Below are 57671 nucleotides of genomic sequence, written 5' to 3' on the forward strand. Positions count from 1 at the left end.
TTTACCCCACTTTTATATTTATGCAGCTTGTGCTTTAAATCTTGTTAGATAATTCGGAACAATTAGATCGATATTTGTAGGATTAATTTTTAAATCTTTAAATGTTAGAACATTTCGATTTTCTTGAATGCAATCAAATTTTAATGATTCAAGTTGATCTAATGTAAGAAGTGGTTTTGGAAATAGTTGCGCAAAAAAAGCTATAAAGCTTGCAACTGGAAATGGTAAATTGATAATTTTAGTAGAATTACCAGTAAGATTAATTATATATTCTAAAATTTCTTTAAATGTCATTTTTTCAGGACCTGCAAGCTCATAAATTCCAGGTTTAGCATCAAGATTATCAATAATATTTGCCACTGCAAGAGCTAAATCTCCTACATAAACCGGTTGAAATTTATTCTTCCCACCACCAATAGCTGGTAAAAAAGGCATGTAACGCGACATGTCGCCAAATTGATTAAAGAAATTGTCTTCTTCACCAAAAATAACGTTTGGTCTAATTATAAAATAATTATCTATTATTGTTCTTATTTTTCTTTCACCTTCGAGTTTTGTAATAGCATATTTACTTTTGCATTTATCAATTCCCATAGCTGAAAAATAAATGAATTTTTTTACACCAAAATCACTACAAATTTTTGCTAAATTTTCTGGAAAGTTTTTATGAATTTTTTCAAAAGTATTTTTACCTTTTTCATAAAGTATTCCAATTAAATCTATTACATATGTTGAGCCATTCACAACTTTTCTTAGTTGAGTTAAGTCATTTATATTACAATAAGTTGTAACTATTTGGCCCACATGACCTGCGGTTTTAAGGAAAGTTGCTTGGCTTGGATGTCGACAAATTATATTAATTCTGTACCCACGCTTTGCAAGTTCTTTAACTATATATCTACCAACAAAACCTGAGCCACCGAATATTGTAATCACTTGCTCTCTCATCTTTTCCTCCCTTTTCATATCTATTCTTAATTATATAGGGGTAAATTTTAAAATTGAAAGTTTTTATTTACATATATTTGTTGCAAATTGTTTCGAAAATCAGATGGTTAAAAATTTAATACAATTGAAATTTTAATTATATGTAAAATTTATTAACAAAATATTAAAATAATTCTTGAAATTTTACTAAATTAATTATATTGTTATGTGGTATTTAAAACCATAAACTATAGGAATTATTGATGTCTAAAGATAATTTATCAATTAAAAATCAAAAAATAAGTAATTGGCAGAAAGAGTTACTCAATCTTGTCAATACTCAAAAATATAAGGAAGCTTTAGATTATTGTCAAAATGCTAAAGAAGATTATAGCAAAGATTCAGTAACGCTAACCATTAAAGGTTTTGCGCATTCTAACCTAAAAGAATATACTGAAGCGTTAAAGTGCTATAGTGAGGCTTTATCGATTGATATAAGTAATAGTAGCGCTTGGTATAATTTAGGTGTTACTTATACTCAAATGCCAGGAGAAAATGAAGAAAAAGCTCTACATTGTTATGATAAAGTATTAGAAATTAGTCCAAATCGCTTAGATGCTTTATATAATAAAAGTATTATTCTTTTATATTCGACAAATACAAAGAAAGGTAATTTTAAATATAATGAAGCTATTCATAGCTTTAATTTGATTTTAAAAGCTCTTCCTCACCCTGAATATTCTTATATTAAAGAAGAAGATATTTGGTTCTATAAAGGAAATTGTTATAAAAAATTAGAGGAATATTCTAAAGCTATTGAGTGTTATAATATAGCGCTTAAAATTAATCCAAATTTTTTAGGAGCGCGTGCAAAAAAATTAAATGTTTTATATACTATGGAGCTTACTGAAGTTTTTAAAATGAATGAAAAAAGCGAAAGAGGCCTTGAGAGTAATTCTAATTTTAGAGAATTAGCAGAAAATAACGTTGATGAAGAAAAAACTTTTACTATAGAGCATTTAAAAATACTAAATAGTTTATCAACAGAAAATAAAGAAGCTGTTATGGAAATAATAAAAAAAGCTAAAGAAAAAGAAAATGTGCTGAATGCATAATCTTACGCTTACCCAGCGTTTTTAATTGCATTTATTTAATAGTTTTGATACAAAAAAATTAAATAATTTGCCCGGATGGCGGAATTGGTAGACGCGCTAGTTTCAGGTACTAGTGGCTGAAAAGCCTTGGAAGTTCAAATCTTCTTTCGGGCACCAATAAAATTATTCAGAAATGTACAAGGTAAATTATACTTAAATTTAAAATAAAATTATTAAATAAAGAGGGTGGCTTTGAGTATTTTTCTTCATAAAAATGATCTTCCAAATGACTTTAAAATAAATGGTGATATTGCAATTGATACTGAAGCGATGGGGTTAAATAATCATCGAGATAGATTGTGTTTACTTCAATTTTCAAATGGTAATGGCGAAGTTCATTTAGTTCAATTTGTAGATAAAAAATTCGATTGCCCAAATCTCAAAAAATTACTTAGTGATCCGAAGCGTACTAAAATTTTGCATTATGCAAGATTTGATGTCGCTATTATTAAAAAATATTTAGATGTACTTTTAGAACCAATTTATTGCACTAAAATTGCTTCTAAACTTATTAGAACTTATACTGACCAACATAGCCTTAAAGAATTGTGTAAAGATCTTGTAGGGGTAACTTTATCAAAAGCGCAAAGGTCAAGTGATTGGGGAGCAGATGAATTGAGTGAAGAGCAGCTTCAATATGCTGCTTCTGATGTTCTATATTTACATCAAATTAAAGAAAAACTTGATGTAGTTTTAAAAAGAGAAAATAGAGATAAATTAGCCCAAAAATGCTTTGAGTTTTTACCAACACAGGCTGAACTTGACCTTTTAGGTTTTGGAGAAGATATTTTCATGCATTAGTTTTTCCGGTTTTCAACTTTAAGTTATTGAAAATTGATTAAAACTATAATAATTTCAATGGAAATTATGTATTATAAGTTCTTAACTAAAATATATTAATTGTTGCAAAAATATAAAAAAAGTTTAATATAAGTGTAAATAATATGCCCCATGTTAATACAATGAATTTAAAAGAAATTTTAATGAGCGAGTTTGAACAAGAACCGCAAATTGTTGAAACTAAAGAAAATTATAAAAATAGAATTTTGGGAATAACCGGCTGTTTTAAAAAAGGAATTAATGATTTAGAAGACTTAATAGATGAGTCGTATACGCAAGCTATTGAATTAATTAAGAAAAAACGTGGGCGTATTTTAACGTGCGGAATAGGTAAAAGTGGTTTTATAGCTAAAAAAGCGGCAGCAAGCCTTGCATCTACCGGAACACCTGCATATTTTGTGCATCCTTCAGAAGCGGCTCATGGTGATTTAGGGATGATTACTAAAGACGATGCGTTGTTTTTAGTATCATATTCTGGGAAAAGTGCAGAATTATTACCTGTTATGTATTATGCTAAAAATATAGGTTGTCCTATTATTGCAATAGTTTCTAATACGACTTCAGTATTAGCAAAGAACTCTAATGTAGTTTTAAAATTACCTGTAGTTAAAGAACCAACAGATTTACCAGCGCCTTTTATTTCAACTGCTTTAAGCTTAGTAGTATTTGATATCATTAGCGTGCTTATGATGGAAGAAATTGAATTCAATAAGGATGATTATGCAAAATTGCATCCTGGTGGTAAAATAGGAAGTGTTTTAAAACTTGTTGGCGAAGTTATGCATAAGGGAGATGAATTGCCTTTAGTATATGAAAACCAAAAAATGTCAGAAGTGATAATTGAAATTTCAAATAAAAAACTTGGTTGTGCTTGCGTGGTTGATAGTAATAGACATTTAGTAGGGGTTATTACTGACGGAGATTTAAGTCGTCATATGCATGAAAACTTATTGTCAGAATTTGCTCATAATATAATGACAAAAAATCCTAGGAGTTTAACTCCTAACATGCTTATTAGTGAAGCTTTTGAAATTATTAAAGATAAAAAAATTACAAATTTTCCTGTAGTGGATGAAGATAAGAACATAGTCGGAATGTTACATATACATGATATTATAAAATTGGTAGGTGATGAATAAAGCGTTATTAATAAATAAAATATCTTCTAAAAGTAAAGCTTTCGTTTTTAAAGTTCTTTGCTTATCAATTTTTATTTCAATAATTGTAAGCCTTGGTTTATTCATGACGTTTAATTCTAATACTAACAAAATTGTTTTTAAATCTGTTGTTAATAACCAAATTAAAAAATTAGATAAAATAATCAGGAACCCAGTACTTTACGGATATGATGATAAAGAACAACCTTATAATGTAATGGCAAAAGAAGCTTTTGAAGTTAATAAAGATGAAGTGAAGTTAGTCGATTTAACTGCTGAAGCTTTTTCAAATTCTGGAAAATGGGTAGCAGCCTTAGCAGAGCAGGGGATATTAGGTAATAATAATTCAACACTTGATTTAGTAGGCGCTGTACAAATTTTTACTAATAATGCTGAAGAATTTAAAACTGATAAAGTAAGGCTTTACTTAAAAGAAGGTGTTGCTGAAAGCACTGCCCCTGTAGAATTATTTAGCGAAAAAGTTACACTTAATGCAACAGGAATAAAAATTACTAAGCATGGTAAAAATATTCAGTTTACAGGACCGGTAAAAATGGTAATCTATCAATAAATTATCAATTTTTACTTATTTCTGAGAGAGTTATGAGATTATTATTTACATTTTTCCTTTCCACCATTGTTTCCTTTAGTTATGCAGATGATAAAATTGTTAAACCTAAAAGCAATTCACCTGTAAGCATTCAGTCTGATTCATTGGAATTTGATCAAGAGAAAAATCAGGCGACATTTTCAGGAAATGTTATAGTTAATCAAGACGATACAGAAATAAAATCTAATAAAATTATTGTCCACTATTTTAAAGCAGAAAAGGATGATAAAAAGCCGGCAGAAGAAGCTAAAGCTGAACTTTCAAATCAAGGTTTTGGGAATCGTAAAATTGTAAAAATCGATGCTGTAGGAAATGTTATTTTAACTTCACCTGATAAAAAAGCTTTTGCTGATAAAGCCATTTATAATTTAGAGCGTAAACAACTTGAAATGTTTGGCAATGTAAAACTCGTTCAAGATAAATCCGAACTTTATGGAAATAGGCTTATGTACGATTTAGCATCAAATAAAGCAAGTATTTTTGGTGAAGAAAAGCATCTTGTTAATCATGAGCAAAAGAAAAGAGTTAAAGCAGTTATAATGCCTAAAGAATAGTTTTTATTAAACGCTATAAAGAAAAAAGGAGCTATTTAGCTCCTTTTTTTATGGATGCAATTAAAAATCAAGATAAATTGAACTTGCGCAAGCTCTTTCAGCATAATTTCTAAAGCTTTCAAGTTTACGTTCTTGTGGCTCACCTTTTGTTTCTGCAATTTCTTTTAAATTTTTTTCAGAATTAGTTTCTTCAGCTTTTAATTCAACTATTTGTGAATTTCTTTCACCAATTCTTTTAAAATGACCGCTTAATACATTAAAGAATCTATTACCCCAATTATTATACATTTCTTCATCGCATACATAAATATTTTGAAGTGTAAAATTACTTTCATTACAAACTTTAAGTAATTGATGATATGGTGCTTCAATGATTTTAATATTATCTTGGAAGTTTTCTGTTGGAGTTTCAGCTTTATAATTGAAATATAAAGTTCTAATGGTTTCATTACCCTCAAGAATTTTAATTAAGCCATATAATTCTTCACGCTTCAAAAAGTTATCCATCATTAAAGAATTTATGTGAGAACTATTAATAGCTGAAACTATTTTGTAATTATTTTCTTCACCAAAACTTGTTTGAAATAAACGAAGTTTTTTTAAGTTAGAAGTTTTAATAAAGTGTGCTATTATTTCTGCAATTGAGCTATTTTGCTTTTCATCACTAAATTCAAACCCATTAATGGTTAAGCCCTTACAAGTTTTAATACCTTTAAGAAATTTTTCAATATTTGCAGCTAATTGTTCATTATTTTCAAAAGTTATAATAATGCCTTCTTTAACAAACTGAGAAACTACTTTTAAGTTTTCTTCACTAAAAAGTTCAGTAGAGAAATTATGTGAAGAAAGATTTGAATTATTTTTTTTCATTTCTTCCATAATTGTTTCTTTAGTAATAAAAAATTTATAGCTCTCAAAAAAATCTGAGGTTTTTGGTGGTGCTATAAATAAAGCTAATTCAGTGCGTTCAGATTTATTTACATGCTCAATCGCTGCATTTACTGTATTTTCGTCTTTTATAATCATCTTTATTACCTTTAATATATTTTATATAATTATATAAAAGACATGCTAATCCAAAATTATCAATTAATCAAATATTAAGAATTTCTATTTTTCAAACATTTATCCTTGATTAAACGCATATAAAAAAATATATTTTAATGTCTAATTAAAATATTGGTAAGAAAATGACGGTTTTACACGCAGAAGGTTTAGCAAAATTCTATGGTGATAGAATGGTTGTAAGGGATGTTTCTCTAGAACTTAAAAGAGGCGAAATAGTAGGGCTTTTAGGACCAAATGGCGCTGGTAAAACAACATGTTTTTATATGATAGCAGGGTTAATTGCCCCAGATGATGGTAAAATTTATTTGGGTGATTATGAAATTACTACTATGGCAATGTATAGAAGAGCTCGCTTAGGCTTAGGTTATTTACCTCAGGAAGCTTCAATTTTTCGTGGTCTTACCGTTGAAGAAAATTTAATGGCAGTTCTTGAAGTTGTCGAGCCTTCAACTACTCAAAGAGCAATATCGCTAGAAGAAATTTTAGAAGCGTTTTCATTAAGACATTTAAGAAAAATTCTTTCAACCACTCTTTCAGGTGGAGAAAGAAGAAGGCTTGAAATTGCTCGTGCCATTGCAGCCAAACCCCATTTTCTTTTACTAGATGAACCATTTGCAGGGGTTGACCCAGTTGCAGTAAACGAAATTAAAAACCTAATTGATTACTTAGCGGATATTGATATTGGAATTTTAATTACAGATCACAATGTGCGTGAGACACTTGGAATAGTGAACCGTGCATATATAGTTCACGATGGAAGTATTTTAATGCACGGCACACCTAACGAAGTTATCCAAAACGAAGACGTTAGAAGAGTATATTTAGGCGAAAAGTTTTAAAACTTATTTAGCTGGTGAATTTTTATCGCCTTTGTTTTCTACTTTTATTATAGCGCTTAAATACATTCTCTTAGAATATTCAATTAATTTAGCTTTTACATCTTCTAGAGATGCACTATTAGGTTGATTTTGATCTCTAAAATTATGGTTATTATTGTTTTCCTGACCATTTCTAAAGTTATCTGTTTGAACATGTTCCAACTTTAATTTGTTTGAGGACTTATATTTGAATTTTTCATTATTTTCTTTGAATAAGGTTTTAACTTTATCTTTAGAGTTAAAACTAACTTCATTAAGTGGTTTGTATTGTTCATATCTATTTTTAAGATCTTTATCTTTTCCAATTACTTTTTTCTTTAAGTAACCAGCTAATCCTTTTAATTCTTTATATTTAGTTTCCATAAATTGTTGTGACTTAGCACTTGCATCATCAATATTATGAATTTTAAATTTTTCTGCATTTAAAGATTGTTCATCATAGGCTACTTCAACTTCTTTTAACCTATCAATGGTATCGTTAAATCTTTCTTGATAAACAGCTTTGAATTCTTCTAAATGTTTTTCAATTTTATATACAAAATTGAATAAAGCTTGTTCTACAGCCTCACTTGGAAGAGAAGCAAAATATTTCATAAGGTTTACTTCTTCTTTTCCTAAAGTAGCTATAAACTGATGATTAGAATTAAAACTAATTTTATCTTTTTTACGTATAAATAATTTTTTTAACTGTTCGAGGTTTATTCCTTCGTAAAAATAAATTCGTTTTGCAGCTTTTGATTTGGCTGTGCCGTTTCCTTCCTTATTTTTAATAAATCCAAATTGATTTAATTCATTTCCTCCACCTAAGAAATTTTTGGTTATGCCTAAGAAAGATGAAATAACAACTGACTCAGCGAGTGCATAAGGACATATTTTATGTTCTTTATTATTAAATAATTGATCAAGACTTGCATAGGCAAATTTATTATTAGGATTTAATCCTAATTCTCTTATTACTCTTAAACTATTTTTTTTCGATATCCCTTCATTTTTCCTTTGATGTCTTTCAACTTTAGCTTTTGCTCCTGTGTTATCATCTACAATTTGTAAAGGAAGAGTTGGATGGTTATATTGAGACTGCTCTTTCTCAAGCTTTTCTTCATCAGTTAAATACCAATGTATTCCATGATATTCTATTTTATTAGTAAACCATCTACTTAAAATACCTAATCTATTTTTATAACCATCCATTGGTTGTAACGCTCTTCCAATATAAAAATAGTTATTAAAAAAGTAAGATCTATCCTGTAATAAATCATGAGCTAAATGAGATAAGAAAACATTATTTATTAACTTATCTTGCATAATTAAAGAAGATAAGAATAAAGATTTTGATAATAAGTCTTTTCTAAGCTCATTACCTGCAAAATTCCATATTACCTCACTTGCTGGTAATTTTTCTTTAAAAAGTTTATCTAAATCTTTAGATAATTCTGCGCTATCAATATTAGGGTCATCGAATAAATGTTGAGCAAATAAATAGACATCTGAATCCTTTAAAGTTTGTTGTCCAATATAGCTAGATTGTTTTCTATGATGAGTTGCTTTAGCCATGCCATTTCTAACTTGGCGTAGAGCGTTTGGTTTAGGTTTATTTTTAACTGTGCTATTTTCTTCCTTAATATCTTTGATGCTATGATCTTTAGAAGTTATAACGATTTTAGTAGTATCGGTTGAGTTTTCATCATCGTATTTAACGCTTTTATTGCTGTTTATTACAACAGTACCGGTATCGCTTTCATAGCCTTCTTCTTCAGATGAAGAATCTTTAATTACCATTGTAGCGTTAAAAGTATCATCATCTACATTATTTATAACTAATGTAGGGTTTTCATTATCACTTCCTTCGTCAGTTACAAAAAGCTTACCATCTTTCCTAATTTCTATTTCATTATCAATATCACTATCATAATTAATGTCATTATCAGAATAATTTGGAGTGTTTTTAATTGAAAAATCTCCTAAACCTTTAAGAATTTCTTTTGCTGTATTAATTCCAAAATTTGGTCCTAATGAGTGGATATCTTCTTCATTGGTATCAGAAAATTCTGTATTTGTATCATTATTTGTATCACTAGGTTTCTTTTTTGCATATCTTTTCCTACGTTCTTTAACGGATTTAGAGGTGCCAGTAGATTGAGTTACACTTGGAGCTTTATCTTTTGCTCCATCAATTAAATTGTTATCAGCCAAATTTGAATTTTCTGGCTCATTTGTATGAATAGTAGGAGGTGTTTTTGAAATTATTTTATAAACAAAATATCCTATAATACTACTACTAGTGAATAGTCCAGCAAATATAAAACCACGTGTTCTCGTTGATAAGGATAAGAATGCTTTAACTAGTCTTTGAAACATAAAATATACCGTAAAATGTGAATAAATATTTATTTTAAAATTTAGTTAATTATATATTAATAGCGTTAATCTGTCAACGGAACTTTAAGATGGGGTTTAAAAATTAATTAAATAAAAATACTTAAATATATCAATAGCTTGTAAAAGTTATTTAAAGTATTACATTAAGTTATTGTAAAAAATCTATGAGTTAATTATAGTTAACGTTTAAGCGTTTTCTAATTTGAGGATAGCTTCTTTTATAGGTTTAAAAGATTTACGATGGTGAATAGTTATTCCATATTTTTCAATGGCTTCAATTTGAGCTTTAGTTCCATAGCCTTTATTACTTGCCCAGTTATATTCTGGAAAGTCATTATGAAGTTTATACATAAGCCTATCTCTATAAACTTTAGCAATTATGGAAGCCGCGGCTATTGCTTTGACTTTACTATCACCTTGAATAACAAATTCTGACAACGCGTTATTAGGGAATTTAGGAACCATATTACCATCAACAAGTATGATGTTTGCGGTTTTTCCTAAATTTTCGTAAGCCCTCACCATGGCAAGTTTAGTGGCATTTAAAATATTTAATTCGTCAATTTCATCCACGCTTGCTTCACCAATTCCGTAAGCGCAGTTTTGAAGAAGAAGAGGGTAGAGTTTTTCTCTAGCTACTTCTGACAATTGTTTTGAATCGTTAACATTTTCAGGAATCTTATCAGAATATAGGAGAGCGCATGCAACCACCGGGCCTGCCCATGGTCCACGGCCTGCTTCATCAATTCCAATAACAGAATAATTATATTTTTCTTCTAAAACACTAAACATATCAGTTATTTAAGGGGAATTTATAAAATTCGCAAGAAAATATTTTAAACTTACTTGAAGTTAAATTAATATCATTGTAACATCAATTAACTAACTAAATTTAAATATTGTTTTTACGAATTTTGTTAACGCACACAAAGTATTGCTTCTTTTAAAAGCTAAAAATTATTAAAAAGTGTGAGGCTTACGCTTAATTTAGTTTATTGAAATTTGATAAGTGTTATTTATAAATTATATGAGTTTTGTATGCGTTTAGATTATCTTCCATATTTAATAGGGTGCTTAGTTGCCCTAGCTGATTCTGCATCTGATATTTATGCACCGAGTCTACCTGCTATAAGTGAATATTTTCATACTACTGAAAAGGTTACTGCTCTAACTATGAGTATTAACTTAATTGGTATAGCTTTTTCTGGCCTTATTTACGGTCCTTTATCCGACTATTATGGTAGACGACCAATTCTATTAATAAGCTGGAGCGGATTTGTTTTTGGTAGCATTTTAAGTCTTTTTGCTCACTCGATTGAATATTTAATTATTTTCCGCTTTATTCAAGGACTAGGGGGTGGCGCAGCATTTGTTATTGGAATTTCAACCTTACGAGATGTTTTTGATAGTGAAAAATATAGTAAAATCCTTTCAAAAATAGGAATGATTGTAGCCTTATCACCTGGTATTGGTCCAATCGTTGGAAGTATTATTGCAGATAAATATGATTGGAAAGCGGTTTTTTTACTTGTAACTATAAGTGGTATTATAGGATTAATAGCTTTATTTTTCCTACTTCCTGAAACTAATAAAAAGAATGTAATTGAAAGAGTATTTGTAAAAAATATTATCAAAACTTATTTAAAATTAGTTATTAATCCATATTATTTTGGTTTCATATTTTTAAAAATTGCTACTCTTTTTTGGCTCTGGGGTGAACTTGGTAATTTGCCATTTATATTTATAAATGGTATGGGGCTTGATGTGGGTTACTATGGTTATTTCTTTGCCTTTGGAGTAGTTATCTATACATTAGGTACTATTTTTAACCAAAGATTTGTAAGCTACTTAGGTATAACCCGTATGTTAAACCTAGGAGTTGCACTTACAATAATAAGCAGTGTTATCTTAATTATAGGAAACATTTTAGCAAACATGAACCCTTGGGCTTTTCAAATTTGTAAAATTCCTGCAGCTTTTGGAATTGCTTTAATATTTGGAAATGCTACTACTAAAGCTCTAAGTACTGTTGGAAAAGATACAGGGGCTGCAGCTGCATTAATGGCGGCGTTTGAAATGATTGTAGGTAGTATTGGAATTATGGTAGTAAGTAAATTCTATGATGGTACAACTTTGCCGCTTGCAATAGTAATGCTACTTTCTTCAATTAGCGCTGCCATTGTTTTATACTTTTTACAAAAATTTCCAAAAGATGAATCTAATGAGCCTAAGCCAGTACTTACTAATTAAAGAAAATGAATAAAAAACTCATTCCAATACTTATAGGTTTTATTATCGCAGTTTCGGAAGCTGCAACCGATGTATATGCTCCAAACTTACCTGTAATAAGCGAATTTTTTAAAGTTAATGAGGAGCTAACCACGTTAACCATGAGTTTGTATTTAATAGGTATAGCTTTGTCAGCCCTTATTTATGGGCCTTTATCAGATTATTACGGAAGAAAACCTATTCTTACTATAAGTTTATATATTTTTACATTTGGAAATTTTTTAGGCTTATTTGCAAATTCTATAGGCTTATTAATCTTTATAAGGTTTATTCAAGGCATCGGGGCAGGTTCAGCTCTTATTCTAGGAATGAGTATTATAAATGATTTATATGATACTAAAAAAAGTTCAAAAGTATGGTCAAAAGTTAGCTTAGTAATGGGATTATCTTCTGCTGTTACGCCAATCATAGGTAGTTTTATTGCAAAAAGTTCTGATTGGAAATTAGTGTTTAACCTGCTTGCCTTTATTTCTTTCTTAATACTTTTATTTACCTATAAATATCTACCTGAAACAAATAGAAACCTTTCTAAGCAATTCTCATTAAAAAACATAATAATTAAATATCGTATTGCGCTTAATAACAGGCACTTTTTAATTTTCGCTTTTATAAAAGTTATAACAATATTTTGGTTCTTAGGTGAAATAAGTAACCTTCCATTTATATATCTTGAGGGAATGAATTTACCTGTAGAACAATATGGATATTTTTATGCATTTGGCGTTGGAATGTATATTTTAGGAAATATTTTTAATAAAAAATATGTTACCTATTATGGTGTAAATAAAATGCTTCAGATAGGGATTTATTTAACGTTAACTACAGGTGTTTCTTTAATTGTAAGTAGTTACTTTTTTACACTCACTCCTATTGTTGCCCAAGTTTTAAAAATTCCTGCAGGAATTGGTTTAGCTTTAATTTTAGATAATGCAACTGTAAAAGCGCTTGAATATACAAATAGAAATACCGGAGCTCACGCTGCATTAATGGGTGCGTCCGAAATGTTATTTGGGAGCTTAGGTGTAATTATAATTAGTCAATTTTATAATGGTACAATGTTACCAATTGGCATTATGATTACTACAGCAAGTTTAATTGCATTTATCTTAAACCATTATAAAAGAAATTTTATATAATAGTTTTATCTACCTATTATTTTAGATATATTTGATTTTATAGTTTCACGATTAAAGTAACTTACAACTCTATTACTTAAATCAGTTATCACTTTTCTAGTTTCAGGGTTGTTACTGAGCCATTTATTTGTTATATTTACCCCCATATAAGCACAAAGTGCAAAGCATGCGATTGTAAGAACATCTCTAATGTAACTTGGCTTCTTCCATAGTTTGTATTTGTCATTAAAACAATTAATATTAATTGTTAACTCTTTTGAGTTTTTCAAAGTTTCAATAACCCTTTTTTTCTCTTTTGTATTTAATGAATCTAATAAAGATTTTGTAATTTCAAAACAATCATCCCTCTCTAAATCTAATAAATAGGTAAATACATTTGAGTAAATTTTTTGATTAAAGCTAGTTTCATTAAATTTTTCTAGTAAATTTAGATTAAACCCTAACTTTTGAAAAGCTTGAAATAGGTTCTTATCAATTTTATTTTTCTCTGATTTATTGATTTTATGATGTAAATTTATAAAGTAATTATGTAAATTTTTATCGAAATCATTTTTATCATCATCATTTATTGGCTGTTTAGTTAAAGCTTTTATTAAATAAGCATCCCAATTAGTTTTACCAATTGTAATTTCATTCTTGGTTTCAACTTGGCCTTTAGCAAATTCATAAATTGCTTTTAATTCATCATTACTTAATTCAATAAGTTCCGGATAAATATTTGGAAATTCTTTATTTTTCTTATAAACAGCTTGATAAAATTCAATAAATTCTTGAACGTGATTGCCTTTAAAATAAATATCAAATACAGAAAACTCTTCAACTGTCTTTCCTACCAAATCCTTAGTATAAACATTATATGTTAGTTTAAAAGGTTTTGTATTATTAGAAGTAATAATATCAAATAAATCACCGATTGGAAGATTTTGATTTTTCGCAGTTTGATTACTATAGTGAAATAAAGGATGCTCTCGGTTATTTTTAATATATTCATCTAAATTAAAATCTTCTATTCTACAATGATAAGTTTTGACATTCCCATTTCTTATAATATCAAATTTAACTGTCTTAATAACAGGTTTAAAGAGTTTATATAAAAACTCTTTAAACCTGTTATTAAGTATTACTTCAGGATTTTGATTATTATGATTTGTAAGAATTAATCTAAAATCTCTATAAAAATTATCATCAACTACATTTTGAAAATTACCTTGCGGGTCAAAAATTGGTTTAATTTCATTTTGATTTGAATGCTGTTGTTGCATTATAATACCATAAATATTTATTAATTTTAAGGTATTATAACTTAAATAATCAGTTAAGTAAAGATAATATATTAACTATAATTTAACATATTGTTACGTCTCTTTTAAGATATTGAAAATATTAGCTTTAAAATTTCCTAAAGAAAACCCCTTAGCTTTTATTTCGTATATTTGGCATTTTTTGCTTCAAATTAAACCTATTAAAGCTATTAGCAAGTTTATTTGTTATATTATTTAACAAAGATGCTTCTTCATTCTTAGAAGTAAATGATTTTACAGCAAATTTAATGCCAATTGCACAAAGAATAGAAAAAGTTCCAATTATTAAAATTCTTTTAATATAACTTGTGTAATGAATTTTATTATTAGAATTTGAGTTGCGAGGGGAATTTAAATTTGTAGGGTTTTCTAGAAATGTAAAATCACCGCTTTTCTGTATTCGAGTAATATCAAAAGAAGTTTCTTTTCTTTTAAGGTGCGCTGGTAATGTAGTTTTAAAAGGAGAGGGAGCGTCGATTTCAGCAAATGGATTACTTTGAATTGGTGCAGGACTAGATATTATCTTCCATAATTTATGCTTGTTATTAAACTCATTAATAATTTCTACGTATTCCATATTTGTTTTCAATTCTTCAATTATTAATTTTTGCTTCGATTTAAGTAAAGAATCAAAAAGGTTTTTTGCTAATTGAAATTTATCAGCTCTTTCTAATGCTAATAAAAATATTATTGCGTTAGGATATTCCTGTTTTGTAATTTCGTCAGTAAATTTTGAAGTAAAATCAAATGAGGTTTTTAATTTAATAAATGAGCTTATTAAATGAGGATTTAAGATTTCTGTATTATTAAACCTAGGATGAAAGTTTATAATATAGTTATAAACAATTTTTTTAAATTCAATTTTATCTTTTTCATTAAGGTCTTCGTGTGTTAATGCTTTTACTAAACATTTAGGCCACTTATTTTTTAAATGGACAAAATTAATTAAAGCATCAGCTTGTGATGGAGTCAATTCTCTAAAATTAGGGTATGTAAAGGGATTTTCCTGTGCTTTAATATAAATATGTTCATAGAAAAGGCAAAATGCATAAGGTTTTTTTATATAAAAATCTAAAATGCTTTTTTCTCTTTTCTTTTTTTTTGGATCTAAATATGAAAGATGTAAAACCTCCTGCTCATAACTTGTAATAATCGAAATTAATAAGCTAACTTGAAAATGTCTATTATTATGACATTCAAGTGGATGTACTTTATTTATTTTAATGAATTCTTCTATTTCAAATAAACTTGCATGAAAATTAAATACAACTATTTCATTAACACCATCACAAGTTATATTTTCAAATTCAAAATGTATTAAATCATTTTCTTGGTTTTGAGAAGGTATTATAATTCTAATATTATGACTAATTACTTCTTTAAAGGCTTTATAAAAAGTGTCATTTATTTTGTCGAAAATTACTATAGTTTTTTTTGGGGAAAAGTTACCTTGAAGCATAATTAACCATAAATTGAGTTTATTGGATAATTATAAATTATTAATTATGTAAGTAAATATTTGAAAAGTTTTTAAATTAAAATATTAGTAAAATTTTTGAACAATGAAAATTATTTATAAATCATAAAGCTAAAATTTTAGCTTTATGATTTATAAGAAAGATTTTATTTTTTACCTAAAGAATTTCCAGAATTTTGTTTTTCAGAAGATTTAACTTCTTTTTGCTCTACTTCTGTACGTTTAGATAAAGGGCTAATTTTAAAAGGACTAATACTTCTTGTTGAGCGATTACTTGAAGGTTCTGCAGGCGAAATATCACTAACGACAGTTAAAGGATTAAAACTTGATACCCAAGATTTAACTTTAGAGTAATAAGTATTTCTAGAATTTGATTGCGGTAAAGGAGTATTATTTGTTGATAACTCTTGATTATTACCTTGAGGAGATGACTGTTTAGAATTTTTACTCTGTAAATTTGCATTAGGTTTAAAAATTGATTTTACAATTTCAATGTCAATTTTCTCTTTTTTATTAATTGAAACAGATTCATTATTAACTTCTGATTTTTTCGGTTCTAAGTTTAAACCTATAAATTCTAAAGCTGTTGCTTTAGCTTTAATTGCGCATTCTTCACCGCCATGTCCATCGAATATACCGAATAAAACTGGTTTTTGAGCCTGATTAATGTTAAATACATTTACAGTAATATTATCATCTGAGCTTCCTATAGCTGCTCTTAATAAAAGATCTGATAATGAATATTCATTATTTTTATTATTAGTATAATAATCATAAATAATATTTTTAATTTTTCTTTCATTAATACAATCTTTCTCATATAACCCGTCGCAGCCTGTAATAATTATAATTTTTTTTCCTTCTGCAAGTAATTGAGTGTAATTTTTTTGGCCAAAATCAGGCTCATACGGTACTTTACCTTCAAGTGTTGCATTACCGAATGCACCGCCTGTAGCAAGAGCACCATTTATTCTGCCCATGCATACGACACCACGTTTTGATCTAATTTTTTTATAAATTACAGGTTCAGAAGGTGCTTGATCAAAAGTTAACCTACGGCTATTTTCTTCATCAATTGTACCGTCTTTATTTAAAACCACTTGAGTAATCCTTGGATCACCTAAATTACTATAAGAAAAAGTTTGAGTAGATGGGTTGTAATACCCTATTACGCTTGTTGTTCCTGAAGCTTCAGATTTTGTTTTTTCGTAAATAGTTTTATTAAGTTGAGCTAAATATTCTAATGATTGTAATGAATTTAATTGAATGTTTTCTTTTTCTTCTGCAAAAAACTGGTCTTCTTGGTTACGTCTTTGCCCTTGTGCTTCTGAAATTAGGAAAGGACCTTTTGCCAAATCTATATATGTATTTTCGCCTTTATTACGTTCAGTAATAGCACTTGCTATTGTTTTTTTAAACGCTTCAGGATCAATTCTATGTTTATTTTTTTCTTCAAACTCTTGCTCTCTTTTTTCTTCTAATTTATCAAGTTCTCTATTTTGCTCGTATTGGTCTTTAGCTTTTGTATCAAGTAAATTTACTGCTACTAAAGTTAAAAAGTTTTTTGAATTTAATAATTTTGGATCTAATGTAGAAGTCACTTTACCAATAGCTTCTTTTAAAGATTCTACATCCATAGTTTTAATTCTATCTGGTGTATACTCATCAAATTGTAGGGCTTCTAATTCTATGAGTTTATTAAATAAGCCATTTAAATTATGTTCACCATGTAATGTAAACTCATTTAATTCATTTGATTTAAGAATTTCTTCTAAATTAGGTGTTTCTAAAGCTAAATTTATTGCTTGAGTAATATTTAAAAATTCCTTACCTAAAAAAGATGCAAATGGAGATTGTGATTTAGCCATAAATAATTCCTAATTTTAAATGATATATAAAATGTTAGTTTAAACATTGTTAAATTTTAATGTTGTTTTAATAAAGGGTCAATGAATTACTTTAAAACTACACGATTGTGTTATTTTTAAAAGCTTTCTTATAATTTACGATTAAAGTAATCCAAAAAATATTTTAGCATTTTCAATTACGTTTTGAAATTCATTAAAGTTAGGAGTAGTTGAATCAGCATTTTCAATAAAGGTTCCGCCTAAAACGCCGATATCCTCTTTTTTTGCATTTAAATGCGATTTAGGAAAAATATAAAAATAATGAGCATATTTATTTCCATTGGAATCTACTTTTTCATCAATATCGACAAAAATTGTATAATTTAAATTTTCTGGGTTTTGGTTTTTTAGCATAACTAAATGCCCTTGGACGGGTAACATCTTTTTGTCATCTAAAAGTTCTTTAGCGCCAATACCAGCGGCATTTACAATTATTTTTTCTTTTACTTTATTAAAGCTATTAATTTTAATTCGATTAAAAATTATTTCTTTCTTTTTTAAAAAACTATTTAGTTGATCCATAATTTGAGCAGTTTCAATAAATATACAATCATCATACGCGAACATCTTATAAGTTTTGCCATTTTTAAAATCTAATATAACTTCTTTAGCAGGGCTTATTATTCCTTCACGAACATATCTTTCTAATGGTGATTGTCTTTTATTTAAATAATAGGCTGGAATTATACGAGCACCACTTTTTAAAAATGTATGTTTTTTTTCAACAATTGATTTATAAAAATTATATGAATATATACTAATACCAGCGATTTTATCCTTTAAAGTCGGGTAGCTGCGAGAAGAGGGAGGAGCAAAGGATGCACCAGCATTGTGGGAGGCAAGGTTATCAAATTCTTCTGCGTAAATAATAATGTTTTTAAAACCGTTTTCTAATAATTCTATTGTAGTAAATAATCCCTTCACTCCTGCGCCAATTACTGCAATAGGTTCATTTTTTTTAACATTAGGATATTTATCAATAAATGAATTTACTAAATAATTTGCAGCACCTGGTGCAATTGTCCAGCCAGCACCACCCTGGCCATAATTATTAAGAATAATTTTATTATCCAGCTCTATAATGTTTATACGAGGTTCACCGCGACGTTTAGGGCGATAACAAAGAATGTTATCTCCTATATTTTCTACTTCTAAACGAGGAGGGTTTATGTAACGAATTTCCATTTTATTTGAATAGATCAAAGAATTTATCAAGAAAAATATAGAAGTGAATATAGTAGGTTTTAGAAAATTAGTAAATTTTATAAATCTTTTTTGCGTATATAAATTATAACAAGTGAGATATAAAATATCTCACTTGTTATAATTAACTTATCTTACACCGTAAAATTCTCTAGCAGTTTCAATAATTCTATTAAATTCTTCCGGATTAGATTGTTCGGTATAAGTTCCAACTGATATACTTCCACCGATTACGCCAACGCTTCCTGCATTCGCGGCATCAATAGAACGTTTTGGATGGATATAAAATGCTCTGTTAACTGTTTGACCAAATGAATCAACAGTGTTTCCAAAGTTAATATAAGCTACGTAATTTAAATCTTCAGCATATTCATTTTTTAATACCATTGTATATTGCTGAGCATAAATATTACGGCTATTTACTAAATCGTCTGGTGAGACACCACTTGTATCAACAATTACTTTGTGACGTAAAGCTGATACATCATTAATTTTAAGCTCTTTAAATACGACGCCCTTATCCTTTAAAAGTTCATAGAGCTTTTGTGTAAGTAAAGGAGCATCGATAAAGATTGTATCTTCATACATAACAGCAGGGCGTGTAGTACCGTTGCCAAAATCTAATTCAACATTTTTAGCCGGACGCATTAAACCTGCTTTAACAAAATTAGCAAAATCTGCATCTTCACGAGATTGGAAATATCCAGGAATAATTTTCGCTCCCACCCAAAAATATTTATGCTTTCCTTGTGCTATTTCCTTATAATATTTATAAGAGTATAAACCAAGTTCTTTAAATAAATGTTTTGATTTCTCATTAAAGGTAGAAGTTGTAGTGAAAATTCCTGAATCAGAGGTATTTAATAAATCGTTTAAGCTTTCAATATAAACTGAAATATTGTTATAACCCCTTTCTTTTAATTCAAGAGCAGTAAATAAGCTTTGAGCATTTCTTCCTATAACTGCAATTGGCTCATTCTTTGATACAGTAGTGCCAAATTTGTGAATAAATAAATCAGTAACATATTTAGCGCTAGCTGGACCTAAAGTCCATCCACCATCATTAAATCCGTAATTACTTATGAAATATTTACCACGTTTGAATTCTACTTCAAGAACAGGATTTTCTGCTCTTAATTGTACTTTTTTTGTGACTTTTAAAGCGATATTTTCTTTCTCAAATTTAGGCGGAACAATTCTACGTACTTCGGGTTCACTACTTTCAATTTGGAGGAAAGTTGACGCATGAGATAAGGTAGTTGATAAAACTAAAGCTGAAATGAAAAATATATTTTTTAAGGTTTTGTTAGCTTTGGTTTTAAGAATAAAATTATTTTCTAACATTGTAACTCCTATCTTAGGATTAAACAAAAAATCAGAAGGTTGCCCTTCTGATTTTTAATGATAAGTTAAAAATAAATTTTATTCTAGAGAAAAGTTTAACTTTTTGTTTACGCTAGTGCAACTTTCCTTCTATCTTCTAAATAATAGATTGAAATAAGTGAAATTAATGCAAAGAACATTATATAAAATGCTAGAGCTTCTTTAATTCCGGTATATTCAATTAAGAATGTTGCAACCATAGGAACTGTTCCACCAAAAATAGCTGCGGAAATATTATAGGAAAGTGCAACACCTGTATATCTTACGCTTGTAGGGAATAATTCAACTAAAATTGTTGGAATTGGTGCCATATATAATGATACTAACATACCAAAAATAAGTTGTCCTAGGAACGCAGAGAAAAAGTCATGACTCTTAAGTAATATAAAACATGGGTAAGCAAGTAGTAAGAATCCTAAAGCCGCAGCTCTAATTACAACTTTTCTACCAATCACATCTGACATATATCCTACTATTGGAATAAAGGCAGTTGCAATTAACATTGTAATTGAATTTATTATTGAAGCTTCATCAACTGAGCGACCTACAAATGTTGTCATAAAACTTTTCATAAAACTTACGAAAGTATAGAAAGGTACAGTTACGGTTAAATATAGGCAAATTGCAGTAATCAATTGAACTGGGAAATCTGTAAGAACTTTTCTTGTTGGTGCTTTTGCAATTAAACCTTTTGCTTTAGCTTCTTCATATTTTGGGCTTTCGTGAAGATTTGAACGAATATAAAGACCTACTAAGCCAATTACGAGTCCAATACCAAATGGTACTCTCCATCCCCATGCATTAAAACTTTCTGGGGACATGAAATTTGCGCATATCGCTGCGACCGCAGAGCCTGCTAAAATACCTAAATTCATACTAAACATAGCAGAACTACCTGCAAGACCACGTTTATTATCTGGAGCATGTTCTACCACAAAAGCGATTGATCCGCTAAACTCGCCACCAAGCGATAAACCTTGCAATAATCTAATAATTACTAAGCAAATAGGAGCTATCATTCCCACTTCTTGGTAACTTGGTAAAATAGCAATGAATGATGTTGGAATTGCCATAGTTAATATAGAGGCAGATAATGCTTGTCTTCTACCGAATTTATCACCTATATAACCAAAGAGTATAGCGCCTAGTGGACGCATAAAGAAGCCAGCTGCGAAAGCGGCGTATGTTGCCATTCGTGAAAGGAATATATCGTCGGAAGGAAAATAAAGTCTGCTTATTATTTCAACAAAATGTACGTATAAAGCGAAATCATACCATTCAAGTGCGTTGCCAATTATTCCGGCAGTAACAACCTTTCTCATGCAGTCCTCTTAAGTTGAGTTAGACATAATTTATAAAAATAAACTTCGAGGAAATACATCTTAATGTCAAGCGATAATTTCTATCATAAATTGAAAGTAAACTGCTGATTTTCAAGCAAATATTAAGGCAGGAAATTTTAGTTAATTATATTTAAATAATTTTGTTGTGAAGTGCGAAAGGTATTTAATGTTAATATTTTAATTTATATTGTTTATTAAAATATATTTTGATTAAAGAGGCTAAAATAGTAATTTTAAATTATATTTAAATAATAACTTAAAGTAACACATTAAGTTTATCGTATTTACATAATATTGCTTTATACAAAATGTATTTTCACATTATTAATTTTTTATTTTTAAATCTATTTTAATTGGTTAATTTATTAAAATATTTTGACTGATAATAATTTTTAAAATTAACAATGGATTTACTAAAAAGAACTGAAATATTAATAAACTTAATTGAAAATATTATTATAAAAAAAAGCCTAAAGAAATGCTCTTTAGGCTTTTTAAAATTTGGAAGATAGTTAGGACTAGAAATCCATACCGCCCATACCGCCCATGCCACCAGCCATTGGGTTTGCTGTAGGTTTATCATCTGCTTTTTCAACAATCGAAGCTTCAGTAGTAATGAAGAGACCTGCAACTGAAGCTGCATCTTCTAAAGCTGTTCTTACTACTTTAGTAGGATCAATAATACCAGCTTTAATCATATCTACATATTCAAGCTTCTGAGCATCGAATCCAAAGTTTGTATCATTGCTGTCAGTAAGTTTAGCAACAACTACAGCGCCATCAATACCAGCGTTTTCCGCAATTTGACGTAATGGAGCTTGAAGTGATCTTCTTACAATATTAATACCAGCTTTTTGGTCGTCATTAATAGCAGTTAAGCTATCAAGAGATCTTGAAGCATAGAAAAGTGCAATACCACCACCAGGAACAATTCCTTCAGCTACAGCTGCGCGAGTTGCATTTAATGCATCTTCTACGCGGTCTTTACGTTCTTTAACTTCAACTTCTGTAGCACCACCAACTTTAAGTACTGCAACACCACCTGAAAGTTTAGCTAATCTTTCTTGTAATTTTTCACGATCATAATCTGAAGTTGTTTCAGCAATTTGACCTTTAATTTGTTGGCAACGTTCATCAATTGCTTGTTTCTCACCACCACCATCAACGATTGTAGTATTATCCTTTGTAATACTTACTTTCTTAGCTGTTCCAAGCATATTTAAAGTTACATTTTCTAACTTCATACCTAAATCTTCACTGATAACTTCACCACCAGTAAGGATAGCAATATCTTCAAGCATTGATTTTCTTCTGTCACCAAATCCTGGTGCTTTAACAGCAGCAACTTTTAAGCCACCACGAAGTTTATTTACAACGAGAGTTGCTAAAGCTTCACCTTCAACATCTTCTGCAATAATTAATAAAGGTCTGCCTGATTGTACAACAGCTTCAAGTAATGGGAGCATTTGTTGTAAGTTTGAAAGTTTCTTTTCGTATAATAAAATGAAGGGTCTGTCTAATTCAACAGTCATTTTTTCTGAATTAGTTACGAAATAAGGTGAAAGGTAACCACGATCAAACATCATACCTTCAACTACTTCAAGTTCAAATTCTAGACCTTTAGCTTCTTCAACTGTAATTACACCTTCTTTACCAACTTTTTCCATAGCTTCAGCAAGTTTTTTACCGATAGTCTCATCACCATTAGCTGAAATGGTTCCCACTTGAGCAATTTCTTCAGAAGAGCTTGTATTTTTACTTTTCTTTTTAAGTTCTTCGATAACTGTTGTTACAGCTAAATCAATACCACGTTTAACATCCATTGGGTTAAGACCTGCAGTTACAACTTTATTACCTTCATTAATAATAGATTGAGCAAGTACAGTTGAGGTTGTTGTGCCATCACCAGCTTTATCGTTTGTTTTACTTGGAACTTCACGAACAAGTTGTGCTCCTAAGTTTTCCATTTTATCTGCTAAGGTAATTTCTTTAGCAACGGTCACGCCATCTTTTGTAATTCTTGGGGCGCCAAATGATTTTTCAATTACTACGTTACGTCCTCTAGGTCCAAGGGTAACTTTCACTGCATTAGCTAATATGTTTGCACCTTTAACCATTTTTTCACGTGCATCACTGCTATGAGTAACGATTTTTGAACACATTATTATATCTCCTTTAAAATTTTACTATTGTAATACACCAATAACATCAGCTTCTTTTAGGATAACTAATTCTTCGCCATCCACTTTAACTTCAGTACCTGCCCATTTAGCAAAAAGTACTTTATCACCAACTTTAAGCTCCATAGGAATTTGATTTCCTTTTTCGTCTCTTGCGCCATTACCTGTTGCAACAACAGTTCCTTCCATTGGCTTTTCTTTAGCTGTGTCAGGAATAATAATGCCACCAGAGGTTTTTTCTTCGCCCTGATTACGTTTAACCGCTACGCGATCTTTTAACGGAACAAATTTAGTCATAAACCATTCTCCTTAAAATATAGTAAATTAATACCTAAAGTTTAAATTTATAGGCTGTACTCAGATATATAGGTGTTCCTAGATACTATTCAAGGGGTATTTTAATTTTTTTTTATAAATCTATGAAATTAAAGGGTAAAATTATATTAAGTTACTGTAAATCTTTACTTTTTAATTTTATTCAATTGCCAAGAGAATATTAATTAATTAAATTGACGGTATAATGTTAATATGTTAAACAACGCTCTAATTAACTAATTTTTAATTATTATTACACGGTGAGGGTGAATATGTCGCTAGGTAGACCGACTAAAAAACCAAAAACTTATAAAACTCAGTCAAATTATAAAGTAACCATTTACCCTGCAGATAAACAGTCAGAGAATTTATTAGACAATCAACCTACTATATTTCAGCCTTTAAATAATAAAGAAAATGAAGAAGGGTATAGTTTTATAACTCCTTCTAACTTTAGATTAGATCCGAATAATTTAAGATTTGATCCTAATGCTTCTTTAGCCACTCAAAATGTAATAATTGGAAAAGATTTTATAGAAAGTTTTAATAAATATACGGAGCAAAGCGCTGAATCAATTGAAGTATTGAAAGAATTAGATGGGGCAATAAAGAAATTAAAAGAAGATAATAATACTCTTAAAGCAGAAAGAGCTAACTTAAGAGTACAGATAGCAGATTTAATGGAAAAAAATGAAAAACTTACCGATGATTTAAGAGAAGCAGATTTAAAAACTATACAGCTCAAAGCAAAAGATGAAACAATCGAAAATTTATATAAAGAAATTAAAGGTAAAGACAAGACAATTGAGAGTGTAAATAAACAAATACATGCTCTTTTACTTGCAAGTAAAAAAGACGAAACTCAACATAAAAATGATATTAAGGTTTTAAATGATAACTTAGAAAAGCTTCGTAAGGAATTACAAAGTGTTAAAAGTGAAAAGAATAATCTTAACAATCAAAATTCTAAACAAGCGCAACAATTAGAGACATTAAAAGCAGAGCTTGAAAAAGAGAAGCAAGAAAAATCTGCAATTCAATCTAAGAAGGCTTCAGAAGTTGATACATATAAAGGTAAATTAGAAGCTATTAAGAAAACTCAAACCACCTTACAAAGGAAAAATAGTGATTTGCAAGCTAGAATTAAATCATCAGAAAAGAAGAGTGATCAATCATTAGATGAACAGCTGTCAAGCTTACAACAGGAAAATAGTGAGCTTCAAGAAAAAGTAAAATCGCAAAATAGTATAATTGAAGAAAAAGATAAGGTGAATTCTCAATTGTCCCTGCAAATAGAAGAATTAAAAAATCAAATTACCACAATAAATAGACAAAAAGAATTTACAGATGGGGTAAATATCTATCGTGGGCATAAAATTGAAGAATTAACAGAAGAAAATAGTAATTTAAATAATAAATTGGAAGTTTTGCAAAATGAAATAGAAGAGCTCCAAATTGTTACTCAGGAATCTGAAAAAGAATCTCAAGATTTAAAAAGTAAACTTGGAAAAGTAATAGAATTACTTAAATCCTCTCGTGAAGAGAACGCTACATTAACTAAACAGATTGAAAATTTGTTACTTACTCAAGATATGTTTGTTTGGGATAAAGAAAGGTTAAGCGCGGTATACGAAGAAGAAATTAAATTATTAAAAGAACAAAGAGAAGTATTAGCTACAGAATTAAAAAAATATAAGGAACAAAAGTTAGCAAATAATATTAGTTTAGGTGTTATTGGAAGTGGAAATGACTCTGAGCAATATAGTAAAATTACCAACCAATTTGCTTTAAAAAATCCTTTTGATACTTGGAGAGATATTTTCACTGAAAAAAATGAAGAAATCGCTTCTAAAAAAGATTTCAATCAAAGTATGACTCAAGTTTAATAAAAAATATTGCTTAATTGACCTCTAATACATATTCTAATTATTTAATTTTGTATTAAAGAGGTAGATTATGCGAAATATTTTATTAAGCTTAGTTTCAGTATTGATTGTAAGTAATTGTGCAACTAATACCAACTTTGAAAAAATAAGTTTTAAGGATATTAACGATACAAAAGAAATATCTCAAAATCCTAATGATATAATTAAAGATGATTTAGGGTCATTAAAATTTAATACTTCATTATTTTTTAGCCCTTGGGAAATTGATAACCCACATTCGTGGGATAATAGGAATAATGAGGAACTTAGAAAAGAGATAATCGAAGCTTCTTTAAAAATAAAAGAATCTTACAATGAAGCGTTAGTTAAAAAACCTTTAGGTGAGTTTGAAGCGGATCTAGAAAACGCAAATTATGATAAATTATTTACTTACAAAAAGCCTGCTTTAATTTCAAAAAATACAAATCTAAGGAGACTTCCAACTCTACGTCATTATTTTGATGATCCAACTACAGCAGGTGAAGGATATCCATTTGATTATGGTCAAGAAAGTTCTCTTTATTTAGGTACACCAGTTAGAATTAGCCATTACTCTAAAGATAAAGCATGGGTTTTTATATTTTCAAATGATAAAGCTTCAGGTTTTGTAAAAGTAAGTGATTTAGTTGAACTTACAGTAAAACAAGCTGAAGAATATAAAGAGCATAAATTAGCAGTAGTTATAAAAGAGAATTCTCCAATATATAATAATAAAGGAGAATTTATTGAATACTTAAAAATAGGTTCGTATTTACCTGTTAAATTTGATTTAAGTACACATTCAAATAAAGTTTTAATTCCTTCAAATGGGAAATTAGAATGGGTCAATGTTCAAAATAATTATATAAATTCAGGCTTTCTAGAATTTAATAAAGAAAATTTGAGTAAAATTATAAGTGAATTAATTAATACTCCTTATGGTTGGGGTGGTTATTTAGGTAATCGCGATTGCTCTCAATTCATAAAAGATATATATGCATCTTTCGGTGTATATTTGCCAAGGAATTCACGTGATCAAGCGGAGTTTTTTGAAAGTGTGGATATTTTTAATTTATCAAAAGATGAAAAAATAAATTTCCTAAAAAATAATGGAAAAGCTTTTACTACACTTATTTTCAAAAGAGGACATATAGGCATTTACGCAGGTGAATATAATGGTAAGCCTATAATGCTTCATGATGTATGGGGCGTAGTCTTAGCTAAGAATAAAGAAAAGGGTAGAAATATTATTGGTAGAAGTTTATTTTCATATTTAGATTTTGGTAAAGAACTAGAAAATTACAGTAACGAAGATGCTTTTATAAATAAAATTTCAAAAATAATTTTTTTAAGTGAGAAGTAAGTAAAAAAAAAGCGCGCAGTTAATTGGAATTAAAACTGCGCTCTTTAATTAAATTTTTGGCATGCAAAATGATCTCGAAGTTTCTTCTTTTAGGAAAGTAACTAAATGTTGAACACCTTCAAATGAATTGAATTCTTGTTTAATTTCATCGACTCTTTCTTCAAAGCTTTTTGCGGCTTTTTTATTTTCAAAGAGTTTTTCATAAGCTTCTCTTAAAGCATTAATTTCATCACGATTAAAATTGCGTCTTTTAAGTCCAACGATATTAAGCCCTGCAAGGCTTGCGCGTTCACCCATAATTAAACCATAAGGAATAACATCTTTTTCTACCGCGCTCATTCCGCCAATCATTGCATGAGCGCCAATTCTTACCCATTGATGAACTGCTGCAAGACCACCAATAATAGCAAATTCTTCAATTGTCACGTGTCCTGCAAGTGTTGCGTTATTTGCCATAATCACATTATTTCCAATTGTGCAATCATGTGCAACGTGGCAACTCATCATAAATAAGCAATTATCACCAATTTTTGTAATTAACCCACCACCTTCAGTGCCTGGGTTCATAGTAGTATATTCGCGTATTGAATTATTATTACCAATAATTAGTTTTGATTCTTCACCTTTATATTTTAAATCTTGAGGTATTGAACCTAAAGAAACAAATGGAAAAATTTTATTATCATTACCAATAGTTGTATGACCGTCAACGACAACATGAGAATGAAGTTTAGTTCCTTTTCCAATTTTCACGTTATCATATACTATACAAAATGGCCCAATTTCTACATCAACGTCAATTTGAGCTTTAGGGCTAATAACAGCGCTAGGATGAATTTTTGTTGTCATTTAATTCTCCACAATCATGGCAGTAAAAATAGCTTCGGCAACTTTAACATCATCAACGTATGATTCGCCTCTAAATTTCCATACATTACTTTTTTGCTTTTCTTTATAAACATGCATTTTTAATGTATCTCCAGGTATAACTGGTTTTCTAAATTTTGCTTCTTCAATTGACATAAAATATACCAATTTTCCTTTAGCGCTTTCACCAAGAGTTTGGACAACAACAGCAGCAGAAGTTTGTGCCATTGCTTCAATTATAAGTACACCTGGCATAATAGGTTTACCTGGAAAATGACCCATGAAATGCGGTTCATTAAAAGTTACATTTTTAATACCAATAGCAGATACATCAGATTTAATATCAATTATTCTATCAACAAGTAAAATTGGATAGCGATGTGGGATCATGCCCATTATTTCTTCTATTTCAATTCTTTCGAGATTTTTAGTCATTTTGACCAGCCTTTTTAATTAATTTACTTACAGCAAGAGTTTGACGATGCCAATCTTTAACCGGCACAGCAGGGCTTCCACCAACTGTCATTCCATCTGGTATGTCTTTCATTACACCAGATTGTGCAGCTACCTGAACACGATTTCCAATTTTTAAGTGACCTGCGAATCCTGATTGGCCGCCTGTTATAACATAATCACCAAGAATTGTACTGCCTGCAATACCGGTCATAGAGACGATAATACAGTGTTTGCCGGTTATTACATTATGAGCAATTTGAACAAGGTTATCAATTTTTGTACCTTCACCAATTATTGTGTCATTTGCCGAACCACGATCAATAGTAGTATTTGCTCCAATCTCAACATCGTTATTAATAATAACACGTCCTACTTGTGGAACTTTATAGTGGCTACCTAAATGAAAAGAATAGCCAAAGCCATCTTGTCCTATTGATACATTAGGATGTATGCTACATCTATCACCGATAATGGAATATTGAATACATGTACCACTATAAATTCTGGTGCTATTTCCAATTTTACAGTTATTTTTTATAACAACATTAGAATCTATAAAACAATTTTCACCTATTTCTACTTCTTCCTCTATAACGGCATTATGACCAATATATGTTCCCCTTCCGATTATTGCAGATTTTGCTACAAAAGCTGTAGGTTCAATTTTTGCACTTGGTACATGTTTAGCTTGATAAAAATATTCTAATAATTTTGCATAGTGAAAATATGGATTAGGTGTAATAAATAAAATACATTTTTTTGGTGCATAGCTTATATAATCTTTACTAATAAGGATGGCACCAGCTTGAGTGTTGGAAAGCTCATTAACATATTTTTTATTAATAAAAAAGCTTACTTTATTTGAGTCAGCATTTTTTAATGAAGCAGTGTTATCGAAAATATGATTTTCATTTCCGCCGTTGTAATCAACTTCTATTTGTAGTAATTCTGCAATTTTTGAAGCTGGAATATGTAAATTAATATTAAAAAAATCAGAATTCATTGAAATTCCCTTATGCTTATATTTAGCTAATATTACTAAAGTATTAGCGCCAAAAGCTCAAGATATTAAAAGGTTACAATATGTTACAAAGATATAACACAAAACGTAGTAATGCTAAGCCTATAATCTACAAAATTTAAGTTAATATTGTAAGTTAAGTAATAAAAGAATTAGTAATAAATTATAATGATTTTTAATAATTAAAAGTTTACATTTTAACGTAATTACCTTTATTTTCAAATCAAAAAATTTAAAGTAAACAAATATCTATAATAAATTAATTTAAGAGTTTAATAGAAAAAATCAAAATCTTTCCAAAGGAGAGGAGGAAAGGATTTTTTCATTTTCAAAAGATGAGCTATATTCTCTATCAGAGTTTGAGCTATTTGAATCTCTAAAACATTTTTCGCTTGTTTTATAATCCACATATTTACTGAATCTATTCCATTCTTCAGGGTTATTTGCGCCTTGCATAAGTTTAGAATTTTTTGCAATGTACTCCATCAGTTTTTTTTCATTACAAAAATTTAAAATGTGTTTAATTTTTTCTTTTATGTAATTAAAATCTTCAGTGATTGTAGTGATTTCTTCATATTCATATTTACTCTCATCAATCACATAAGTTTTGAAGGGAATTTTATTTTTTTCAAGTATTGCAGCAATTAACGGTTGCATATTAAATTCCCAATTTAATGCAATAGGAACACTAGTGTCTTTCTCTTTTACTTTGGTAAGTTTTTTAAGCAACTCTTCTATACCAATTTCTTTAAGAATTTTAATTTTTTCATCAAAAGTTTTACTAATATCAAATAATTTTGCAATCATGCTATAACCGATTTATGTTTTATATATAGATTTTAAAATAAGAGAAAATTTTATTAAGTCAAAGTAAAATTAGTATTTTAAAATTAAATCAAAAGTTGAAGCTTATTAATTTGGGAAATTATGTAAAGCTTTTTCCACATGAAATATTAAATATTTTTATCATAAAGTTTATAAATAAGATTTAATTTCGTAACAAATTTAGCATTGTTAATTTATAATATATGTGTTACTTATTAACTAAATATTAAAATTTATGAGATAAATTATGAAAAGAAGAGGTGGTAGCTTAAAAGGTAGAACTACCAAAAGATCAAATACAAATAATGAATCTGAAAATAAGATTTTATCTTTTAACACTCCACTAAATAAATTAAATGTTGCCTTACGTAATTCCCAACCTGAATTAGTTGATGATTTATTAAGGGAATTATCTAATTCTCCAAGTGAATTAAATAGAAGTGATCAAATTGGATTTACACCAATTCATTATGCAATTCAACATGATTTAAACGGATCTAATGAAAAAGTAATTAAACAATTAATTGAAATTTATAAAGTTGATATAAATCTTCAGACCATTGATGGGGAAACACCATTACAAATTGCAATACGTAATGGTAATTTTAACATAATAATTTCTCTAATTAATAATGGCGCTAAAATTATAAATGAACATATTTACTCTGCTATTGAATATGAAAGTAATTCAAGTTTGGAAATATTAAAGCTTTTACTTAAACATCATTCAATTGACCTTAATAATCCTAATTATAATAGGGAAACGCCGTTACATATAGCCATACGTACGGGTAATATTAAAGTTATAAATTACTTATTAGATGAAAATATCAAAATTAATATTTCATGTAAGAATAGAACAGAATTACAAGCTATAATTGCTCATTGTTCACCAAAACTACCTAATGAAGAAAAATTTAAATTAATTAAGCGTCTAATTTATAAAAAAGCTGATGTAAATGCAAAAGATCCTGAAGGTAATACAGTATTACATATTCTAGCTATAAGTGGAGATTATAGTTTTCTTAATTTATTACTTTTAAACATGCCAGATATTGAAATTAGAAATAATAAAAATGAAACAGTAATTGATATTATATTAAAGCAAATTGATACAATTATTGTTAATTATCGTTATAGTGACGAATTCTCTCATCAAATATATGTTGATAAAATTAATTTAAAACTTAATTCATTAAAATCCATTCTAGGAACAATTAAAGATTATAATAAATTAGAAAAAGTAATTAGTGATATAAAAGAATGTAAGTTTTCAAAGCATCTTCCTGAATATTTTAGTACGCTCACAGTAGAAGAAATAATTAAAGATATAAACCAACCAAAATATAGAACTCCTATTGTAAGTTTACTCTTTAATACAATTGATGGTTTAAGTGTAAATTTAAAACGTCTTGCTGCAAGAGCTATGAGTGATTTAATTATAGAAAACTTATATAAAATAACTTATTTTACTAAGCCTAATGAAAGCTTTAAAGAGCAAGATATTGTAGACGTTATAGTAAAAAATTATACTCAAATATTTGATATAGAATATGTAGAAGATAGTAGAGATAATTTAGAGGAAAATAATATTAATATAAATATTGAAAACTTATCTAAATGAACTTTATTTTTCTAATTGCTGGAAAGCAGAATGTTCGTTTATATATTCTAAATTTTCTTCTTCTATAGTTTTTCTTAAATCACGCATTACATCTTGATAATAATGTAAATTGTGCCAGGTCATTAACATTGCGCCTATAATTTCACCGCTTCTTACAACATGGTGTAAATATGCCCTTGAATATGTTTTACATGTATAACATTCGCATTTTTCATCAAGCGGATTTAAGTCTTCCGCATATTTTGCATTACGGATATTTACCGTTCCATTTCTTACAAATGCTTGACCATTTCTTCCTGAGCGAGTTGGAATTACACAATCAAACATATCAACGCCGCGCATAACTGAACCAATTATGTCGTAAGGCTTACCAACGCCCATTAGATAACGTGGTTTTTCTTTAGGTAAAAGTGAATTTATGAATAAAAGAGTTTGATACATCGTACGGTCATTATCATTACCAACGTCTAGCTCTCCACCAATAGCATAGCCGTCAAAACCTATATTCATTAACCCTTTAATAGAGGTTTCTCTTAATTCTGGGTAAACTGATCCTTGTACTATCCCAAATAATCCATAGCCATCTCTTTCAACAAAAGCCTCTTTTGAGCGTTTTGCCCAGCGAAGAGAAAGTTCCATAGATTTTTTAGCTTTATCAAATGTAATAGGGAAAGAGGTACATTCATCAAAAATCATTGTAATGGTACTTCCCAAATGGTATTGAATTTCCATAGATCTTTCAGGGCTTAACATATATTTTGAGCCATCGATATGCGATTTAAAGGCTACACCTTCCTCAGTAATTTTACGAATACCTGCAAGCGACATAACTTGAAATCCACCTGAATCGGTAAGGATGGGACCATCCCAATTCATGAAGCTATGTAAACCACCCAAGCGATGAATCTTCTCAGCAGTACCTTTTAGCATTAAGTGATAGGTATTTCCTAAGATAATCTGAGCGCCTGTAGCTTTGACAGATTCCGGAAGCATAGCTTTTACGCTTGCACAAGTACCAACTGGCATGAAACAAGGGGTCTCTATTATCCCATGTTTTGTATGAAGTCTACCGCGTCTTAATGTAAAGTTATTGAATTTAAATTCTTTTAGTAATTCGTATCTGAAGCTATTCATAATTCTACTTAATTTGTTTGGCTGGAATATAACAAAAAATACGAAAAAGTATATAGTTTTCTTAAAATAAAAAGAAAATTTTAAGTAAATTATTAATTTTTCCTTTACATACGATGTTATTACATTATCTTTAAATATCTCTTAATCTCAATCGCCGAGGTAATATAATGTTTAAATTGGTGGTACTTATGGTTACATTAATGTGTTATCAAGAAGCTCATTCATTAGAATTAGATAAAGTCCTTAACGAAATTGCTGCATTAGAAAATTACTATCCAAATAAACCAGTGCGTTTAGGTATTAGCGCTAATTATATTGAAAAAGGTACTAGCTTTCATTATAGAGGAAATGAAAAATTTTTAATGGCAAGTACTGTAAAAGTTCCAATTGCTATATATACTTTAAAACAAATTGAAGAAAATAACCTAAGTTTAGATGAATCTTTGAAAGTTGCCCCTGAAGATTTGGTTCCATGGAGTAAACTTGGATATTTTACTACCCATAATCCTGTTCACGTATCTATTGCTGATTTAATTGAAAGTATGATAGCAGTTAGTGATAACACAGCAACTGATATTATATTAAAAAGAATAGGGGGGATAAAAACTGTTAAAAATTATTTCTCAAACTATGAAGGAATTAGCATTGATAGAAGTATTTTAGAAATATTTCAAACTTATTATGGGGCTTCAAGTAATCTAACTGGTATGGAATCAAGAAAAGCATATTTAATTAAATCTGACATAGAAAAAGATAGGTTAGCTAAAAAATTCTATAATGATATGCGTGATCATGTAACCCCTGTTACTATGACAAATATTTTAAGTGATTTAGTTAATGGTAAATTTTTATCGCCTGATCAAACTAACTTTCTTCTCACCGTGATGGAGCATACTATTAACCACGACAGATTACTTAGAACTTTTGGAGCAGGGAATGTTAAGCTTTCTCATAAAACAGGAACCTTTGATCATGAAAGTAAAAATTATCCTATAATGAAATTATCTGATATAGGTATATTTACCCTTCCAAATAATGAGCATTTAGTTATGAGTATTTATGCGGAATCAACAAGTGATTTGAAGGAAAGTGAAGTAAGTTTGTTAGTAGGATTTGCTGCTAGAGTTATTTATGACAATTTATATTTAAATACTAAATAAAAATAATTTACTAATAAATAGTTAATAATGATATTCAATTTAGTTTCTTTGAAATGTTTTATCAATATCTTGACAAATAGGTTAAAATATAATATCATTTATGATGAGTAGGGCGCCTGGATTTCCGCGCACCCCTACTTATCTACTTCTTTTTGCATCTTAAGTGGAAACACGCTAAAATAAATACTATCTTTTTTAATATTTCGTGTAATAGCTTTTCCTGATAATCTAAAGTCAAAATCACCAAATAGCTTTTCTTCAATATATTTACTTAATTCAAATTTTGCTTGAAAGTTTTTTGAAGATGTATCAAGAACGTCAGCTTTAATTTTATGCTGCAAGGCTACGGCGCCAAGTAATATATCACACGCTTGTAAAAGAGGTGTGCCAAGTGACTGACTACGTAAAACGTTATTTATATTAGTTAATGAAAGTAATTCGGTTTCAAGAAGTTTCATAGAAGACTTTGGTTTATTCATATAATCTGCAATAACAGTTGCTCTTTCATTCTTGGCAATATTACATTTACATACTGTCTTACAGTAACCTAAATAAGCTTCCCAATAATTATCATGAATTTTTTGATCGTAATTTATATCTCTTCTGTTAACAACAAAAGCACAAAAATGAAACTTATTTTTAAATAAAATATTGATAAAGGATTTATATAAATCAAGGTTATCTTGTCGTACAGCAGAAAACTTGTATTCATAGTGAGTTGTTGAAGCAAGTAACGAATTTAATTCTTTATCAGTTAAAATTCTTGGTTCTTTCTGTAAATCGGTAATTAACTTTTTTCTATTAGATCTTAAAACAGAAAATGATTTATTATAAGCTTGTAAAATTTGCCATGTAATTTTTGCGCTATCATATACTTTTAATAAACCAATTGAATAATAAGGCTGAGGTCTATTAGGGTCATCAGTTACACCACTTTCATCGATAAAAATAAAAGGATACTTCATAAGTTTATTCAATATAAATATATATAGCTTTTATAAACTTAAAATTAATTATATAAAAGAGTTTTGTAAATTAAAAACTAAATTTGTTTATAATAAGATATTATTTAAACTGCTCATTAAGTATACGTTCTTCAAGAGAATGTTCAGGATCGAATAGTAATTTAATGTCTTTTGTACGATCTAAATAAATTTTAGCGTTTAAAACATCTCTATATTCTATAAAGTCAGCACTTATCCCAACTGGCCTTTTTTCATGGTTTAGAATCTCTACTTCCACTTCGGAAGTATCAGGAATTAGGGCGCAACTCCATCGTTTTGGTCTATAAGGATTAAGGGCAGTTAAAGCAAGAATATTTGCTTCTAATGGTATAATAGGTCCGCCAGCTGAAAAGTTATAAGCACTGCTTCCGGCTGGAGTTGAAATTAATATTCCATCACCTACCATTTGCTCTAATTTAACCTTATTGTTAATTGAAATTTTTAGATGTGCTGATTGATTTGTTTGGCGGAAAAGTGCTACTTCATTTATGGCTAAAGCATCATTTTTGTTATTATTTATATCAACAATTTCCATTTTTAATGGATGTAAAGCAGTTAATTCAGCTTCTTCTATACGCTTAATTAAATTATCAGGTGAAAACTGATTCATTAAAAATCCTACGGTGCCTGCATTTAAGCCAAAAAACCGATGCGGTAACTTTATATATTTGTGTAATATGTGAAGCATAAAACCATCACCGCCAATTACTACTATAATGACTTCTTCTTTTGTAATTCCAGGTTCTTCAAATATTAAAGATGGGTTATGCTGTTTTATTAGATTTAGAGCTTCTTGTGCAGTAGGGGAAGTATCAGCGATACAATGTATTTTCATAATAAATTTATTTAATAATGTACTAGGTAATTATAATCGCTTTATTTTTTTATGCAATGAATGTTAACAATAAAATCCTTTGCGACTAAATCAGGACGCATGTTATTATAAGTACTTAAATTTTGAGCAGGAGTATAGGGTATTTTTAAAACTTTTAATAATGCTTCCAGTACTTCGCTTCTAATAGCTAAACCTTGTTTATCAACTACTTTGTCATTCAAATATCTTGTAATTTTTCCTTGAACAATTCCTATAATGTTACCATTTCCGTCAAGTAATGGCCCACCAGAATTTCCATGATTTATAGTTTCAACAGTAAATTCAATTAATTTGGTTGCATCTTGATAGTCATAGCTTGTAATAAATACATTTATTAAATTATATAAGCCTGTTTCACCTCTTTCTAGTGGATAGCCCATTACATACACCATATCACCTTTTTGTATCGAAGAAGTATTTTGCCTTATAGTTGCAATTTTTTTGGGGGAAGCAGAAGCACGTAAAATAGCCAGATCAAGGTTTTTATCAAATGCAACTAATTCCAAGGGTGAAGGTTCTATAGCGCCACGAGCGCTATAATTAACGCAGTTTTCAATTACGTGATAATTTGTAACAACATGAACATTATTAACAAAAAAGCCTGTTCCACTTGAAACATTATAAGTACCTTGAGATAAATTGCGGAATCTTACTCTATCCCATTCAGTAGTAACTTTAGTTTCGGAATAAGCATTTACCGAGTTAAAAATAATAAATAATATAATAAATAACTGTTTTTTATGCATAAAATTAATAAAAATTACGAAAAAGTAAATTTATTAATTAATTATACAATAGTTTAATTTATTATACAATTCTAAGGAGTAGCTTTTTTAATGAGCGCCACTTAATGCCTTGTTTTTTATAGATTTATTATTATCTGTTACTAATCCACGAAATGTAATATAATTTTGTGGCATTTGATTAACTTTTTGTTTTTTCATAAATTTAAGTTGATACCTATTTTCTTCTTCTATTAAATTTTTAATAGACAATTTAGAAATTTCATCTAAATCACTTTTAAAATGTTCAAGAAATTTCTCTAATAAATGTCTATTTTGAAGTGAAAAATATATATAGTTAGTCTTATTATCTGACAGTGTTCTTTTCGAATCTCCAGCAATAGCAATTATTCCTTTAAAAATATCAGGATATGTGAACCCATAATTTTTACTAAAATTATCTATCATAAAGTTTAGGTAATAATAATACGTACAATATCTTTCATAAAAATTTTCAGACTTGTTAGTAGTAAAACTAGCAATAATAATTTTTGAAAAGCAAGTTCTATACCATTCGATTTTTAAAAGGTTCTTCAATATATTTGAATAATTTTCATTTGCATGAAAAACTGTTTTAAGAATTACGCTTGCAAACTTTTTATTTTTTTTAGTTTCTTCATTAAAAAAATGATTTTCAAAAGATCTTTTATAATATTTTAAAGCTTCTTTTAAATTACCAGATTGTTCAAAGCTGGTGCCTATAAAATATAAACAATTTTCATAAGTATATTCAGGAAGGTCTTCTTCTAAATATTCATCTATTAGTTTAAGCGTATTTTTTATGTAATAAATAGCTTTGTCCCACTTTTTTTCTTTCATCAACGTTATACCCTCATCAATTCTTTCGAGTATTACAGCTTGCAATGGAAGAGGGCGATTCAAACCACCTTTTACATCTGAATTTATCTTTGGATTTGATGAACAAAGAGTTTTGCTAGTTTGAGCTAACATGGACTTACCTATTAACAGTATAACAATTAAATTATTAAATTAGAAATTTTGCAAAAAATAAAGCTTTTTTTGTTAATATTTTTAATAAATGTTATATTTTAATAAAAAACTATAAATAAAAATGAAAAATAAAGAGAATTTTAACCTAAATTTCAAATATATATTTCCTAATTAAGTTGTTTATCTTGGCATTTGTTTAAGTTTTATGTAAAATAAATTATTATAAATTAAGTGTTTAAAAAGGAAAGAGATCTTGAGTCTTGAAATGCAATTTGAAAATACTACTCACGATATCAAAATTACTGCTGTTGCTATTTATGAATCAGATGTTTCAAAGCCAGAAAAAATGGAATATATTTGGTCGTATACAATTAAAATAGAAAATTTATCATCAAATATATATCAATTAGTTTCTAGATATTGGAATATAATTGATAGCAATGGCTGTATAAAAGAAGTGTATGGAGCAGGGGTAGTTGGCCAACAGCCAATTTTAGAGCCTAATGATAGCTTCGAATATACAAGTCAGGCAGTAATTCATACTTCATCTGGAATGATGGTAGGCAACTACGAGATGCTTAACTGTGATACAGGGGAAAGCGTAGTTGCCATTATTCCATCCTTTGCGCTTGAGTCTTCTGATAGGACTACATGGTTAAATTAATTATAAGCCTCTAAATGTATCGTTTCTAACAGTATTTCCATAATTAAAGAATATGTCACTTAGTTTACCTAAAGGCCAGCCAATAGCATCCTTAGTTTTTCTTGGAATAGCTTTTACAAATCTTTTAGTATTATCTGGCAAATCACGCGCTGTATAATAAGTGTTACTCGCTATGTTATTTACTGTTTTATTTACAGTTTCCGCTTTTTTCTCATTATCTAGTAATAATGAAGCTACCATCCCTAATACAGCAAGCATTGTTGAAGTTAAAGGGCGGAATCTTGGTAAAATAATCGCGCCAACAAAACCACTTACTAAAGTTAATGTTTCTAAGGTTTGTGTCCAAGAACTAATGGATCTTTTAAGAGTCGAACCTATACCTTTAAAACTAAAAGACTTTATATCGGTATAAATTTCACTTAGCTTTGAAGGTTGAGTTTCCTTACCATCTTTATCTTTTGCTTTTGTTAATTCATTGTAATATTTAAAAGCGTAACCAAAACCAACTGCCCAAAGGCCTGCGATAGGTATAATTGTACCATAGCCTGGGTTTAAAAGTGAATATGCAATTCCACCAATCGGGCTCGCTGTGAAAATGCACATTGTAACAAAAAGCGAATTGCTTAAAAAATTTCCTATAACAGAAAAATAATTTTCTTTTCTTAAACCTTGTGAGATTCGAGCAAGTTCATCTTCAATATTTTGCAATGCGTTTGCATCGGGATCAATACCATTCTTTCTACGAAATAAGTTTATTCTCGCTTCGCGCAATTTATTTATTTCTTCATTGTTTTTCACCTCTTTTTCACGGTTCATTCTTTGTTTATTTAACAAAGTTAAAACCAATGAAACACCGTAAATTCCTGATGTTAAAGCATAAAATGGCAAAGTTATCATTATAGATACCTTAATAAGTATTAATTAATTAACTATATGTTAACTAATTTTGTTTAAATTGTCAAGGTTTAAGGGGAGCGTACAATCTAACATATTGATTTTTAAAGATTATAAAATTTAATAAGTAAAAGCGACAAATAGGAGCAAAGAAATAAATAAAATCTTAGTCTTTTTTATTATTTTTTTTATTTCTCATAAAGCTTTTTAAATCAATAACATTTGCTTTAGCTTCAATGTTTTCATCATCTAATAAAGTGATGTTTTCATTTTCACGTACAGGAGGAGCGCTAGTCTGTTTACTTTCAGAAAAATTTTCATCAGCTTGTCTAAATTGAAGTCCAAATTTTGCGCTAGGGTCAGCAAAAGCTGTTAAAGCTGCAAAAGGGATTACAACTTTTTCTTTAACATTGTTAAAGCTTAAAGTTACACTGAACTGATGATCTTCAACTTTAAGATCTTCAAATTGATGTTGCAATACAATAGTTATTTCATCAGGGTATTTACTACGAATTCTCTCAGAAAGATTAACTCCGGGATATGTAGTAACAAAAGAAATGAAGAAATGGTGATTACCAATTAATCCTTGCCTTTGTGTTAATTCTAATACCTTTTTTACTGCATAATGCAATGCGTCATCAATAATAAGGCTATAATTTATCTCATCAAACATAATATAATTACTACTGTCTTAGTGTCTTATAATATATATATTAAACGTTTTATAGCGAAAGACAATAGTTTTCGCTAATGTATTAAAAAATTAACTAGTTTAAAGACTAAAAAGTCTTATATATCAATATTAACTACTTTTAAAGCGTTTTCTTGTATAAATTCTCTTCTAGGTTCAACTACACTACCCATTAAAGTCGAAAAAATTTCTTCAGCATTATCATTGCCGTGAACCTTAACTTGTAAAAGGGTTCTCGTTTCAGGATTTAGTGTAGTATCCCATAATTGCTCAGCATTCATTTCACCAAGCCCTTTAAACCTTTGAATTGTAAACGATTTTCTACCAATTTCAAGTAAATAATTCATAAAAGAGATAGGAGAGGTTAATTTATGCTCATCATTTTTTCTATAGAATGTTGCACTACCATCAAAAAATTCATTAAGTGTTTCAAGAATTGTAACTATTTCGTTAACTTCTGGTAATTTCATGAAATGTTCATCAAATTTATAAACGTGATCTAATCCTCTTATAGTTTTTAAAACTGTATAAGTATTATCATCAACTTTAACATTCCATTTTTCATCTTCGGAATTTAAATTATAAACAGAAATCAATTGGTTAGCTTTTTCAGTTAATTCCAACATTAATTTAGTATTAGCTGTACCATTTTCATATAAAGCTATATCAGTTGAACCTTGCTTAAAAATTCCAGCAAATGCACAGGCTTGAATTATACTAGACGAGGTTTTACGCCCTAATATGCCGCATAACATATTAAAACGCATCATTTTCCTTATAATTAATAACAAAGCGTTATCTCGATATTCATTCTTTGAAGTTTTAATGCTGGCATTTTCTAAAGCAGAATTAAGTAAATAATCTTCAAGCGCTTGTTCATTTTTAAGATATTGTTCATTACTTCCCCTCTTTACCTTATATAAAGGTGGTTGAGCAATGTAAATATATCCTCTATCAATTAAATCTCTCATATGACGATAAAAGAATGTTAAAAGTAAAGTTCTAATGTGAGCACCGTCTACGTCAGCATCTGTCATAATAATGATTTTATGATAACGAAGTTTATCAATATTAAATTCTTCTTTACCAATACCTGTTCCAAGAGCAGTAATAAGTGTTCCAATTTCACTTGAGCTAAGCATTTTATCAAATCTTGCTCTTTCAACGTTTAAAATTTTACCGCGTAATGGTAAAATAGCTTGGAATACACGACTTCTACCTTGTTTTGCTGAACCACCCGCAGAATCACCTTCTACAATAAATAATTCAGATAATCCTGGGTCTTTTTCTTGGCAATCAGCTAACTTGCCAGGTAAGTTGTTTATGTCTAATGCACCCTTGCGACGAGCAAGTTCACGTGCTCTTCTAGCAGCTTCACGTGCTGAAAAGGCTTCAACGATTTTACTTACAATAAGCTTTGCTTCTGTTGGGTGTTCTTCAAGCCATTTTTCTAATCTTTCAGCGACTGCGTATTCTACAACTGGCCTTACTTCAGAGCTAACAAGTTTATCTTTGGTTTGTGATGAAAATTTTGGATCTGGAACTTTTACGGAAATTACAGCTGTTAATCCTTCGCGAGCATCATCACCTGTAAAGTTTATTTTTTCTTTTTTAAATATATTATTATTTTGTGCATAATTATTTAAGACCCTGGTTAAAGCAGCTTTAAAACCAATAAGGTGAGTACCACCGTCATTTTGTCTAATGTTATTAGTAAAACATAATAGATTTTCATGATAACTATCATTCCACTGCATCGCTATTTCTACAGAAATTCCTTCTTGCTCACCGCTAATAGCAATTGTTTGATGAACTGGTGTTTTTGCGCGATCTAAGTAAGCAGTAAATGCAGAAATTCCACCTTCATAATAAAATTCTTGCTCGTAAGCTTCTTCTGAGCGTTTATCATAAAGAACTATTCTTACACCTGAATTTAAGAATGCTAATTCTCTAAATCTATGTTCTAAAGTTCCTCTATCAAATTCTATATTTGTAAAAATCTCTGTCGAAGGTAAAAAAGTAATGGCAGTACCTGTTTTATCTGAAGGACATGGTTGTACTACTTTAAGAGGTGCTTCTGCTACACCGTCTCTAAAGCGCATAAAATGTTCTTTACCATCGCGCCATACAGTAAGTTCAAGCCAGGTTGATAAAGCGTTCACTACGGATACACCAACACCATGAAGACCGCCTGAAACTTTATATGAATTATGGTCGAATTTACCACCAGCATGCAATTGAGTCATGATTACTTCTGCTGCTGAAACTCCTTCGCCAGTGTGGATATCAACCGGAATACCTCTACCATTATCTGTAACAGTTACAGATCCATTTTCATTGATAATTACTTCAACACGATCACAGTGACCTGCAAGGGATTCGTCAATAGAGTTGTCGGTAACTTCATATACCATATGATGAAGACCGGAACCATCATCTGTATCACCAATATACATTCCAGGTCTTTTTCTAACCGCTTCAAGACCTTTTAAAACTGTAATGGATTCTGCTGTATAAGATTTATTAACGTTTTCCGCTGTGTTGGTTTGATTCATGTTGTCAGACTTTGTCATTGTTGTTAATATTTTTTTTAATCGTTAAATATTATACACTATTTACATTATATACGCTAGTACTTTCTACAATAAAAAATAGTTTGTAAATATATGTTTTTTAATGAATTTAGAATATAAAAAACTTTTATTTATTTAAACAGTTATTTTTCTAAAAACGATAAAAATTTATTTATTATTATTTCACGTTGGGCTGCAGTATAAGGCTCTTTTTCTCTACCGAAAACTGGGTTCGGCCAAGCTGAATCGTTTGTATATCTAGCTATTACATGAATGTGTAATTGAGAAACGATATTTCCTAAAGCTGCTACATTTAATTTATCTGGTGCGAAAATTTCTTTCATTACATTTGAAATAAAACTAATTTCCTCCATTAATGTAATTCGATCTTGTTCACTTAAATCAATTATTTCTTTTAAATCATTTTTTTTAGGGACTAATACAATCCATGGAAATAAGGAATTATCAACCAATATTACTTGGCTCAACTTTAGGTCTGTGAGCTTAACTCCATCATTTTTAAGACGCTCATCTAGTATAAATGTATCGTTACTCATAAATTCCTCATAAATAAAATTCTACACTTCTTTAATAATGTTTGAATTTTCTATAACTAAAAATTTAGAAGGAAAATCAATTTCATTCCAAAAGTCAATATCTGTACTTGTTACCCAAGCTTGCATTTTTAAATTGCCAATAACTTTAAGTAATTCGTGGCTTCTTTCCTTATCAAGATGAGTTAGAATTTCATCAAGAAGCAAGATTGGAGAAGGGTGGTTAAGACTTTTTTTAGCTAAAGCCTGATAAATTGTTAAAGAAACTAACATAGCTTTTTGTTCGCCTGTTGAACAATTACTTAAAGGTAAATCAGTTTCAAAATGCCTTATTTCTAAGTCAGATTTGTGAACACCATATTTTGTTCTTCCAGATAAAAAATCTATTTTACGATTGTTAAATAAATATTTTGTAATGTTTTCAACAGCGTGTTCACGATCGCGTAGAATTTCTGCAGTTACTTCACATTTAATTTCTATTTTTAAACGTGGAAAATTACTGTTAAAATTGCTAATTTCTTGTTTAATAATTTCAATAGTTTTAAAACGAGCTATTGCAATCTCAATATTAAGTTTTACTAATTCTTGTTCAATAACTTTAACCCATTCATTATCGTAATTTTGACTTTTTAAAAGGATTTGTCTTTCTTTAAGTTTTTTTTCATATTTAGTAATTTTTCTTGCATGGTCAGAATCAAAATTATATACCATTCTATCTAAATATTTTCTTCTGTTTTGTACGCCAGAAATAAATATTGGTTCCATTTGTGGGGTTAACCAAAGCAGGCTAATGTGTTTAGTTAATTCGTTTGCTGATTTAACAAGTTCACTGTTAATTTTTATTATTCTTTTATGTGTTTTATTATTTTGGTTTGTTAATGCTGTTCCAATTGTATATTCTTCATCATTTACTTTAATTTTGCTATAAACAGACCAGAGATCTTTTTGATTATGCATTATCTCTTCACCTGACGCGCCTCGCATACCTTTGCCAGGATAGAGAAGAGAAATTGCTTCTAAAATACTTGTTTTTCCAGCGCCATTATGGCCTGCAATAAATACTGATTTATTGTCAGTTTGGACTAATAAATTTTTATAATTTCTAAAATTTTCTAAAAGGATAGAAGTAATGGAATAAAATTTATTATTTTCCATAAATGAATAGAGTGCTAAAATTTAATAATTCTAGCACTCTATTCAAAAAACTATATGGAAGCAATAAGCAAATTAAATTGTCGTAATTTTATTATCTTTTTCTAATGGATTAGGTCCGTATTTGTTAGAACCGCTAGTTCCCTTAAAGCACATCATTATAATAAAAATCACTAAATAAATTAGGATAAGTAAAATTCCTACTAAAGTAAAAATTTCAACTGCTATATCAAAATAATTTTCAAGAGAATTTGAATCATTTAAAGAAGTTAAGTAGTTATAAAAATCTGCCGAATTAATTTTATCACTATAAATGAAAGCTAATATACCTAATGCAATTGGTGTGACATATTTTATTAAAAAATCAAAGATAAAAGCAGGTATTAACCATTTTGCGTTTAAATTTAAATCATTGAAACGTCTTGATACAAGCGCGTATTTGGGAGCTACAGTAATAAAGCTTGGAAGGCATTTCACTAATAGTGCAAAAAATGCTATGTAATCTACGGTTAATGCAGTGTTATGCGGATATTTATGTTTGAAAAATACTAATATTAAACTAGTTAAAGAAGTGAATAAGGGCATAAGTAACATAGTTAATATGATATCAAATAAGAAAAAATACCAATATTCTGATCTTGACGATCTAGTTTTATAATCAAACGATCTTACAAAAGCTGATTTTATTGCTTGAAAAAAATTCATGATTATGCCTCTATTTTTTGAAAAGTTTTATCTAATGGATTAGGACCGTACTTATTTGAGCTTTTGGTACCTGGTTGCGCCATTAAAATCATATAAAATAATTGCGCAATGCAAATTACAATTACTACCATTATAATCGTCGGATTAGCCGAATGTGAAAGGAGAAAAGTTGAGAGCGTTTTCTGAATAATATCAAAAATAATTAGTGGTATAATCCAATTTCCACTAAAATTTATATCATGAAGGCGTCTCACTGATACCGTATAGTACGGAACGGACATAATTATAAAGCTAATTACTGAAATTATATAAGATTTAAGTAATATCTGGAGTGTATTATTAAATACTCCTATCATTCCATATAAAAAGCCTAATATAAAAGTAAATAAAACAAAATACCAATATTCTGATCTTGAGGCTCTTCCTGAAAAATCGAACACTTTTAAGTATGCTGACTGAATTGCTTGAATAAAACCCATAATTAATAGCCTTATATAAAGTTTAAATATTAACTATTATATAAAAATTAATAAATTGTCAATAGTCATTAATAATTAATTAACTATATTTTTAGACTTAGGATTTTATAATTCAAATTCAGCAGTAATTGGTACGTGGTCAGAAGGGGTTTGTTTATCTCTTTCTTCCTTATGAATAATAAAATTACTGTAATTATCCGCAATCTCAGGTGAAATAAGTATATGATCGATTCTCATACCTTCATTTCGTTTCCAGGCTCCAGCTCGATAATCCCACCATGTGAAACCTTTTTCATTTGGGTAAAGCAAGCGATAGCTATCAAGTAAACCCATATTAGTAATTTTATGTAGGGCTTTTCTTTCTGGTAATGAGAAGCAAACTGAATCACAAAATTGTTTTGGGTCATAAACATCTATCGAATCAGGTGCAACGTTAAAATCTCCACCAATTATAAATTTCTCGTTCCATGAATATATTTGCTGTAAATGAAGAAGTAATGATTCATAAAATTGAAGTTTATAGGTATATTTTTGACTAGTTAAACTTTCTCCATTTGGGACATAAACAGAAGCGACTCTTATTACATTACCATTAACATTAATTACAGCTTCAATATAACGTGATTGCTCTGGGTTAGGATCTTCTTTAAAAGTTATAGAATGTTCTTCAATTCTAAATTTTGAAAGTATTGCCACGCCATTAAAACTTTTCTGCCCATGAATAATTACTTCATAACCTAAATCTTCAATTATAGATTTAGGAAATTGTGCTTCTTCACATTTAAGTTCTTGGAGTAACACTATATCAGGCGATACTCTTTGCAAAAAATCTTGTAAATGAGTTATTCGCGCTCTAACAGAATTTACGTTCCATGAAGTAACTTTTAAACGCATAAATCTAGCCATAATTTGAATGAGAATAAGGAAATATATTATATAGTATATATATTGCAAATATATATTTTGAAAAAAAATTATAAGCCTTGCTTTTTAGCAATTTTGTATTTAATTTAAATCACAAAAATTAGGAGAGTTTATGAGTGACGCTTATATGGTTTCTGCGGACTTATTAAAACAATATGTCGCAAGAATTGAAAGAATGGAAGAAGAAAAAGCTAATGTATTAAATGACATTAAAGAAATTTACGCAGAAGCAAAATCAAATGGCTTTGACACAAAAGCTTTAAAAACAATTATAAAAATTCGTAAAAAAGATCAAGGTGAACTTGAAGAGGCCCAAATGGTTTTAGAGACTTATATGGATGCGCTCGGAATGGGTCAAAAAGTTCTTGCTGAATAAATAATAATTAAATTTATATAAATTAGGCTATTCGATTATTTAAGTAATTAAAAAAAATATATTCATACCAATATGTTATCGCTTAGAATTTTATAATTTGCTTGCTAAAATGAATAATATTTTTATAATAGCCTGACAAAGTTAACTGGGATTGCCCCAAAAAATAAAACTACATTAAGGATAAAAGTAAATATGGCTCTTACTAATTCTATTAAGCCCGTCGTTATATCAGGTAAAGAAGTTCTACCAATAATTGAAGGTGGTAAGGGTATTGGTGTAAGCAACGGTTTAACTTCGGGTGCCTTTGCTGCTGCTGGTGCTGTCGGTACATTTTCAGGTGTTAATCCTGACACTTATGATGAAAATGGAAATATTATTCCTGTGGTTTATAAAGGTAGGACTCGTAAAGAAAGACACGAAGAATTAGTACAAATGGGTATTGAAGGTGGAATTACCCAAGCTAAAATTGCTCATGAAATGTCAAATGGACAAGGAAGAGTTCATATGAATGTTTTATGGGAAATGGGTGGCGCTGAGCGTATTTTACAGGGTGTACTTGAAAATACAAAAGGTTTGGTTCATGGAATAACTTGTGGTGCAGGAATGCCATACAAACTTGCTGAAATTGCAGAAACTTATAATGTTTATTATTATCCAATTGTTTCTTCAATGCGTGCTTTTAGAGCGCTTTGGAAACGTTCTTATCACAAAGCTCCACACTTAATTGGTGGTGTTGTATATGAAGATCCATGGCTTGCAGGCGGTCATAATGGATTATCAAATTCAGAAGATCCTGAAGTGCCAGAAAACCCATATCCAAGGGTTGCTGAAATTAGAAAATTCATGAATGAAGTTGGCCTTCAAGAAGTGCCAATTATAATGGCTGGTGGCGTTTGGTTTTTAAGAGATTGGAACGATTGGTTAGATAATCCTGAAATAGGAAAAGTTGCTTTCCAATATGGTACAAGACCTCTTTTAACTACTGAAAGCCCAGTATCTCTTGCTTGGAAAAGAAAGTTAGTTACTCTTAAAAAAGGCGATGTTTTCTTAAATAGATTTAGCCCTACAGGTTTTTATTCATCTGCAGTGAGAAATCAATTTATTGATGAACTAGATGCTAGAAATAAAAGACAAATAGAATATAGAACAAAACCTGAAGGTGAATTTACTGCTGTATTAAATATTGGTGCTCGTGGCAGAGCGGTTTATCTTAAAGAAAATGATTTAGAAAAAGCTAAAGGTTGGATTAATCAAGGCTTCGCTGAAGCAATGAGAACACCGGATGAAACTTTAATTTTTGTAACTTACGAAAAAGAACAAGAAATTGTGAAAGATCAAATAGATTGTATGGGCTGTTTAAGTGCATGCAAATTTAGTAACTGGCTTGATCATGATGAATATAATACGGGTAAAAAAGCTGATCCAAGAAGTTTTTGTATTCAAAAAACATTACAAACTATTATTCATGGTGATGACATAGATAATCAACTTATGTTCTCAGGGCATAATGCTTATAAATTTGGTCAAGATCCATTTTATGCAAATGGTTTTATTCCTACAGTGAAACAATTAGTGGAAAGAATAATGTTAGGTGATTAATTTATTACTTATTTAAATTAATCTTTCTATCAAATTTTAAGATGATAAATGTTGTTAAAGCTGAAACTATTGATGCTAAAATAACGCCTAATTTCATTTGATTGATTAAGGGTTCCGAGCTAAAAGCTTGTAATCCTATGAATAAACTTAACGTAAAACCCATGCCTCCTGCGACTGATAAGGCAAAATACTGTAAATAATTTGTATCATCTGGTAAATTGCATATTTTCATTTTTATAAGGGCATAAGATGATAAGTAAATTCCTAATGATTTACCTATAATTAATCCTACAAATATTCCTAAAGTAATTGTTGAAAAGAAATCATTTAATGAAAGTTCTTTTAAAGGTAATTCGGAATTTACAAACGCAAATAAAGGTAAAACAAAATAAGCTACAAATTTATGAAACGACATTTCCATTTCTTTAACCAAATATACTTTAGATTCGCCTTTTTCTTTTATTACTGTAGGAATTAAAAGAGCTGTAACAATTCCGGCGATGGTTCCATGCACTCCTGCTTTAATAGTTAGAAACCATAAAATAATACCTGAAATATAATATAAAGATTTCTCTGTAACTTTAAAGTAAGCTAATAATAATATGAATGAGATTGGAAAAATTGTATAAATAAGCGGTAAGAAGTTTAGATTAGGTGTAAAAAATAAAGCTAAAGTTATAACAGCTAATACATCATCAATTATTGATAATCCGATTATAAATACTTTAGCGCTATTAGAAATTCTATCTTTAAAAAGTGTTAGAATTGCAAGTACAAAAGCTGTGTCTGTAGCAATTGGAACTGCCCACCCTTTAATAGTTTCTTGATCTTTATAATTAAAAAGTAAATACAAACCTACAGGGAAAATAAATCCGCTAATAGCAGCAATAAATGGTAGAAGAAGAGTTTTTTTATCTTTAAACTCACCATCTGTTAGGTGATATTTCATTTCTAAACCTAAAAGGAAGAAAAATATGGCCATTAAACCATCATTAACCCATTTTAATAACGATTTACTTAAATTAAGTTCACCAACTTCTATAGAAATTTTTAAATCAATAAGTTCCTGATACAAAGGATATAGAGATGAGTTGCTAATTAAAAATGCACTAAGTAAGCTTATAAATAATAGTAAAGCTGAAAATGAATCGGCATTAATTTGTGCTTTAGTGAGTAATTTCATAAGTTACTTAATATAATTGAATTTTATTTAATTATAAAATTATATAAGATAAAAGTAAATAAATTAATAAACGGAACCTTAATTTTATAAGTTACTAAATGTTTGACAATGTATATGCTGGTTAATACTATATTAACTATTCCTTTTGTTAATGCATTTACACAGGAGAGAGTTATGTTAGTTAAATCTGAAATACTTATTGATAGAGCAATTGAACAAACTTTAATTGCTCCTAAAAAAGATGCTTTAGAATTTGTTAAAGGTTTGACTGGTAAAAATTATGAGAATTTGAAATCTCCAATGCATCAATTATTCTTAGCAATTTTAAAGGATGATATTGATAAAATTAAAGAACTTATTGAGGCAGATGCTAAATTAATTACAGAATACACTTTTTATCCAAGCGATATTCATCCTCTTCATATTGCCGCGGCTTGGGGAAGTTTAAAAGCTATTCAAGTTATTGTTGAAAAAGTACCTAATACATTAGGAAAAGTTGATAAAGAAAATAATTCATTAGTAAATTGGGCTATAACTTCAAATGATGAAAATATTGCTGTGTATTCAGTTATGTATCCGGAAGAATTTATTAACGGTCTTTTAGAAGAAACGAAAAACTTATTTTCCCAAAGAAAATTAGAAAAAATACAATATTTTATTGCCTCTGGTTTAAGAGTTCATTATCCCAATAAATCAAATGTTCATGGTATCCACCTAGCCATTTCTCAAAGCAATTTAGACGTATTAAAATATATGTTGGCAACTGAGGTTGTTATAACGAGCGCTCTATGCCAAAAAGCCTTTGAGCAAAAAGATATAAATGTTATTAAGTTGCTAGCAGCACATTTTTTCATGAAGCAAGTTAGTGCTTTACCTACTAAAGAGCATGAAAATAAATTTAATAAGCTAATATCAGATGATGTTACTTTTAATTCAATAATTAGATATATTTTTAAGGTAGAAGGATATCTTACTACTGACAATATTGGGAAACATATAAAAGAATTAAAAGAGATATATAATAGTTTTCTTGAAGAAACTAAGCAATTTAAAAAATTGGATACAGAAATGAAATATCTACCATTTATTCAAAGAATAAAATTCCTTAATAACTTTCCTAATATAGAAAATTTACCTGAAACCCTTCTTGAAAAATCTTCTGATATTGCTAATAAAGTAGAAAACTTAACGAGTGAATTTTCTGAATTGCAAAGTGGTTTTCGTTTAATGCTTGGAGAATCAGTGGTTAGAAAAAGAAGTTCAGTAGAAGTACCGTCTGCTAAAAAATAAAACGGATGGAAAGCTTACAAAATTAAGTGCTGATTTTGTATGATATTGACAATTACTAACGAATTAACTTATCTTTATTAGTTTAAGTGCTAGAAATTAATAATTTAATTTTTAGTGCTACTTTTTGGAGAGATTAATGTTGCAGCATCTAATAGATTCCCCTGAATTATTCAAACAAGGTATATTGTATTTAAATCAAGAAAATATAGAAAATGCATTAGATTGTTTTGAAAGTTTACTTAAGAAAAATCCTTTTGATGTAAAAGTTTTAGTTAGTAAAGGAATGGCTTTATATAAAAAAAATAATCCTAAGTTAAATGAAGAAATTCTAGAATGTTATAATCAAGCCTTAAAGCAAAATCCCTTTCATGTTAAAGGCCTTTATAATAAGGGAGTATTTTTGCTATTTGAATTAAATAAGAATGAAGAAGCGCAAGAATGTTTTGAAAAATTATTAAAACTTGAGAGTAAATATAAAGATATAACTACTTTATATCTTACAGAATCCTTATTTAAACAAGGGAAATACTACGCTGCACTTCAAACTATTGATGAATTAATCAAAACAATGCCTTTTGAGCCTTATGCTTGGCTATGTAAAGGAAGAATACATATAGGATTAAATGAATTTGATAAAGCTATTGAGAGTTTTAAAAAGGTAATAAAAATAGATTTTAGCAATATTAATTCCTGCTATGATAAGAAAAATATAATAGTAGATTTAAAAAAAGAGCAATCAATTAATTCAAAATCGTATTCTTTAATTAAAAATGCACGCTTAGTTGCATATACCGAGTTAAAAAATATTTATTTAAAATTAAATAACTTTCATAAAGTAGAAAATTATGAGGAGAAAATAAGAAATATTGATTTGGAAATAAGTGATTTGTTAAAAAAATTTAATTTAAAACAAACTAATTTATCAGAGCTTGAGCCTAAAGTTATACCAAAGGGAACTTGGCGAGTAATTACTGAAGAAAGGAAACATAGTAAAGCGCTAGAATTTGATGAACAAGTTAGAAAAACAATATAATATATTACTAAATTTAATTGAGGGTTCTCATGGAAAAGCGCGGTACAATATTACCATATAAAAATTTATTTCCAAAAATTGATACAAGTAGTTTTATAGCACCAGGCGCTTATATAATTGGTGATGTTACTATTGGTAAACAATGTGGTATTTGGTTTAATTCGGTTATTCGTGGGGATGTTAACCCTGTTACAATTGGTGATTTCACCAACATTCAAGATGGAACTGTAATTCATGTTACTAGAAAAACTGCTCCAACTCATATAGGTTCTTACGTCACAATTGGGCATAAAGCTTTACTACATGGTTGCACAGTTCAAGATTATGCTTTTATTGGTATGGGTTCAATAATTCTTGATAAAGCAATTATTGAATCATATGGAATGGTTGCAGCAGGTGCGGTTATCACTCCTGGAAAAGTAGTTAAGAAAGGAGAATTATGGGCTGGTAATCCAGGGAAGCTACTCCGTAACTTAACTGACGATGAAATGAAATTTTTTGAAACCTCAGCTGAAAATTACCGCCTTCATGTTGAAGAATATCTAGAAATATTAAATAACTTGTCTTAAAGCTTTCTAGTAGTTTGAATATCATTTATTCTACTATCATGAATAGTTCTTAAATCAAGTGAGGTTAAATTTAATGCTTGAGGTCGCACTGTAACTCGATACTCAGGCTCATAAATATTGCTTGAAATTAACGCTGCGAGATCAAAAATTATAGTGTCGGTTTTGTATGTTTTAAAATCTTCCAAGTAATTTTTACAAACTGATCTAGAATACTCGCTCAGCTTGTTTAGATCGCATATTACTCTTTCTAGATTTTCAATTAGAATTTTGGTGTTTACAGCAAAGTTATTCCATAACAAACTATATCCTTCAACTTTGAAAAAAGGGATTATTTGCAACTTCTTTTCATCTAAAGGAATGTTGATTAATAACTGAGAAACTTTTTCTTTTGTTCTAATACTTAAAAAACAACTCTTACTCATTTTATAAATTTTACCTTACTAAATTACTAATTTAATAATATTACGAGTATATTAAAAAATATGCAAAGGTAAAACAGCTTAAATTTCAATTTGTCCTGTAAATACAAATCCCGCATTGCCTATCATTTCGATTTCATTATTATACCAATTAATTTTTAGGTCTCCACCTTTCATCCGAATAATTAAATCATTTTTTAATAATTTATGTTTAATAGCGGAAACAGCTGTAGCGCAGGCGCCAGTGCCACACGCAAGTGTTATGCCAACTCCACGCTCGTAAGTTATAAGATCAACAGTTCTATCATTAATGATTTGGGCAAAATTTACGTTTACTCTTTCAGGAAATATTTTATGTGATTCAATTATTTTACCATAGTATTCAATATTAAATGTTTGTATATTCTCAACAAAAAATATTATGTGAGGATTTCCCACGTTCACATAAAATCCTTTTGGAAGATTAGGGATATCTTCAAAAATAATATATTCGTTATTTACTTCATTTGCTAAAGGAATTTGATTCCATTTAAATTTAGGTGCGGGAAGGGTGGATTTAATACTATTATCATTTTCTACATCAACTATAAATACATCATTTGCTTGGTTAATAATTTGTATGGTTTTTTTATTAAGTTGTGTTGCTAAAAGTTTTCCTACACACCTATTAGCGTTTCCGCAAGCAAGCGCTTTTGAACCATCCTGATTATATATTATCATTAAAACATCAGCGTCAGTTTTTGTAGGCTCTAATATAATTAATTGGTCACATCCAATTCCAAATTTACGATCGCAAATTTTTATTATTTGCTCGTAAGATAGATTTAATAATTTGGTGCGATTATCAATAATTACAAAATCATTACCAAGTCCTTGCATTTTATAAAAGTTAATCATCATTTTATCTTATAAATGTATATGTATTTTCATTAGACAGCTCTTTAGTATATTTATAATCTCTGCCGGTAAAGTTTAGCAAGTCTTTTGGAGTAGTAATACGATTTTTAATAATAAAATTAGCCATTGCACCTCGTGCCTTTTTAGCGTTAAGTCCTATAACTTTAAGTTGACCCTTATGATTATCCTTAAAAACAATATTAAAAACTTTAGCTTTTAGTGTGGTAAGGTTAATTACCTCAGAATATTCATTTGAAGCTAAATTAATAATATAATCATTACATTCCTTATTAAGATAAGTGGTTATTTTATCGCTCCAAAATTCATATAGGGTTTTTCCAATAATATTTTTAGTATTAATACCCATTTCTAATCTATAGGCATATATTAAATCTAAAGGTCTTAAAATACCGTATAAACCAGAAAGAATGCGTATCGAATTTTGCGCAAAGTTAAAATCATCTAATTTATAATTACTTATATCAATATCCGTATATACATCACCTTTATAAAAGCATAAAGATTGAAGAGTTTCTTTACTTTTACTTAAATCCTCAGGAAATGATTGAAAACGCTTGTAATTAAGTTCTGCTAGCTTATCACTAATATTCATTAATTCGCTAAGCTCTTGTTTTTTAAGTCTTTTAAAGTGTTCTACTAAATTTTTTAATTCATTTAAAAAGATAAGTTCAGTCTTAGGTAAAGAATCGTAAGATACTGAATTATCCATAGTTTTTGAGGGTGAAAGTAATGTAAACATATTTAATTAACATTTATTTAAATTATATTTTTCCCATAATAATCAACCTTTTAATAAAATTCTACTCTCTTTATTTAATATAAATGTTAATTATTTAATTAATTTATTAATTAATTGTTGACACTAGGTTAAAAATTGGTTAAACTACCCTCAGTGATTAATATATCAATAATAAAAAGGATTATTAAAATGGTTAAATTCCTTCCTAAATTGCCTGAGATAGAAGGGTCGAGGACAAAAAAAGCATTAGCGTATACTAGCTTATCTTTAGCTGGCATAGGTGTAGGCATTATAATGTTTTATTTACAAGGCGTTATAGCTGTAGCGCTAGCATTAGCGAAATCTTCAATGGTTTTAAGTTTTTTTAGCTCTGTAATAGGTAAAACTATTATTGGTTGGGGATTTGGTTTATCCAGCTTATTAGGTGGAGCTAAATTATTAATGAATTTCTTAAGCCCAAACATTCCAACAGATTTTTTTGGAATGGAAAACCAGTTACATGTTAAAAGAGAAAGGAAAAAAGATGTAGCGCAACATTTAGCTAAAAGCGTTGAGCGTAGTGAAGTAGATGAATCTAAGAAACAATCAGCAGCAGAAGCTACAGCTACAAAATCAAGTACAAGCTTGGTTGATGAATTTCTTAAAATGCAGAAAGATGGTCAGCTTTTAACGACTACAGCTAATGGCCTAAAGTCAGTTTCTGGTCCTGTAAATAATAATGTGCCGGCTAGCGTTGCAGACCAACCAAAGGTTCGTAAATGGGTACAAGAATTTATTGATAAGAAATTAAATGCTGCAAGTAATAATAACCGTCAAAATGTTGAAACAGATGCAGCAAAACAAGCTTCAACCTGGGCTAAAGAATTTGCCGCTGAAGAATGGGTGGATGAATTTTTAACTAATAAAGTTAATGAAGGTAAAATTGATCCTAATAATAAAAAATTAGGTGACAAACTTTATAATGCATATGAATTTATTAAAGCACATAATTTTAAAAATGATGCAAGATTTGTATGTGGACTTTTTGCTAAATGGTCTGGAAGTGCCGTGCAAGCTTTACAAATAAAAGGCGGTAACACGTTCCCAGAATTTGAAGAAGTTTATAATTATGAAGTTAAAAAGCTTGTTAAACAAGCTCAAGAAAATACTAATAAGCGTAATGGACTTGATGCTGAAGGTAAGGAAGTTACTACATTAATTAGTAAACTATAATACTTACTATTTATCATAATAAAAAAGGCCGTAAGTTAATTCTTACGGCCTTTTTTTTATTTAAAAATATTTTTAGTTTAATTATGTTTTTTAAAAGGATGGAAAAGAGCATGGAAAAATTTTCTAATGATAGATCTTTTAGGTTTATGCAAAACTACTGAGTCATTTGCAGCTTTTAAAGTAATAGATTCATCAGGGACAAAGAACCAAGTGCTAATTACTTCTGGTATTACTATTATTTTCATTTTTTTCATCGTCCTTTATATTTTTTGCAGATTCGATTTTCTCTTTTTGAGTAGTTAATTTTCTACGTTTCAAATTTTCTTTTAATTTTTCTGCAAGTCTATTTTTTCTTTCACTATTATTCATACTAACCAATTATAAGAATTTTTGCAAGTATTAAAAAAGCCCAAAAACCTATGCTATCGGTGAGAGCGGTTAAAAAAATTCCTGATGCAACTGCAGGGTCAATTTTTAATTTATTTAATGTGATCGGTGTTAAAGAACCGATTAATCCTGCTGTAAAAAAATTTGTAATAAGTGCCATACCAAATACAAGGCTTAATTCAGTATCATGATATAAAAAATATAACGCAAGGCATGCAAAAAATGCAATGAATAATCCGCTTGTAACACATGTTAGGATTTCTTTTATAATAATCCTAGAAGTATTAGCGCTTACAATATCTCTTAAAGCAATAGCGCGAATCATAACGGTTATTGTTTGTGTTCCTGCGTTACCACCCATTGAAGCAACCATTGGCATTACTGCGGCAAGTGCTACTAATTTATTTATTTCTCCTTCAAAATGCCTAATAACTTGAGAAGATAAAAAAGCAGTTGTAAGATTAACAAAAAGCCAAGGTAAGCGTTTTTTAGCAGCTTGGATAAATGGTAAATGAATATCGCTTTGGCTTACACCACCAAGTCTTAACATGTCTTCCTCTGTTTCTTCAGCGACTACTTCTACGATATCATCAATGGATATAACCCCTACCACTCTTCCTTCCTGATTAACTACCGGTGCAGAAGAAAGGTCATATTGATTAAATATATATGAAACTTCTTCCTGATCTGTATCAGTTTTAATAACTACTAATTCTTTATCTGTAATATTACTTATTAATGAGTGAGTCTCTGAACATAAAAGCTTACTTACATCAATTGAACCTAATGGTTTATGTTTAAGATCAAGTACGTACACTTCATAAAATCTATCATAATCACGGTAGTTTTTACGAAGATAATCCAAAGTCTGTGATACAGTCCAATATTCCATGACAGTTATCATATTTTGCTGCATCAAACGACCAGCACTATGTTCAGGATATGATAATCTTTCTTCAATAGCTGAAACTTTTGTTTTAGGCAAATATTCAAAAATTTCTTTTTGGGTTGTTTCGTCTAATGCCTCAAGTACATATATTACATCATCTAATTCAAGGCTTGAAATTATATTAGCTGTCTTTTCATAACCAATATGCTCTATAATAATATGTCTCAAGTTATTATCTATACATACAAGTACATTAGGATCAAAGTCATCGCTTGTTAAATCAATAAATTTATTTCGATGCTCAGGAGAGGTAACAGAAATATAATCAGCAATATCTGCGCTATGAAGTCTTTTA

55 protein-coding genes and 1 tRNA gene (1 of these 56 only partly in view) are annotated in these 57671 nt (G+C 29.1%); 20 read left to right on the forward strand and 36 right to left on the reverse strand.

Annotated features, from left to right (window positions below):
* Positions 1–18: 18 nt before the first annotated feature.
* Positions 19–948, reverse strand: coding sequence for a complex I NDUFA9 subunit family protein (locus tag J0H68_02175; GenBank protein MBN8827494.1), 930 nt, complete (start codon positions 946–948; stop codon positions 19–21).
* A gap of 242 nt (positions 949–1190) precedes the next feature.
* Between J0H68_02175 and J0H68_02180 the strand changes: the two genes are divergently transcribed.
* The 6 genes from J0H68_02180 to lptA all read left to right on the forward strand — a co-directional run bounded on the left by J0H68_02180 (position 1191) and on the right by lptA (position 5242).
* Entirely contained in the window at positions 1191–2042 is an 852-nt protein-coding gene (locus J0H68_02180) for a tetratricopeptide repeat protein (GenBank protein ID MBN8827495.1), read from the forward strand.
* Positions 2043–2111: 69 nt separating this feature from the next.
* A tRNA-Leu gene (locus J0H68_02185) sits at positions 2112–2198 on the forward strand.
* 75 nt (positions 2199–2273) lie between these two features.
* Positions 2274–2882, forward strand: coding sequence for a ribonuclease D (locus tag J0H68_02190; GenBank protein MBN8827496.1), 609 nt, complete (start codon positions 2274–2276; stop codon positions 2880–2882).
* 143 nt (positions 2883–3025) lie between these two features.
* Positions 3026–4060, forward strand: coding sequence for a KpsF/GutQ family sugar-phosphate isomerase (locus J0H68_02195; GenBank protein ID MBN8827497.1), 1035 nt, complete (start codon positions 3026–3028; stop codon positions 4058–4060).
* A complete protein-coding gene (gene lptC / locus J0H68_02200) occupies positions 4053–4649 on the forward strand; it encodes an LPS export ABC transporter periplasmic protein LptC (protein MBN8827498.1) in 597 nt (198 codons plus the stop codon). The genes J0H68_02195 and lptC overlap by 8 nt, the downstream gene beginning before the upstream one ends.
* A gap of 32 nt (positions 4650–4681) precedes the next feature.
* On the forward strand, positions 4682–5242 hold the full coding sequence (lptA, locus tag J0H68_02205) for a lipopolysaccharide transport periplasmic protein LptA (protein MBN8827499.1): 561 nt from the start codon (positions 4682–4684) through the stop codon (positions 5240–5242).
* A 60-nt stretch (positions 5243–5302) separates the two neighbouring features.
* Here lptA and J0H68_02210 read toward each other — a convergent pair whose 3' ends face one another.
* Positions 5303–6268 carry a hypothetical protein gene (locus tag J0H68_02210; protein MBN8827500.1) on the reverse strand — a complete coding sequence of 322 codons (966 nt, stop codon included), beginning with the start codon at positions 6266–6268 and terminating at the stop codon, positions 5303–5305.
* Positions 6269–6432: 164 nt separating this feature from the next.
* Between J0H68_02210 and lptB the strand changes: the two genes are divergently transcribed.
* Positions 6433–7149, forward strand: a complete 717-nt coding sequence (gene lptB / locus J0H68_02215) for an LPS export ABC transporter ATP-binding protein (GenBank protein ID MBN8827501.1) — start codon at positions 6433–6435, stop codon at positions 7147–7149.
* 3 nt (positions 7150–7152) lie between these two features.
* Here lptB and J0H68_02220 read toward each other — a convergent pair whose 3' ends face one another.
* Both J0H68_02220 and J0H68_02225 read right to left on the reverse strand, forming a co-directional pair.
* Entirely contained in the window at positions 7153–9546 is a 2394-nt protein-coding gene (locus J0H68_02220; GenBank protein ID MBN8827502.1) for a hypothetical protein, read from the reverse strand.
* Between the two features lie 207 nt (positions 9547–9753).
* On the reverse strand, positions 9754–10359 hold the full coding sequence (locus tag J0H68_02225; GenBank protein ID MBN8827503.1) for a ribonuclease HII: 606 nt from the start codon (positions 10357–10359) through the stop codon (positions 9754–9756).
* Between the two features lie 246 nt (positions 10360–10605).
* Between J0H68_02225 and J0H68_02230 the strand changes: the two genes are divergently transcribed.
* Both J0H68_02230 and J0H68_02235 read left to right on the forward strand, forming a co-directional pair.
* Entirely contained in the window at positions 10606–11817 is a 1212-nt protein-coding gene (locus J0H68_02230; GenBank protein ID MBN8827504.1) for a multidrug effflux MFS transporter, read from the forward strand.
* A 5-nt stretch (positions 11818–11822) separates the two neighbouring features.
* A complete protein-coding gene (locus J0H68_02235; protein ID MBN8827505.1) occupies positions 11823–12992 on the forward strand; it encodes a multidrug effflux MFS transporter in 1170 nt (389 codons plus the stop codon).
* Between the two features lie 5 nt (positions 12993–12997).
* On the opposite strand, the gene J0H68_02240 is transcribed toward J0H68_02235, so the two are convergent.
* The 8 genes from J0H68_02240 to J0H68_02275 form a co-directional block, all read right to left on the reverse strand.
* Complete coding sequence (locus J0H68_02240; protein MBN8827506.1) at positions 12998–14254, reverse strand: hypothetical protein; 1257 nt, start codon at positions 14252–14254, stop codon at positions 12998–13000.
* 151 nt (positions 14255–14405) lie between these two features.
* Positions 14406–15752, reverse strand: coding sequence for a hypothetical protein (locus J0H68_02245; GenBank protein MBN8827507.1), 1347 nt, complete (start codon positions 15750–15752; stop codon positions 14406–14408).
* A 164-nt stretch (positions 15753–15916) separates the two neighbouring features.
* A complete protein-coding gene (locus J0H68_02250) occupies positions 15917–17638 on the reverse strand; it encodes a SpoIIE family protein phosphatase (protein ID MBN8827508.1) in 1722 nt (573 codons plus the stop codon).
* Positions 17639–17779: 141 nt separating this feature from the next.
* On the reverse strand, positions 17780–18862 hold the full coding sequence (locus J0H68_02255; GenBank protein ID MBN8827509.1) for an FAD-dependent oxidoreductase: 1083 nt from the start codon (positions 18860–18862) through the stop codon (positions 17780–17782).
* A 147-nt stretch (positions 18863–19009) separates the two neighbouring features.
* Positions 19010–20224, reverse strand: coding sequence for a hypothetical protein (locus tag J0H68_02260; GenBank protein ID MBN8827510.1), 1215 nt, complete (start codon positions 20222–20224; stop codon positions 19010–19012).
* Between the two features lie 107 nt (positions 20225–20331).
* The gene (locus J0H68_02265; protein MBN8827511.1) at positions 20332–21585 is read right to left on the reverse strand and encodes an MFS transporter; all 1254 of its coding nucleotides are present in this window, start codon (positions 21583–21585) and stop codon (positions 20332–20334) included.
* A gap of 539 nt (positions 21586–22124) precedes the next feature.
* Positions 22125–23768 carry a chaperonin GroEL gene (groL, locus tag J0H68_02270; protein ID MBN8827512.1) on the reverse strand — a complete coding sequence of 548 codons (1644 nt, stop codon included), beginning with the start codon at positions 23766–23768 and terminating at the stop codon, positions 22125–22127.
* Between the two features lie 24 nt (positions 23769–23792).
* On the reverse strand, positions 23793–24083 hold the full coding sequence (locus J0H68_02275; protein ID MBN8827513.1) for a co-chaperone GroES: 291 nt from the start codon (positions 24081–24083) through the stop codon (positions 23793–23795).
* A 290-nt stretch (positions 24084–24373) separates the two neighbouring features.
* Here J0H68_02275 and J0H68_02280 point away from each other — a divergent pair, with 290 nt between their 5' ends.
* Both J0H68_02280 and J0H68_02285 read left to right on the forward strand, forming a co-directional pair.
* Positions 24374–25987: a hypothetical protein gene (locus tag J0H68_02280; GenBank protein ID MBN8827514.1), complete on the forward strand. Its 1614-nt coding sequence runs from the start codon at positions 24374–24376 to the stop codon at positions 25985–25987.
* 70 nt (positions 25988–26057) lie between these two features.
* Positions 26058–27368, forward strand: coding sequence for an SH3 domain-containing protein (locus tag J0H68_02285; GenBank protein ID MBN8827515.1), 1311 nt, complete (start codon positions 26058–26060; stop codon positions 27366–27368).
* Positions 27369–27416: 48 nt separating this feature from the next.
* Here the strand turns inward: J0H68_02285 and lpxA are convergent, their stop codons facing one another.
* The 4 genes from lpxA to J0H68_02305 all read right to left on the reverse strand — a co-directional run bounded on the left by lpxA (position 27417) and on the right by J0H68_02305 (position 30519).
* Positions 27417–28217, reverse strand: coding sequence for an acyl-ACP--UDP-N-acetylglucosamine O-acyltransferase (gene lpxA, locus J0H68_02290; GenBank protein MBN8827516.1), 801 nt, complete (start codon positions 28215–28217; stop codon positions 27417–27419).
* The gene (gene fabZ / locus J0H68_02295) at positions 28218–28670 is read right to left on the reverse strand and encodes a 3-hydroxyacyl-ACP dehydratase FabZ (protein ID MBN8827517.1); all 453 of its coding nucleotides are present in this window, start codon (positions 28668–28670) and stop codon (positions 28218–28220) included.
* The gene (gene lpxD / locus J0H68_02300) at positions 28663–29694 is read right to left on the reverse strand and encodes a UDP-3-O-(3-hydroxymyristoyl)glucosamine N-acyltransferase (GenBank protein MBN8827518.1); all 1032 of its coding nucleotides are present in this window, start codon (positions 29692–29694) and stop codon (positions 28663–28665) included. Before lpxD ends, fabZ begins: the two co-directional genes overlap by 8 nt.
* A 303-nt stretch (positions 29695–29997) precedes the next feature.
* A complete protein-coding gene (locus tag J0H68_02305; GenBank protein ID MBN8827519.1) occupies positions 29998–30519 on the reverse strand; it encodes a hypothetical protein in 522 nt (173 codons plus the stop codon).
* 265 nt (positions 30520–30784) lie between these two features.
* On the opposite strand from J0H68_02305, the gene J0H68_02310 reads away from it, so the two are divergent.
* Positions 30785–32161: an ankyrin repeat domain-containing protein gene (locus J0H68_02310; protein MBN8827520.1), complete on the forward strand. Its 1377-nt coding sequence runs from the start codon at positions 30785–30787 to the stop codon at positions 32159–32161.
* A gap of 3 nt (positions 32162–32164) precedes the next feature.
* Here the strand turns inward: J0H68_02310 and tgt are convergent, their stop codons facing one another.
* Complete coding sequence (gene tgt / locus J0H68_02315; protein ID MBN8827521.1) at positions 32165–33295, reverse strand: tRNA guanosine(34) transglycosylase Tgt; 1131 nt, start codon at positions 33293–33295, stop codon at positions 32165–32167.
* Between the two features lie 167 nt (positions 33296–33462).
* Here tgt and J0H68_02320 point away from each other — a divergent pair, with 167 nt between their 5' ends.
* Positions 33463–34455, forward strand: coding sequence for a serine hydrolase (locus tag J0H68_02320; protein MBN8827522.1), 993 nt, complete (start codon positions 33463–33465; stop codon positions 34453–34455).
* A 134-nt stretch (positions 34456–34589) separates the two neighbouring features.
* On the opposite strand, the gene J0H68_02325 is transcribed toward J0H68_02320, so the two are convergent.
* From J0H68_02325 to J0H68_02340, 4 genes are all read right to left on the reverse strand, one after another.
* Positions 34590–35420 carry a DUF3800 domain-containing protein gene (locus J0H68_02325; GenBank protein MBN8827523.1) on the reverse strand — a complete coding sequence of 277 codons (831 nt, stop codon included), beginning with the start codon at positions 35418–35420 and terminating at the stop codon, positions 34590–34592.
* Between the two features lie 100 nt (positions 35421–35520).
* Positions 35521–36294, reverse strand: coding sequence for an NAD kinase (locus J0H68_02330; GenBank protein ID MBN8827524.1), 774 nt, complete (start codon positions 36292–36294; stop codon positions 35521–35523).
* A 41-nt stretch (positions 36295–36335) separates the two neighbouring features.
* Complete coding sequence (locus J0H68_02335) at positions 36336–37079, reverse strand: trypsin-like peptidase domain-containing protein (GenBank protein MBN8827525.1); 744 nt, start codon at positions 37077–37079, stop codon at positions 36336–36338.
* Positions 37080–37166: 87 nt separating this feature from the next.
* Positions 37167–38066 carry a tetratricopeptide repeat protein gene (locus J0H68_02340; protein MBN8827526.1) on the reverse strand — a complete coding sequence of 300 codons (900 nt, stop codon included), beginning with the start codon at positions 38064–38066 and terminating at the stop codon, positions 37167–37169.
* A 265-nt stretch (positions 38067–38331) separates the two neighbouring features.
* Between J0H68_02340 and apaG the strand changes: the two genes are divergently transcribed.
* Positions 38332–38730: a Co2+/Mg2+ efflux protein ApaG gene (gene apaG, locus J0H68_02345; GenBank protein ID MBN8827527.1), complete on the forward strand. Its 399-nt coding sequence runs from the start codon at positions 38332–38334 to the stop codon at positions 38728–38730.
* Here the strand turns inward: apaG and J0H68_02350 are convergent, their stop codons facing one another.
* From J0H68_02350 to xth, 8 genes are all read right to left on the reverse strand, one after another.
* Positions 38731–39627, reverse strand: a complete 897-nt coding sequence (locus tag J0H68_02350) for a hypothetical protein (protein ID MBN8827528.1) — start codon at positions 39625–39627, stop codon at positions 38731–38733. It abuts the gene before it with no gap.
* Positions 39628–39790: 163 nt separating this feature from the next.
* Positions 39791–40297, reverse strand: coding sequence for a hypothetical protein (locus J0H68_02355; GenBank protein MBN8827529.1), 507 nt, complete (start codon positions 40295–40297; stop codon positions 39791–39793).
* A 116-nt stretch (positions 40298–40413) separates the two neighbouring features.
* A complete protein-coding gene (gene gyrB / locus J0H68_02360) occupies positions 40414–42870 on the reverse strand; it encodes a DNA topoisomerase (ATP-hydrolyzing) subunit B (protein ID MBN8827530.1) in 2457 nt (818 codons plus the stop codon).
* Between the two features lie 161 nt (positions 42871–43031).
* Positions 43032–43445, reverse strand: a complete 414-nt coding sequence (locus J0H68_02365) for an HIT family protein (GenBank protein ID MBN8827531.1) — start codon at positions 43443–43445, stop codon at positions 43032–43034.
* A gap of 21 nt (positions 43446–43466) precedes the next feature.
* Entirely contained in the window at positions 43467–44597 is a 1131-nt protein-coding gene (gene recF, locus J0H68_02370) for a DNA replication/repair protein RecF (protein MBN8827532.1), read from the reverse strand.
* Between the two features lie 72 nt (positions 44598–44669).
* Positions 44670–45299: a DUF805 domain-containing protein gene (locus J0H68_02375; protein MBN8827533.1), complete on the reverse strand. Its 630-nt coding sequence runs from the start codon at positions 45297–45299 to the stop codon at positions 44670–44672.
* 2 nt (positions 45300–45301) lie between these two features.
* The gene (locus J0H68_02380; protein ID MBN8827534.1) at positions 45302–45778 is read right to left on the reverse strand and encodes a DUF805 domain-containing protein; all 477 of its coding nucleotides are present in this window, start codon (positions 45776–45778) and stop codon (positions 45302–45304) included.
* Between the two features lie 105 nt (positions 45779–45883).
* Positions 45884–46672 (reverse strand): exodeoxyribonuclease III, encoded by a 789-nt coding sequence (gene xth / locus J0H68_02385; GenBank protein MBN8827535.1) that lies wholly within the window; start codon positions 46670–46672, stop codon positions 45884–45886.
* A 142-nt stretch (positions 46673–46814) separates the two neighbouring features.
* Between xth and J0H68_02390 the strand changes: the two genes are divergently transcribed.
* On the forward strand, positions 46815–47078 hold the full coding sequence (locus tag J0H68_02390) for a DUF2312 domain-containing protein (protein ID MBN8827536.1): 264 nt from the start codon (positions 46815–46817) through the stop codon (positions 47076–47078).
* A 192-nt stretch (positions 47079–47270) separates the two neighbouring features.
* The gene (locus J0H68_02395) at positions 47271–48677 is read left to right on the forward strand and encodes a nitronate monooxygenase (protein ID MBN8827537.1); all 1407 of its coding nucleotides are present in this window, start codon (positions 47271–47273) and stop codon (positions 48675–48677) included.
* Positions 48678–48681: 4 nt separating this feature from the next.
* On the opposite strand, the gene nhaA is transcribed toward J0H68_02395, so the two are convergent.
* Positions 48682–49860, reverse strand: a complete 1179-nt coding sequence (nhaA, locus tag J0H68_02400; GenBank protein MBN8827538.1) for a Na+/H+ antiporter NhaA — start codon at positions 49858–49860, stop codon at positions 48682–48684.
* Between the two features lie 174 nt (positions 49861–50034).
* Between nhaA and J0H68_02405 the strand changes: the two genes are divergently transcribed.
* From J0H68_02405 to J0H68_02415, 3 genes are all read left to right on the forward strand, one after another.
* Positions 50035–51150, forward strand: a complete 1116-nt coding sequence (locus J0H68_02405; GenBank protein MBN8827539.1) for a hypothetical protein — start codon at positions 50035–50037, stop codon at positions 51148–51150.
* A 136-nt stretch (positions 51151–51286) separates the two neighbouring features.
* Entirely contained in the window at positions 51287–52183 is an 897-nt protein-coding gene (locus J0H68_02410; GenBank protein MBN8827540.1) for a tetratricopeptide repeat protein, read from the forward strand.
* A 29-nt stretch (positions 52184–52212) separates the two neighbouring features.
* Positions 52213–52752 (forward strand): gamma carbonic anhydrase family protein, encoded by a 540-nt coding sequence (locus tag J0H68_02415; GenBank protein MBN8827541.1) that lies wholly within the window; start codon positions 52213–52215, stop codon positions 52750–52752.
* Here the strand turns inward: J0H68_02415 and J0H68_02420 are convergent.
* The 3 genes from J0H68_02420 to J0H68_02430 form a co-directional block, all read right to left on the reverse strand.
* Positions 52749–53174 (reverse strand): hypothetical protein, encoded by a 426-nt coding sequence (locus J0H68_02420; protein ID MBN8827542.1) that lies wholly within the window; start codon positions 53172–53174, stop codon positions 52749–52751. The genes J0H68_02415 and J0H68_02420 overlap by 4 nt on opposite strands.
* Positions 53175–53252: 78 nt before the next feature.
* Positions 53253–54071 carry a diaminopimelate epimerase gene (locus J0H68_02425; protein ID MBN8827543.1) on the reverse strand — a complete coding sequence of 273 codons (819 nt, stop codon included), beginning with the start codon at positions 54069–54071 and terminating at the stop codon, positions 53253–53255.
* A gap of 1 nt (position 54072) precedes the next feature.
* Positions 54073–54828, reverse strand: coding sequence for a YaaA family protein (locus J0H68_02430; protein ID MBN8827544.1), 756 nt, complete (start codon positions 54826–54828; stop codon positions 54073–54075).
* Positions 54829–55017: 189 nt separating this feature from the next.
* Here J0H68_02430 and J0H68_02435 point away from each other — a divergent pair, with 189 nt between their 5' ends.
* Positions 55018–56040 carry a hypothetical protein gene (locus J0H68_02435; GenBank protein MBN8827545.1) on the forward strand — a complete coding sequence of 341 codons (1023 nt, stop codon included), beginning with the start codon at positions 55018–55020 and terminating at the stop codon, positions 56038–56040.
* A gap of 77 nt (positions 56041–56117) precedes the next feature.
* Here the strand turns inward: J0H68_02435 and J0H68_02440 are convergent, their stop codons facing one another.
* The 3 genes in view from J0H68_02440 to mgtE are tightly spaced (at most 1 nt apart) and all read right to left on the reverse strand, a layout consistent with a single transcriptional unit that may run on beyond the window.
* Entirely contained in the window at positions 56118–56285 is a 168-nt protein-coding gene (locus J0H68_02440; GenBank protein MBN8827546.1) for a hypothetical protein, read from the reverse strand.
* Positions 56254–56409 carry a hypothetical protein gene (locus J0H68_02445; protein MBN8827547.1) on the reverse strand — a complete coding sequence of 52 codons (156 nt, stop codon included), beginning with the start codon at positions 56407–56409 and terminating at the stop codon, positions 56254–56256. The genes J0H68_02440 and J0H68_02445 overlap by 32 nt, the downstream gene beginning before the upstream one ends.
* 1 nt (position 56410) lies before the next feature.
* On the reverse strand, positions 56411–57671 hold the 3' portion of the coding sequence (gene mgtE, locus J0H68_02450; GenBank protein ID MBN8827548.1) for a magnesium transporter. The gene runs 122 nt beyond the window's last position; only the last 1261 of its 1383 coding nucleotides appear in the window; the start codon falls outside the window, past its right edge; the stop codon is at positions 56411–56413.

This window comes from Sphingobacteriia bacterium (assembly GCA_017304685.1).
In the GTDB taxonomy this organism is placed as follows: domain Bacteria; phylum Pseudomonadota; class Alphaproteobacteria; order Rickettsiales; family 33-17; genus JAFKLR01.

Excerpts from the sequence above, each read along its gene's own strand:
- J0H68_02175 (MBN8827494.1), bottom strand. The coding sequence starts at position 948 with ATGAGAGAGCAAGTGATTACAATATTCGGTGGCTCAGGTTTTGTTGGT.
- J0H68_02180 (MBN8827495.1), top strand. The coding sequence starts at position 1,191 with ATGTCTAAAGATAATTTATCAATTAAAAATCAAAAAATAAGTAATTGG.
- J0H68_02195 (MBN8827497.1), top strand. The coding sequence starts at position 3,026 with ATGCCCCATGTTAATACAATGAATTTAAAAGAAATTTTAATGAGCGAG.
- lptC (MBN8827498.1), top strand. The coding sequence starts at position 4,053 with ATGAATAAAGCGTTATTAATAAATAAAATATCTTCTAAAAGTAAAGCT.
- lptA (MBN8827499.1), top strand. The coding sequence starts at position 4,682 with ATGAGATTATTATTTACATTTTTCCTTTCCACCATTGTTTCCTTTAGT.
- J0H68_02210 (MBN8827500.1), bottom strand. The coding sequence starts at position 6,268 with ATGATTATAAAAGACGAAAATACAGTAAATGCAGCGATTGAGCATGTA.
- lptB (MBN8827501.1), top strand. The coding sequence starts at position 6,433 with ATGACGGTTTTACACGCAGAAGGTTTAGCAAAATTCTATGGTGATAGA.
- J0H68_02220 (MBN8827502.1), bottom strand. The coding sequence starts at position 9,546 with ATGTTTCAAAGACTAGTTAAAGCATTCTTATCCTTATCAACGAGAACA.
- J0H68_02225 (MBN8827503.1), bottom strand. The coding sequence starts at position 10,359 with ATGTTTAGTGTTTTAGAAGAAAAATATAATTATTCTGTTATTGGAATT.
- J0H68_02230 (MBN8827504.1), top strand. The coding sequence starts at position 10,606 with ATGCGTTTAGATTATCTTCCATATTTAATAGGGTGCTTAGTTGCCCTA.
- J0H68_02235 (MBN8827505.1), top strand. The coding sequence starts at position 11,823 with ATGAATAAAAAACTCATTCCAATACTTATAGGTTTTATTATCGCAGTT.
- J0H68_02240 (MBN8827506.1), bottom strand. The coding sequence starts at position 14,254 with ATGCAACAACAGCATTCAAATCAAAATGAAATTAAACCAATTTTTGAC.
- J0H68_02245 (MBN8827507.1), bottom strand. The coding sequence starts at position 15,752 with ATGCTTCAAGGTAACTTTTCCCCAAAAAAAACTATAGTAATTTTCGAC.
- J0H68_02250 (MBN8827508.1), bottom strand. The coding sequence starts at position 17,638 with ATGGCTAAATCACAATCTCCATTTGCATCTTTTTTAGGTAAGGAATTT.
- J0H68_02255 (MBN8827509.1), bottom strand. The coding sequence starts at position 18,862 with ATGGAAATTCGTTACATAAACCCTCCTCGTTTAGAAGTAGAAAATATA.
- J0H68_02260 (MBN8827510.1), bottom strand. The coding sequence starts at position 20,224 with ATGTTAGAAAATAATTTTATTCTTAAAACCAAAGCTAACAAAACCTTA.
- J0H68_02265 (MBN8827511.1), bottom strand. The coding sequence starts at position 21,585 with ATGAGAAAGGTTGTTACTGCCGGAATAATTGGCAACGCACTTGAATGG.
- groL (MBN8827512.1), bottom strand. The coding sequence starts at position 23,768 with ATGTGTTCAAAAATCGTTACTCATAGCAGTGATGCACGTGAAAAAATG.
- J0H68_02275 (MBN8827513.1), bottom strand. The coding sequence starts at position 24,083 with ATGACTAAATTTGTTCCGTTAAAAGATCGCGTAGCGGTTAAACGTAAT.
- J0H68_02280 (MBN8827514.1), top strand. The coding sequence starts at position 24,374 with ATGTCGCTAGGTAGACCGACTAAAAAACCAAAAACTTATAAAACTCAG.
- J0H68_02285 (MBN8827515.1), top strand. The coding sequence starts at position 26,058 with ATGCGAAATATTTTATTAAGCTTAGTTTCAGTATTGATTGTAAGTAAT.
- lpxA (MBN8827516.1), bottom strand. The coding sequence starts at position 28,217 with ATGACAACAAAAATTCATCCTAGCGCTGTTATTAGCCCTAAAGCTCAA.
- fabZ (MBN8827517.1), bottom strand. The coding sequence starts at position 28,670 with ATGACTAAAAATCTCGAAAGAATTGAAATAGAAGAAATAATGGGCATG.
- lpxD (MBN8827518.1), bottom strand. The coding sequence starts at position 29,694 with ATGAATTCTGATTTTTTTAATATTAATTTACATATTCCAGCTTCAAAA.
- J0H68_02305 (MBN8827519.1), bottom strand. The coding sequence starts at position 30,519 with ATGATTGCAAAATTATTTGATATTAGTAAAACTTTTGATGAAAAAATT.
- J0H68_02310 (MBN8827520.1), top strand. The coding sequence starts at position 30,785 with ATGAAAAGAAGAGGTGGTAGCTTAAAAGGTAGAACTACCAAAAGATCA.
- tgt (MBN8827521.1), bottom strand. The coding sequence starts at position 33,295 with ATGAATAGCTTCAGATACGAATTACTAAAAGAATTTAAATTCAATAAC.
- J0H68_02320 (MBN8827522.1), top strand. The coding sequence starts at position 33,463 with ATGTTTAAATTGGTGGTACTTATGGTTACATTAATGTGTTATCAAGAA.
- J0H68_02325 (MBN8827523.1), bottom strand. The coding sequence starts at position 35,420 with ATGAAGTATCCTTTTATTTTTATCGATGAAAGTGGTGTAACTGATGAC.
- J0H68_02330 (MBN8827524.1), bottom strand. The coding sequence starts at position 36,294 with ATGAAAATACATTGTATCGCTGATACTTCCCCTACTGCACAAGAAGCT.
- J0H68_02335 (MBN8827525.1), bottom strand. The coding sequence starts at position 37,079 with ATGCATAAAAAACAGTTATTTATTATATTATTTATTATTTTTAACTCG.
- J0H68_02340 (MBN8827526.1), bottom strand. The coding sequence starts at position 38,066 with ATGTTAGCTCAAACTAGCAAAACTCTTTGTTCATCAAATCCAAAGATA.
- apaG (MBN8827527.1), top strand. The coding sequence starts at position 38,332 with ATGCAATTTGAAAATACTACTCACGATATCAAAATTACTGCTGTTGCT.
- J0H68_02350 (MBN8827528.1), bottom strand. The coding sequence starts at position 39,627 with ATGATAACTTTGCCATTTTATGCTTTAACATCAGGAATTTACGGTGTT.
- J0H68_02355 (MBN8827529.1), bottom strand. The coding sequence starts at position 40,297 with ATGTTTGATGAGATAAATTATAGCCTTATTATTGATGACGCATTGCAT.
- gyrB (MBN8827530.1), bottom strand. The coding sequence starts at position 42,870 with ATGAATCAAACCAACACAGCGGAAAACGTTAATAAATCTTATACAGCA.
- J0H68_02365 (MBN8827531.1), bottom strand. The coding sequence starts at position 43,445 with ATGAGTAACGATACATTTATACTAGATGAGCGTCTTAAAAATGATGGA.
- recF (MBN8827532.1), bottom strand. The coding sequence starts at position 44,597 with ATGGAAAATAATAAATTTTATTCCATTACTTCTATCCTTTTAGAAAAT.
- J0H68_02375 (MBN8827533.1), bottom strand. The coding sequence starts at position 45,299 with ATGAATTTTTTTCAAGCAATAAAATCAGCTTTTGTAAGATCGTTTGAT.
- J0H68_02380 (MBN8827534.1), bottom strand. The coding sequence starts at position 45,778 with ATGGGTTTTATTCAAGCAATTCAGTCAGCATACTTAAAAGTGTTCGAT.
- xth (MBN8827535.1), bottom strand. The coding sequence starts at position 46,672 with ATGCGTTTAAAAGTTACTTCATGGAACGTAAATTCTGTTAGAGCGCGA.
- J0H68_02390 (MBN8827536.1), top strand. The coding sequence starts at position 46,815 with ATGAGTGACGCTTATATGGTTTCTGCGGACTTATTAAAACAATATGTC.
- J0H68_02395 (MBN8827537.1), top strand. The coding sequence starts at position 47,271 with ATGGCTCTTACTAATTCTATTAAGCCCGTCGTTATATCAGGTAAAGAA.
- nhaA (MBN8827538.1), bottom strand. The coding sequence starts at position 49,860 with ATGAAATTACTCACTAAAGCACAAATTAATGCCGATTCATTTTCAGCT.
- J0H68_02405 (MBN8827539.1), top strand. The coding sequence starts at position 50,035 with ATGTTAGTTAAATCTGAAATACTTATTGATAGAGCAATTGAACAAACT.
- J0H68_02410 (MBN8827540.1), top strand. The coding sequence starts at position 51,287 with ATGTTGCAGCATCTAATAGATTCCCCTGAATTATTCAAACAAGGTATA.
- J0H68_02415 (MBN8827541.1), top strand. The coding sequence starts at position 52,213 with ATGGAAAAGCGCGGTACAATATTACCATATAAAAATTTATTTCCAAAA.
- J0H68_02420 (MBN8827542.1), bottom strand. The coding sequence starts at position 53,174 with ATGAGTAAGAGTTGTTTTTTAAGTATTAGAACAAAAGAAAAAGTTTCT.
- J0H68_02425 (MBN8827543.1), bottom strand. The coding sequence starts at position 54,071 with ATGATGATTAACTTTTATAAAATGCAAGGACTTGGTAATGATTTTGTA.
- J0H68_02430 (MBN8827544.1), bottom strand. The coding sequence starts at position 54,828 with ATGTTTACATTACTTTCACCCTCAAAAACTATGGATAATTCAGTATCT.
- J0H68_02435 (MBN8827545.1), top strand. The coding sequence starts at position 55,018 with ATGGTTAAATTCCTTCCTAAATTGCCTGAGATAGAAGGGTCGAGGACA.
- J0H68_02440 (MBN8827546.1), bottom strand. The coding sequence starts at position 56,285 with ATGAAAATAATAGTAATACCAGAAGTAATTAGCACTTGGTTCTTTGTC.
- J0H68_02445 (MBN8827547.1), bottom strand. The coding sequence starts at position 56,409 with ATGAATAATAGTGAAAGAAAAAATAGACTTGCAGAAAAATTAAAAGAA.